The sequence below is a fragment of the Pseudomonas sp. BAV 4579 genome, assembly GCF_009765395.1.
Taxonomy (GTDB): Bacteria; Pseudomonadota; Gammaproteobacteria; order Pseudomonadales; family Pseudomonadaceae; genus Chryseomonas; species Chryseomonas aestiva.
On record NZ_WHOV01000035.1, the window covers coordinates 56,312 to 112,568 of the forward strand.

47 protein-coding genes and 1 tRNA gene (2 of these 48 cut by a window edge) are annotated in these 56,257 nt (G+C 67.2%); 18 read left to right on the forward strand and 30 right to left on the reverse strand.

From position 1 onward, the window contains the following. Both acs and GSQ95_RS09570 read left to right on the forward strand, forming a co-directional pair. Positions 1-804: the 3' end of an acetate--CoA ligase gene (gene acs, locus GSQ95_RS09565; RefSeq protein ID WP_158892139.1), read on the forward strand. It extends 1,155 nt beyond the left edge of the window; the window shows 804 of its 1,959 coding nt (coding positions 1,156-1,959); its start codon lies off the left edge, out of view; its stop codon occupies positions 802-804. A 284-nt stretch (positions 805-1,088) separates the two neighbouring features. After that, positions 1,089-2,051: a GlxA family transcriptional regulator gene (locus tag GSQ95_RS09570; protein WP_158892141.1), complete on the forward strand. Its 963-nt coding sequence runs from the start codon at positions 1,089-1,091 to the stop codon at positions 2,049-2,051. 18 nt (positions 2,052-2,069) lie between these two features. On the opposite strand, the gene GSQ95_RS09575 is transcribed toward GSQ95_RS09570, so the two are convergent. The 3 genes from GSQ95_RS09575 to GSQ95_RS09585 form a co-directional block, all read right to left on the reverse strand. Then, complete coding sequence (locus tag GSQ95_RS09575; protein WP_158892143.1) at positions 2,070-4,634, reverse strand: EAL domain-containing protein; 2,565 nt, start codon at positions 4,632-4,634, stop codon at positions 2,070-2,072. Between the two features lie 176 nt (positions 4,635-4,810). Further along, entirely contained in the window at positions 4,811-5,491 is a 681-nt protein-coding gene (locus GSQ95_RS09580) for a hypothetical protein (RefSeq protein WP_158892145.1), read from the reverse strand. Between the two features lie 59 nt (positions 5,492-5,550). Beyond that, a complete protein-coding gene (locus GSQ95_RS09585; RefSeq protein ID WP_158892147.1) occupies positions 5,551-6,150 on the reverse strand; it encodes a short chain dehydrogenase in 600 nt (199 codons plus the stop codon). A 97-nt stretch (positions 6,151-6,247) separates the two neighbouring features. Here GSQ95_RS09585 and GSQ95_RS09590 point away from each other — a divergent pair, with 97 nt between their 5' ends. Beyond that, complete coding sequence (locus tag GSQ95_RS09590) at positions 6,248-7,159, forward strand: LysR family transcriptional regulator (protein WP_158892149.1); 912 nt, start codon at positions 6,248-6,250, stop codon at positions 7,157-7,159. Positions 7,160-7,630: 471 nt separating this feature from the next. Here the strand turns inward: GSQ95_RS09590 and GSQ95_RS09595 are convergent, their stop codons facing one another. From GSQ95_RS09595 to GSQ95_RS09615, 5 genes are all read right to left on the reverse strand, one after another. Then, a complete protein-coding gene (locus tag GSQ95_RS09595; RefSeq protein ID WP_158892151.1) occupies positions 7,631-8,332 on the reverse strand; it encodes an ABC transporter ATP-binding protein in 702 nt (233 codons plus the stop codon). 11 nt (positions 8,333-8,343) lie between these two features. Next, the gene (gene livG, locus GSQ95_RS09600; RefSeq protein WP_133859890.1) at positions 8,344-9,111 is read right to left on the reverse strand and encodes a high-affinity branched-chain amino acid ABC transporter ATP-binding protein LivG; all 768 of its coding nucleotides are present in this window, start codon (positions 9,109-9,111) and stop codon (positions 8,344-8,346) included. Next, positions 9,108-10,364: a high-affinity branched-chain amino acid ABC transporter permease LivM gene (locus GSQ95_RS09605; protein ID WP_158892153.1), complete on the reverse strand. Its 1,257-nt coding sequence runs from the start codon at positions 10,362-10,364 to the stop codon at positions 9,108-9,110. Before GSQ95_RS09605 ends, livG begins: the two co-directional genes overlap by 4 nt. After that, the gene (livH, locus tag GSQ95_RS09610) at positions 10,361-11,284 is read right to left on the reverse strand and encodes a high-affinity branched-chain amino acid ABC transporter permease LivH (protein WP_007159571.1); all 924 of its coding nucleotides are present in this window, start codon (positions 11,282-11,284) and stop codon (positions 10,361-10,363) included. Before livH ends, GSQ95_RS09605 begins: the two co-directional genes overlap by 4 nt. Positions 11,285-11,398: 114 nt before the next feature. Beyond that, positions 11,399-12,520 (reverse strand): branched-chain amino acid ABC transporter substrate-binding protein, encoded by a 1,122-nt coding sequence (locus tag GSQ95_RS09615; RefSeq protein ID WP_158892155.1) that lies wholly within the window; start codon positions 12,518-12,520, stop codon positions 11,399-11,401. Positions 12,521-12,734: 214 nt separating this feature from the next. Here GSQ95_RS09615 and GSQ95_RS09620 point away from each other — a divergent pair, with 214 nt between their 5' ends. Continuing rightward, positions 12,735-13,043, forward strand: a complete 309-nt coding sequence (locus tag GSQ95_RS09620) for a DUF2288 domain-containing protein (RefSeq protein WP_133859887.1) — start codon at positions 12,735-12,737, stop codon at positions 13,041-13,043. A gap of 44 nt (positions 13,044-13,087) precedes the next feature. On the opposite strand, the gene GSQ95_RS09625 is transcribed toward GSQ95_RS09620, so the two are convergent. Then, positions 13,088-14,074: an aldo/keto reductase gene (locus GSQ95_RS09625; protein WP_158892157.1), complete on the reverse strand. Its 987-nt coding sequence runs from the start codon at positions 14,072-14,074 to the stop codon at positions 13,088-13,090. 110 nt (positions 14,075-14,184) lie between these two features. Between GSQ95_RS09625 and GSQ95_RS09630 the strand changes: the two genes are divergently transcribed. From GSQ95_RS09630 to GSQ95_RS09640, 3 genes are all read left to right on the forward strand, one after another. Next, a complete protein-coding gene (locus GSQ95_RS09630; RefSeq protein WP_158892160.1) occupies positions 14,185-15,072 on the forward strand; it encodes a LysR family transcriptional regulator in 888 nt (295 codons plus the stop codon). Positions 15,073-15,161: 89 nt separating this feature from the next. After that, entirely contained in the window at positions 15,162-17,075 is a 1,914-nt protein-coding gene (gene selB, locus GSQ95_RS09635; RefSeq protein ID WP_158892162.1) for a selenocysteine-specific translation elongation factor, read from the forward strand. Positions 17,076-17,084: 9 nt separating this feature from the next. Then, positions 17,085-17,180: transfer RNA gene (locus GSQ95_RS09640), tRNA-Sec, on the forward strand. 10 nt (positions 17,181-17,190) lie between these two features. On the opposite strand, the gene GSQ95_RS26465 is transcribed toward GSQ95_RS09640, so the two are convergent. Both GSQ95_RS26465 and GSQ95_RS09645 read right to left on the reverse strand, forming a co-directional pair. Then, positions 17,191-17,343 (reverse strand): hypothetical protein, encoded by a 153-nt coding sequence (locus tag GSQ95_RS26465; protein WP_256664529.1) that lies wholly within the window; start codon positions 17,341-17,343, stop codon positions 17,191-17,193. A gap of 30 nt (positions 17,344-17,373) precedes the next feature. Continuing rightward, positions 17,374-18,201, reverse strand: a complete 828-nt coding sequence (locus GSQ95_RS09645; RefSeq protein ID WP_256664530.1) for a hypothetical protein — start codon at positions 18,199-18,201, stop codon at positions 17,374-17,376. A gap of 144 nt (positions 18,202-18,345) precedes the next feature. Between GSQ95_RS09645 and GSQ95_RS09650 the strand changes: the two genes are divergently transcribed. After that, positions 18,346-18,954, forward strand: a complete 609-nt coding sequence (locus GSQ95_RS09650) for a TetR/AcrR family transcriptional regulator (RefSeq protein ID WP_256664532.1) — start codon at positions 18,346-18,348, stop codon at positions 18,952-18,954. 9 nt (positions 18,955-18,963) lie between these two features. On the opposite strand, the gene GSQ95_RS09655 is transcribed toward GSQ95_RS09650, so the two are convergent. Then, on the reverse strand, positions 18,964-22,995 hold the full coding sequence (locus GSQ95_RS09655; RefSeq protein ID WP_158892164.1) for a bifunctional nitrate reductase/sulfite reductase flavoprotein subunit alpha: 4,032 nt from the start codon (positions 22,993-22,995) through the stop codon (positions 18,964-18,966). A 582-nt stretch (positions 22,996-23,577) separates the two neighbouring features. Here GSQ95_RS09655 and nirB point away from each other — a divergent pair. The 3 genes from nirB (at position 23,578) to GSQ95_RS09670 (ending at position 26,970) form a co-directional block, all read left to right on the forward strand. Beyond that, entirely contained in the window at positions 23,578-26,127 is a 2,550-nt protein-coding gene (nirB, locus tag GSQ95_RS09660; protein ID WP_158892166.1) for a nitrite reductase large subunit NirB, read from the forward strand. 2 nt (positions 26,128-26,129) lie between these two features. Beyond that, complete coding sequence (gene nirD, locus GSQ95_RS09665) at positions 26,130-26,486, forward strand: nitrite reductase small subunit NirD (protein WP_158892168.1); 357 nt, start codon at positions 26,130-26,132, stop codon at positions 26,484-26,486. Between the two features lie 274 nt (positions 26,487-26,760). Beyond that, complete coding sequence (locus GSQ95_RS09670) at positions 26,761-26,970, forward strand: hypothetical protein (RefSeq protein ID WP_133859878.1); 210 nt, start codon at positions 26,761-26,763, stop codon at positions 26,968-26,970. Between the two features lie 4 nt (positions 26,971-26,974). Here GSQ95_RS09670 and GSQ95_RS09675 read toward each other — a convergent pair whose 3' ends face one another. The 5 genes from GSQ95_RS09675 to GSQ95_RS09695 all read right to left on the reverse strand — a co-directional run bounded on the left by GSQ95_RS09675 (position 26,975) and on the right by GSQ95_RS09695 (position 32,032). Beyond that, the gene (locus GSQ95_RS09675; protein ID WP_256664534.1) at positions 26,975-29,332 is read right to left on the reverse strand and encodes an EAL domain-containing protein; all 2,358 of its coding nucleotides are present in this window, start codon (positions 29,330-29,332) and stop codon (positions 26,975-26,977) included. A 336-nt stretch (positions 29,333-29,668) separates the two neighbouring features. After that, on the reverse strand, positions 29,669-30,253 hold the full coding sequence (locus GSQ95_RS09680; RefSeq protein ID WP_158892170.1) for a DUF4136 domain-containing protein: 585 nt from the start codon (positions 30,251-30,253) through the stop codon (positions 29,669-29,671). Positions 30,254-30,315: 62 nt separating this feature from the next. Then, positions 30,316-30,927: a DUF4136 domain-containing protein gene (locus GSQ95_RS09685; RefSeq protein ID WP_158892172.1), complete on the reverse strand. Its 612-nt coding sequence runs from the start codon at positions 30,925-30,927 to the stop codon at positions 30,316-30,318. 47 nt (positions 30,928-30,974) lie between these two features. Further along, a complete protein-coding gene (locus tag GSQ95_RS09690) occupies positions 30,975-31,730 on the reverse strand; it encodes a methyltransferase domain-containing protein (RefSeq protein WP_158892174.1) in 756 nt (251 codons plus the stop codon). After that, on the reverse strand, positions 31,727-32,032 hold the full coding sequence (locus tag GSQ95_RS09695; RefSeq protein ID WP_158892176.1) for a nucleotide pyrophosphohydrolase: 306 nt from the start codon (positions 32,030-32,032) through the stop codon (positions 31,727-31,729). The genes GSQ95_RS09690 and GSQ95_RS09695 overlap by 4 nt, the downstream gene beginning before the upstream one ends. Before the next feature lie 131 nt (positions 32,033-32,163). Between GSQ95_RS09695 and GSQ95_RS09700 the strand changes: the two genes are divergently transcribed. After that, positions 32,164-33,282: a hypothetical protein gene (locus tag GSQ95_RS09700; protein WP_158892178.1), complete on the forward strand. Its 1,119-nt coding sequence runs from the start codon at positions 32,164-32,166 to the stop codon at positions 33,280-33,282. A gap of 342 nt (positions 33,283-33,624) precedes the next feature. On the opposite strand, the gene GSQ95_RS09705 is transcribed toward GSQ95_RS09700, so the two are convergent. The 10 genes from GSQ95_RS09705 to GSQ95_RS09750 form a co-directional block, all read right to left on the reverse strand. After that, the gene (locus GSQ95_RS09705) at positions 33,625-34,044 is read right to left on the reverse strand and encodes a GNAT family acetyltransferase (protein ID WP_158892180.1); all 420 of its coding nucleotides are present in this window, start codon (positions 34,042-34,044) and stop codon (positions 33,625-33,627) included. A gap of 106 nt (positions 34,045-34,150) precedes the next feature. Next, positions 34,151-35,176 (reverse strand): peptide ABC transporter ATP-binding protein, encoded by a 1,026-nt coding sequence (locus GSQ95_RS09710; protein WP_158892182.1) that lies wholly within the window; start codon positions 35,174-35,176, stop codon positions 34,151-34,153. After that, a complete protein-coding gene (locus GSQ95_RS09715) occupies positions 35,163-36,194 on the reverse strand; it encodes an ABC transporter ATP-binding protein (protein WP_158892183.1) in 1,032 nt (343 codons plus the stop codon). Before GSQ95_RS09715 ends, GSQ95_RS09710 begins: the two co-directional genes overlap by 14 nt. Continuing rightward, positions 36,191-37,102 (reverse strand): ABC transporter permease subunit, encoded by a 912-nt coding sequence (locus GSQ95_RS09720; protein ID WP_158892185.1) that lies wholly within the window; start codon positions 37,100-37,102, stop codon positions 36,191-36,193. The genes GSQ95_RS09715 and GSQ95_RS09720 overlap by 4 nt, the downstream gene beginning before the upstream one ends. 22 nt (positions 37,103-37,124) lie before the next feature. Next, on the reverse strand, positions 37,125-38,135 hold the full coding sequence (locus GSQ95_RS09725) for an ABC transporter permease subunit (protein WP_133859866.1): 1,011 nt from the start codon (positions 38,133-38,135) through the stop codon (positions 37,125-37,127). A 246-nt stretch (positions 38,136-38,381) separates the two neighbouring features. Then, positions 38,382-39,914, reverse strand: coding sequence for an OprD family outer membrane porin (locus tag GSQ95_RS09730; RefSeq protein WP_256664536.1), 1,533 nt, complete (start codon positions 39,912-39,914; stop codon positions 38,382-38,384). A gap of 146 nt (positions 39,915-40,060) precedes the next feature. Then, positions 40,061-41,653, reverse strand: a complete 1,593-nt coding sequence (locus GSQ95_RS09735; RefSeq protein WP_158892187.1) for an ABC transporter substrate-binding protein — start codon at positions 41,651-41,653, stop codon at positions 40,061-40,063. Between the two features lie 42 nt (positions 41,654-41,695). Continuing rightward, entirely contained in the window at positions 41,696-43,294 is a 1,599-nt protein-coding gene (locus tag GSQ95_RS09740; protein WP_158892189.1) for an ABC transporter substrate-binding protein, read from the reverse strand. A gap of 70 nt (positions 43,295-43,364) precedes the next feature. Next, complete coding sequence (locus tag GSQ95_RS09745) at positions 43,365-44,963, reverse strand: ABC transporter substrate-binding protein (protein WP_158892191.1); 1,599 nt, start codon at positions 44,961-44,963, stop codon at positions 43,365-43,367. A 246-nt stretch (positions 44,964-45,209) separates the two neighbouring features. Continuing rightward, a complete protein-coding gene (locus GSQ95_RS09750; RefSeq protein ID WP_158892193.1) occupies positions 45,210-45,917 on the reverse strand; it encodes an SIMPL domain-containing protein in 708 nt (235 codons plus the stop codon). A gap of 177 nt (positions 45,918-46,094) precedes the next feature. On the opposite strand from GSQ95_RS09750, the gene GSQ95_RS09755 reads away from it, so the two are divergent. The 6 genes from GSQ95_RS09755 (at position 46,095) to GSQ95_RS09780 (ending at position 53,095) form a co-directional block, all read left to right on the forward strand. Beyond that, positions 46,095-47,354 (forward strand): ATP-binding protein, encoded by a 1,260-nt coding sequence (locus GSQ95_RS09755; RefSeq protein ID WP_158892195.1) that lies wholly within the window; start codon positions 46,095-46,097, stop codon positions 47,352-47,354. Between the two features lie 16 nt (positions 47,355-47,370). Beyond that, positions 47,371-47,931 (forward strand): response regulator transcription factor, encoded by a 561-nt coding sequence (locus GSQ95_RS09760; RefSeq protein WP_007159542.1) that lies wholly within the window; start codon positions 47,371-47,373, stop codon positions 47,929-47,931. Between the two features lie 283 nt (positions 47,932-48,214). Next, entirely contained in the window at positions 48,215-49,948 is a 1,734-nt protein-coding gene (locus GSQ95_RS09765) for an ABC transporter ATP-binding protein/permease (RefSeq protein ID WP_158892197.1), read from the forward strand. A gap of 83 nt (positions 49,949-50,031) precedes the next feature. After that, on the forward strand, positions 50,032-50,784 hold the full coding sequence (locus GSQ95_RS09770; RefSeq protein ID WP_178118406.1) for a FadR/GntR family transcriptional regulator: 753 nt from the start codon (positions 50,032-50,034) through the stop codon (positions 50,782-50,784). A gap of 133 nt (positions 50,785-50,917) precedes the next feature. Then, positions 50,918-51,829 (forward strand): 5-dehydro-4-deoxyglucarate dehydratase, encoded by a 912-nt coding sequence (gene kdgD, locus GSQ95_RS09775; RefSeq protein ID WP_133859859.1) that lies wholly within the window; start codon positions 50,918-50,920, stop codon positions 51,827-51,829. A 246-nt stretch (positions 51,830-52,075) separates the two neighbouring features. Next, the gene (locus GSQ95_RS09780; protein WP_158892199.1) at positions 52,076-53,095 is read left to right on the forward strand and encodes an alginate lyase family protein; all 1,020 of its coding nucleotides are present in this window, start codon (positions 52,076-52,078) and stop codon (positions 53,093-53,095) included. An 8-nt stretch (positions 53,096-53,103) separates the two neighbouring features. Here GSQ95_RS09780 and GSQ95_RS09785 read toward each other — a convergent pair whose 3' ends face one another. The 3 genes from GSQ95_RS09785 to gatA all read right to left on the reverse strand — a co-directional run. Then, positions 53,104-53,502, reverse strand: a complete 399-nt coding sequence (locus GSQ95_RS09785) for a septal ring lytic transglycosylase RlpA family protein (RefSeq protein ID WP_158892201.1) — start codon at positions 53,500-53,502, stop codon at positions 53,104-53,106. 89 nt (positions 53,503-53,591) lie between these two features. After that, complete coding sequence (gene gatB / locus GSQ95_RS09790; RefSeq protein ID WP_158892203.1) at positions 53,592-55,040, reverse strand: Asp-tRNA(Asn)/Glu-tRNA(Gln) amidotransferase subunit GatB; 1,449 nt, start codon at positions 55,038-55,040, stop codon at positions 53,592-53,594. A 14-nt stretch (positions 55,041-55,054) separates the two neighbouring features. Further along, on the reverse strand, positions 55,055-56,257 hold the 3' portion of the coding sequence (gatA, locus tag GSQ95_RS09795; protein WP_158892205.1) for an Asp-tRNA(Asn)/Glu-tRNA(Gln) amidotransferase subunit GatA. The gene runs 249 nt beyond the window's last position; 1,203 of the gene's 1,452 nt are visible here — the last part of the coding sequence; its start codon lies off the right edge, out of view — the gene reads right to left on this strand; it ends in the stop codon at positions 55,055-55,057.

Below are 56,257 nucleotides of genomic sequence, written 5' to 3' on the forward strand. Positions count from 1 at the left end.
GGCGAGCCGATCAACCCCGAGGCCTGGCACTGGTACTACAAGACCGTGGGTCAGGAGCGCTGCCCCATCGTCGACACCTGGTGGCAGACCGAGACCGGCGGCATCCTCATCAGCCCGCTGCCGGGCGCCATCGGCCAGAAGCCCGGTTCGGCGACCCGTCCCTTCTTCGGCATCCAGCCGGCACTGGTGGACAACGAGGGCAACCTGCTCGACGGCGCCGTGGAAGGCAACCTGGTGATCCTCGATTCCTGGCCGGGCCAGTCGCGCTCCATCTATGGCGATCACGATCGCTTCGTCGACACCTACTTCAAGACCTTCAAGGGCATGTACTTCACCGGTGACGGTGCCCGCCGCGACGAGGATGGCTACTACTGGATCACCGGTCGCGTCGACGACGTGCTCAACGTCTCCGGCCACCGCATGGGCACCGCCGAGATCGAGAGCGCCCTGGTGGCCCATCCCAAGGTGGCCGAGGCCGCGGTGGTGGGCATGCCCCACGACCTCAAGGGCCAGGGCATCTATGTCTACGTCACCCTCAACCAGGGTGAGGAGGGCAACGAAGCCCTGCGCCAGGAGCTCAAGCAGTGGGTGCGCAAGGAAATCGGCCCCATCGCCACCCCCGATGTCATCCAGTGGGCGCCGGGTCTGCCCAAGACCCGCTCCGGCAAGATCATGCGGCGCATCCTGCGCAGGATCGCCGTGGGTGAATACGACTCCCTCGGTGACATCTCCACCCTGGCCGACCCGGGCGTGGTGCAGCATCTGGTCGGGACCCACCAGCAGATGAGCCAGGCCGTCGCCTGATCCAGCGGCCTTGGCAACCGCCCGCTATCGTCCAGGTAGCGGGCGGTTTCTTTTTTGGCGGTCCGGTAAGAACGTGTCGCCAGGCTAGAAGCCGCCGCCGTTGCGCTGGCGCTAGAATCGCGCCAGCCGGCGGGCCGCAGGGCACTCCGGTCCGCTACCCGGGGCAAAGGCCGGGACAGGGGCAACGCTCCGGCGTACCATGCGTGCCACCCCACAAGGGTTTCATGGCGTGCGGGCCCCGGATTGGTCGCCCCCGCCGCTCTCGACAGGAAGCCAGACGTTAGATGACCATCCGCATCGCCTTTCTGCTGTGGCCCGACGTTCGTCCGCTGACCGTGGGCCTGGTCGAGGAAGCGCTGGAACTCGCCGCTCGCCATTCGAGCGATACGCCCTACGAGGTGCGCTTTCTGCAGGCCGGCAGCGAGTTGCAGCCGCGACTGCCGGGTGGCCACTGGGAAGGGCAGCTGGAACGCCTGGATCGGCTCTTCGTGCTGGCCGACGAACCCTCGCCGACACCGCCGCCGCCGCTGGTCGCGGCCCTGCGCCAGACCGCCCGGGCCGGGGTGGTGATGGGCGGTTTTTCCGCCGGGGTGCACATCCTCGCCCAGCTCGGGCTGCTCGACGGTCATCGCGCCGCCGTGCACTGGCGCTGGCTGGAGGAATTTAGCGAGCAATTTCCCAAGGTCATCGCCACCCACCACCTCTACGAGTGGGACCGCGATCGCCTGACCGCCTGTGGCGGCCTGGCCATCCTCGATCTGCTGCTGGCCATGATCGGCCGCGATCGCGACGCCGAGCAGGCCGGCACCATCGCCGAGGAGCTGATCGTCGAGCGCCTGCGCGAAGGCAGCGAACGGCAGCGCATTCCGCTGAAGAATCGGCTGGGGTCGAGTCATCCCAAGTTGACCCAGGCGGTGATGCTGATGGAAGCCAACATCGAAGAGCCCCTCACCACCGACGAGATCGCCCAGCACGTCTGCGTTTCCCGCCGGCAACTGGAGCGGATCTTCAAGCAATACCTGGCGCGGGTGCCCAGCCAGTACTACCTGGAGCTGCGGCTGAACCGGGCGCGCAAGATGCTCACCCAGACCAGCAAGTCCATCATCCAGATCGGCCTGTCCTGCGGCTTCTCGTCGGGGCCGCACTTCTCCAGCGCCTATCGCAACTTCTTCGGCGTCACCCCCCGCGACGACCGCAACCAGCGGCGGGGTGCGGCGGGCGAGGGCAGCATGGTGGCCGAGCGCTAGGCGCAAGGCCCTGCCGCTTCAGCTCAGCGACTCGGTCGCCAGCTCGTCCAGCCAGGCGCCCAGCTGGTCGGCCGGCAGGGGCGCACCGCAATGGAAGCCCTGGATCTCGTCCGCCGGCAGGTGCTGCAGCTGGCGCAGGTGCTCGGCGTCTTCCACCCCCTTGAGGGTTACCGTCAGCCCCAGCGAGCGGCCGAGATCGATCATGGCCCGCACCAGGGCGCTGTCTTCCGGCGCCTGATGGTGGCGGGCGATGAGGCTGCGATCCAGGCGGATGCCGTCCAGCGGATAGCGGCGCAGATAGGCCAGGGAGCAGAGGCCGGAACCGAAGTCGTCCAGGCACAGGCGCACGCCCAGGCCCTTGAGCGCGCCCAGGGTGTTGGCCACGTCGGCAGCGGGGTCCAGAAGGGTGCGTTCGGTGAGTTCCAGCTCCAGCCGCGAGGCCGCCAGGCCGCTCTGGTAGAGCGCCTCGGCCACGGTCTGCACCGGGTCTTCGTTGGCGTGGAATTGCTGCGGCGACAGATTGACCGACACCGAGAGTCGTTCCGGCCAGCCCTGGGCATCGTGGCAGGCGGTCTCCAGCACCCAGCGCCCCAGGCGCTGGCCGAGGCCGGCGTCCTCGGCCAGGGTCAGGAAGTCCAGCGGCTCCAGTAGCCCCTGGGTCGGATGCTCCCAGCGCACCAGCGCCTCGAAGCCGCGCAGGCTGCCATCGGCCAGGCAACGGCGCGGCTGGTAGTAGAGGCTGAGGCGGTCATCGCGTAGGGCCTGGCGCAGGTCCTGCTCCAGCTGCCGGCGCAACAGCACCTGTTCGTTCATGGCCGGCTCATGGAAGCGCCAGGTGCCGCGGCCAGCGGCCTTGGCCTGGTAGAGGGCGATATCGGCCAGGCGCAGCAATTCCGCCGGGATGCCGGTATCCCGCGGTGCCAGGGCCACGCCCAGGCTGCTGCCGATGAAGACCCGCTGCTCGCCGAGGCGGAAGGGTTGGCGCAACTGCTCCACCAGCCGTCGGCAGAGGTCGGCGATGGTGCCCGGGTCGCGGTCGCCGCTGAGCACCACGCAGAATTCATCGCCGCCCAGGCGGGCCACCAGGTCGGTGGCGGTCACGTTCTGCCGCAGGCGCTGCGCCGCTTCCTGCAGGACCTGATCGCCGGCGGCATGGCCGAGGGCGTCGTTGACCGTCTTGAATCTATCCAGGTCCAGGCTGATCAGCGCCAGGGGCCGCGGCTCCGGGCCTTCCAGGTGGGTGGCGAGAAACTGGTGCAGGCGATGGCGGTTGGGCAGGCCGGTCAGGGGGTCGTGCCAGGACAGGTGCTGGACCTGGGCCAGGGCCTCGATCTCGTCGGTGAGATCGGTGACGGTACCGCGATAGCCACCCTCGGGAATGGCCCGGGCAGCGACCCGGCAGGTGCGTTCGCGGCCGTTGCCGTCCAGGTAGTGACAGACCAGCGGCGGTCGCGGCTTGCGGTCGTGTGCCTGGCCGGTGAGCCAGTGCGCCAGGGTGTCGGCATGGGGCGTCAGGAGTTCGTTGAGTGGCCGCCCCAGCCAGCGCTCGGTGGCTTCCCCGGTGACTTCGGCGAAGCGATCCGAGACATAGACCAGGCGCAGGGTGGCGTCGACCTCCCAGAGCCAGTCCGAGGTGGCCTCGGCGATGTCGCGGAAGCGCCGCTCGCCGATCGCCAGTTCGCTGCGACTGGCCAGCAGGTCATCGTATTGGGCATCCAGCTGGCGGATCGACAGCAGCGCCTGGCGAAACAGCCAGATCAGCCCCAGCAGCAGGATCAGCACCCCACCGCCGAACAGCGGCAGGGTCTGCTGCATCAGCCACAATCCCGGTCGCGGCGGGCGCCAGGTCAGCTGATAGCCGGAGCCCGGCAGTTGCCAGCTGGCGCGGCTGCCGGCCGGGTCGGTGGTGATGCTCAGCGGCGGCAGGTTGTTGGCTTCGCTCAGGGCGGCCAGCCGGGCGGGACTCAGCACATTGACGAAGACCAGTACCGAGGCCGGCGCCTCCTGGGGACGGACGCCGGCATGATCGCCCGGGGTGATGGCGGCGGCGGCCACCAGCGCCGGCATCCCGGCCACGGTCAGCACACCGGACACGCTGCCGGCGCGGGCGTCGGCGCTGCGTGCCGCGGCCAGCAGGCCGGCGATGTCGCCCTGCAGCCAGGGCGTAGCGGGATCGGCCAGCTGGCCATCGAGCAGGCGATAGCGGGGGCGGTCCTGGCCGTCGAATACCAGCACCCCCTCGTAGCCATAGACGCGGTACAGCGATTCGCCGAGGTTGCCCTGGTCGTAGGCCCAGTCGGAGTCCAGTTCCTGATGGAGGCGGCGATAGGCCTCGTCCCATTTGCTGTAGTCGATCAGGTTGCGGGCGACCTCTTCGTCAAGGCGGGTAAAGGTGCGACCGATCGCGCGCTCGGTGTGCTGGGCGACGGTGGCATCCTGGCGCACGGCATTGTCGACCAGCAGATAGCAACCCAGACCGATCAGGCCGAGGAGCAGTACGCAGAGCGCTGGGAACAGCCGCAGGAGGACGGTATGGCCCCGCCGACGCGGTAAGGCGCTGCGGGACGCGGGAGATGTTGGCATGCCTGGACCCTGGCTGGATGAGCGTTCCTGTGGCTTCGCCCGGCGCGACCCGGAGGTGGCCAAGCGAAGCGGATGAAGCCTTGCCGTCGCTAGACTAGCCCCTGGAGGCGCACGACGCTAAACGTAAAGCGGAAGATGCCAAGGGGATCGCGCTAAGCATCGCGCGAACGCCCGAGCTAGGTGGGGTTGCCGGCCCCGCCGTAGAAGGCGCAGCCCTGCCAGGTCTGGCCATTGATGCGCAATTCGGCCTGCAGCGACTGCACGGTGCCGGTCCGGCCGTCCACGCAGCGCCGGGGGTTGATCCACAGCTCGACCTTTTCGCCATTGGCCTCGGTGGAGAGGGCGCGCATGCCGCCGGGCAATTCTTCCTGCACGAAGGGCAGGGCACGGCGCTGTTGGCCGGCGGTACTGAGCAGCATGCCCTGGTTGCTGACCTGGACGCTCCAGTCCGGCCCATGGCCACCGGCATTCATGGCGGTACGCTTGAAGTTGGGATCGCTGCAGCCCGGACCGCTGTACTGCACGCGGTAGACGTCGGTGACGGCGAACACCCCCTGGGCGCCATCGCGACCGCCGGACTTGAGCTTGCCGCGGAGGTCGGCGAACAGCGAAGCGGCGCCGCTGTCGGCGGCCAGTTCGTGGGCATCGCGCAGGATGGCGGTGTTGTTGGCGTCGGTGACGTCGAAGAAGCGCTGTTCCTGGCAGGGGCGGAACAGCAGCTGGTCACCGTTCCAGCGCAGATCGCCCTGCAGGCGCTCGCCGCCCGGTGCACGCGGGGTCTCGTCGCTCTGGAACAGGCTGCAGCCGCCGAGGAGGCCGAGCAGGGCAAGGGGAAAGATGGCACGCGGCGCTGGCATCGCAGGACTCCGACTGAGGTGGGCACACGTTACTCAGACAGCGCCGCGAGCTCAAGGACTTACCAGACGCGATACGTCTTGCCGGTTTCCCGCCCTTCCACGCTGCGTTCGTAGGCCAGGGCCGCCGCGGCCCCCGATACCGCCTTGAAGCCGCGGAAGAAATCGCCGTAGTGCCCCAGGGATTCCTCCAGCACCGTCGGACTCACGGCATTGATCCGCTGACCCCGCGGCAGCTCGATGGCCGCGCCGCGGACGAAGCCCTCCAGGGCGGCATTGACCATGGCCGCCGAGCTGCCCTGGGCGATGGGCTGTTCGCTGAGGATGCCGGTGGTCAGGGTAAAGGAGGCACCCTCGGCGGCCTGCGCCTGGCCCAGCAGCACCAGATTGACCTGGCCCATCAGCTTGTCCTGCAGGCCCTTCTGATAGGCCTCGGGGGTCATCTCGGTGAAGGGGGCGAAGGTCACCGAACCCACCGCGCTGACCAGGGCGTCGAAGCGCCCGACCTGGGCGAACAGGGCGCGGATGGACTCCGCTTGGGTGATGTCGACCTGCAGATCGCCGGATCGGCGGCCAACGCGGATTAGCTCGTGGCGGCTGCCCAGGCGTTCGGCGATGGCGCTGCCCAGGGTACCGCTGGCACCGACGAGGATGATTTTCATGAGGCGACTCCGTGAAGGGAAGGAGTCTGCAGCCTAGAATGGCGCATTGCCCTGATAAATCACCTGAATGGCAATCCAGTGTTTCCTGGAGGAAACGATGCAGGACGACTTCGCCGATCTCGCCGCCTTCGCCATCCTCTGTGAAAGCGGCAGCATCACCCGCGCCGCCGAGCGTCTGGGCTGCAGCAAGGGCCAGCTGTCCAAGCGCATCCGCGCGCTGGAGATGCGCCTGGAGACCCGCCTGCTGCATCGCACCACCCGCCGTCTCGCGCCCACCGCCGCCGGGCGCACCCTGCTGCCCGAGGCGCAGGCCCTGGTGCGCCAGCGTGAGCGGGCCCTGCAGAGCGTGGCCCGCCTGCAGGAGGAGGCAGCCGGGCCGGTGCGCCTGACCGTCCCGGTGTCCCTGGGCTACACCTTTTTCGAGGTGCTGCTGGCCTGTCGCGCCGCCCATCCGGCCATCCAGCTGGACCTGGTGCTGGACAACGGCTATCGCGACCTGGTGGCCGAGGGCTTCGACCTGGCGATCCGTGCCCGGCTGGAACCGGACGAACGCCTGGTCGCCCGTCCGCTGTTCGCCATGCAGGAGGTGACCTGCGCGGCACCCGCCTATCTGGCCGGGCACGAGGTCCCCCAGGCGCCCGAGGAGCTGCTCGGTCACCGCTGCCTGGTCAACAGCCACTATGCCGAGGGAGAGGTCTGGCTCTATCACCGCGAGCATCGACTCGATCGTGTCCAGGTAATCCCCAGCCTGGCCTGCAACCACTACAGCCTGCTCAAGCAGGCTGCCCTGGCCGGGCAGGGCATCGCCCGGCTGCCCTCGTTCATGGTGCACGAAGAGCTGGCCAGTGGCGCCCTGGTCTGGCTGCTCGGGGAATGGCGCACCCCCAGCCAGCCGCTGTTTCTGGTGCATCCCTACCAGGGGGGGCTGCCCAAGCGAACGCAGGTAGTGGCGGAAGCCCTCAGCGACTGGTTCGAGCGCAGTCGGCAGCGCCTGGAGGCGTTGGGGTAGCGGGGCCGATGAGCTGAACGCTGGTGCGGATAGCCCCCTCTCCCCGCGGGAGAGGGCTGGGGTGAGGGCAACCTTCGCGATGAAGCCCCAGTGGCAAAGGCTGCGCCGTTTTCCACGCTACGGTGCTGTTGGGCTTCGACGATGGAGCCAACCTACGTGGCGCACAGATAGCCCCCTCTCCCTACGGGAGAGGGCTGGGGTGAGGGCGCGCTTCACCGTGAAGCCCCAGTGGAAAAGGCTGCGCCGTTTTCCACGCTACGTTGCTGGTTCGAGCGCAGTCGGCAGCGCCTGGAGGCCTTGGGCTGAGGTCGCTATCGCGGCCATGGCGGTGCGCCGACAAGGTCGCTTCGTCCCTATGCATTATCGCGGCCATGGGCCGCTCCTACGGGGGGGATCTATACCTGTAGGAGCGGCCCATGGCCGCGATAGAACAGAGTAGCGGCACAACAGGAGTGACCGCGATGCGCAGGCTCAACCGCCCAGATAGGCCTTGCGCACGTCCGGGTTGGCCAGCAGTTCGGCGCCGCTGTCCTGCATGACGATGCGGCCGTTCTCCAGCACGTAGCCGCGGTCGGCCAGCTTGAGCGCCTGGTTGGCGTTCTGCTCGACCAGGAACACCGTCACCCCGTCCTGGCGCAGTTGCTCGATGATCTCGAAGATCTGCTGGATGATGATGGGCGCCAGGCCCAGCGATGGCTCGTCGAGCAGCAGCAGGCGCGGCTCGCTCATCATCGCCCGGCCGATGGCGAGCATCTGCTGCTCGCCGCCGGACATGGTGCCGGCGCGCTGGGCATAGCGCTCCTTGAGCCGTGGGAAGAGACCGAGGACCTTCTCCAGCTGGCGGTCGTAGGCAGGCTTGTCAGTGAAGAAGCCGCCCATGGCCAGATTCTCTTCCACGGTCAGGCGGGCGAACACCCGGCGGCCTTCCGGCACCACGGCGATGCCCTTGCGCATGATCTGCGCGGTTTCCTGGCCGACCAGCTCCTCGCCTTCGTAGCGGATGCTGCCGCCATGGGCGCGCGGGGTACCGCAGAGGGTCATCAGCAGGGTGGACTTGCCGGCCCCGTTGGCGCCGATCAGGGTGACGATCTCGCCTCGGTTCACCTGCACGCTGACGCCATGCAGCGCCTGGATCTTGCCGTAGAAGGTGGAGACGTTGTCGAACTGCAGCATGGTGGTCTCCATCAGGATTCGCCCAGGTAGGCCTTGATCACGTCGGGATTGTTGCGGATCTGCTCCGGCGTCCCGTCGGCCAGGGGGGTGCCCTGGTTGATCACCACAATGTGGTCGGAAATGCTCATCACCAGGTGCATGTCGTGCTCGATCAGCAGCACGGTCACACCGTGCTCGGCGCGCAGCAGGGCGATGAGCGCCTTGAGGTCCTCGGTTTCGCGCGGGTTGAGACCGGCGGCCGGCTCGTCAAGCATTAGGATCTGCGGGCGGGTCATCATGCAACGGGCGATTTCCAGGCGGCGCTGCTGACCGTAGGCGAGGTTGCCGGCGTTGCGGTTGGCGAATTCGGTGAGGTTGACCTGCTCCAGCCAGAAGCGCGCGTAGTCCATGGCCTCGGCTTCGCTCTTGCGAAAGGCCGGGGTCTTGAACAGCCCGGCCAGGAAGCCGGTGTTGAGGTGGCGGTGCTGGGCCACCAGCAGGTTCTCCACCGCGGTCATTTCCTTGAACAGGCGGACGTTCTGGAAGGTGCGCACCACGCCCTTGCGGGCGATCTTGTGCCCGGGCAACCCCTGGATGGCTTCGCCATTGAGCAGGATCTCGCCGCCGCTGGGCCGGTAGAAGCCGGTCAGGCAGTTGAACACCGTGGTCTTGCCGGCGCCGTTGGGACCGATCAGCGAGACCACCTGGCCCTGTTCCACGCGGATGTTGACGCCGTTGACGGCCAGCAGGCCGCCGAACCTCATGGACAGGCCGGAGACATCGAGAAGGGCTTGGCTCATTTGCGCAACTCCAGGTGCGGGCGTTGCATCGGGAGCAGGCCTTGCGGACGCCAGATCATCATCACGACCATCAGCAGGCCGAACATCAACATGCGGTATTCGCTGAATTCGCGCATCAGCTCCGGCAGCAGGATCATCACGATGGCCGCGAGGATCACGCCGAGCTGGGAGCCCATGCCGCCCAGCACCACGATGGCCAGGATGATGGCCGATTCGATGAAGGTGAAGGACTCCGGCGACACCAGGCCCTGGCGAGCGGCGAAGAAGCTGCCGGCGAAACCGGCGAAGCAGGCGCCCAGGGTAAAGGCCGAGAGCTTGATCAGCGTGGGATTCAGCCCCAGGGCGCGGCAGGCGATCTCGTCTTCGCGCAGGGCTTCCCAGGCGCGGCCGATGGGCATGCGCAGGAGGCGGTTGATCACGAACAGGGTCAGCAGCACCAGCAACAGGGCGATCAGGTAGAGGAAGATCACCTTGTATTCGGAGTTGTAGGGGATGCCGAAATACTCGTGGAAGGGCGTCATGCCCTCCGGGGCCCGGCGTTCGAAGGTCAGGCCGAACAGGGTCGGTTTTTCGATGCCGCTGATGCCGTTGGGGCCGCCGGTCCACTGGGTGAGGTTGCGCAAGAGGATGCGGATGATCTCGCCGAAGCCCAGGGTGACGATGGCCAGGTAGTCGCCGCGCAGGCGCAGCACCGGAAAGCCGAGCAGGAAGCCGAACAGCGCCGCCATCAGCCCCGCCAGCGGCAGGCAGACCCAGAAGCCCAGGCCGTAGTAGTGGGAGAGCATGGCGTAGGTGTAGGCGCCGACGGCATAGAAGCCGACGTAGCCCAGGTCGAGCAGACCGGCCAGCCCCACCACGATGTTCAGGCCGAGGCCGAGCATCACGTAGATGAGGATCAGGGTGGCGATGTCCACCGCGCCGCGCGAGCCGTAGAAGGGCCATACCAGGGCGATCAGCACCAGGCCCAGGATCACCCAGCGCTGGGTCTTGGGTTCGGTGAGCTTGGTGCCCAGGCCGGTGGCCGGCAGCTGCAGGCCGCCATTGCGGCGCCAGCCGGCGGTGAGCGGGTCACGCACCAGTTGCCAGACGAACATCAGCACCGCGGCCAGGGCCACGATCCAGAGGGTGCGCGGCGAGGCGCCGTGCACTTCGAGGTTGACGCCCACCGTCTCCAGCTTGAGGCCGAGGATGGGATAGGCGACGGCCAGCACCAGCAGGGCGCTGAAGAAGGCGGTTCGCAGACGGGCACTCATACCTTTTCCACCTCTGGGCGACCGAGGATGCCGGTGGGGCGGAACAGCAGCACCAGCACCAGCAGGCTGAAGGCCACCACGTCCTTGTACTGGTCACCGAAGACGTCGGCGCCAAAGGCCTCGGCCACGCCCAGCACCAGGCCGCCGAGCATGGCGCCGGGGATGCTGCCGATGCCGCCGAGCACGGCGGCGGTGAAGGCCTTGATACCGGCCAGGAAACCCAGACTCGGATTGATCACGCCGTACTGGATGCCCAGCAGCACCGCGGCCACGGCGGCGAGGGTGGCACCGATGACGAAGGTCAGGGCGATGATGCCGTTGGTGTTGATGCCCAGCAGGTTGGCCATCTTGATGTCCTCGGCGCAGGCGCGGCAGGCGCGGCCCAGGCGGGAGCGGGAGATGAACCAGGTCAGGCCGAACATGGTGAGCAGGGTGACGATGAAGATCAGCACCTGCACATAGGAGATCACCACGCCGTTCATGGCGTCGGTGCCGATGATGAAGTTGCCCGGCAGCAGGTTGGGGATCGACTTGTCCTTGGAATCCTGGGCCAGCAGCACCCAGTTCTGCAGGAAGATCGACATGCCGATTGCCGAGATCAGCGGGATCAGTCGGTTACCGCCACGCAGGGGGCGATAGGCGATGCGTTCGATGCTGTAGCCGTAGGCACTGGCGATGATGATGCTGGCGCCAAAGGCGGCGAGCATGACGATGGGCAGGCTGTGGATACCCAGCATGGCCAGGCCGGCGATGGCGATGAAGGCCACGTAGGAGCCGATCATGTACACCTCGCCATGGGCGAAGTTGATCATGCCGATGATGCCGTAGACCATGGTGTAGCCGATGGCGATCAGCGCATAGGTGCTGCCGACCGTAAGGCCGTTCACCAGCTGTTGCAGGTAGTGGTAGAACTCGGGCATGGGTGTCTCCAGGGGACCTTGGTGCACTTCTGGTGCGGGTCCCAGGCCTCGGATGGAGGCGGATAAACGAAGCCCACCGCCGTGGGCGGTGGGCTTCGGTGTTACAGGCAGGGCTTACTTGGCTTCGGTCTTGGTGCCGTCGGCGTGCCATTCGTAGACCACGAACTCGAAGTTCTTCAGGTCGCCTTTCTCGTCGAACGCCAGCTCACCGGTGGGGGTGTTGAAGGTGTTGCTGCGCAGCGCCTTGGCCACGTCCTCGGGCTTCTCGTCGCCGGCCTTCTCGATGCCTTCGGCGATGACCTGCACGGCGGCGTAGGAGGGGAACACGAAGGGACCGCTCGGATCCTGCTTCTTGTCCTTGAACGCCTGCACCAGGGCCTGGTTCTTGGGATCCTGGTCGAAGGAGCGCGGCAGGGTGACCAGCAGGCCTTCGGAGGCCTTGCCGGCGATGGCGGAGATGGAGCTGTTGCCCACGCCTTCCGGACCCATGAACTTGGCGGTCAGGCCCTTCTCGGCCGCCTGACGCAGGATCAGGCCCAGCTCGGGGTGGTAGCCGCCGTAGTAGACGAAGTCGACGTTGGCCTGCTTGAGCTTGGCGATCAGCGAAGAGAAGTCCTTGTCGCCGGAGTTGATGCCCTCGAACACGGCGACCTTGACGCCGGCCTTGTCCAGGGTCTGCTTGACCGCGGTGGCGATGCCTTCGCCGTACTGCTGCTTGTCGTGGATGACCGCGACGATCTTCGGCTTGACGTGCTCGACGATGAACTTGCCGGCGGTCGGGCCCTGCATGTTGTCCAGGCCGATGGTGCGGAAGATCAGCTTGTAGCCACGGTTGGTGATGTCGGGGCTGGTGGCCGCCGGGGTCATCATCAGGATGCCTTCGTCCTCATAGATGTCGGAGGCGGGCTGGGTGGAGCTGGAGCAGAGGTGGCCGACAACGAACTTGACGCCATCGTTGACGATCTTGTTGGCAACCGCCACGGCCTGCTTGGGATCGCAGGCGTCGTCGTAGATCACGCCTTCGAGCTGCTTGCCCTTGACGCCGCCGGCCTTGTTGATCTGCTCGATGGCCATCTGGGCACCAATGAACTCCATGTCACCGTACTGGGCGACCGGACCGGTCTTGGGGCCGGCCAGACCGATCTTCAGGGTGTCGGCTGCCAGGGTGTGGCTGGCCATGCCGGCCAGGGCCAGGGCCGCGACCAGGCGGGAGAAACGCAGAGTTGCCTTTTTCATGAGTGCTCCACTCGGAATGCTTTTATTAATGAGGCAGTTGGAAGCGAAAATGTGCCGATTTTGTTCTTTATGACGCGCCGCGCAGTTTAATCACCGTCTGTTCGTCTTGGAAAGCTGGCGACGACAACTTGTCGGATCTGTGGCCCGTGCGTCCGGGCGCTCGGCAAGCGGGGAGGGCAACGGTAGAATCCGCCCTTTTCGCGAGGCCCGCACCATGACCGATCACGCAACGCGCTACGCCACCCTGCTCGGGCAGACCGCCGCCATCGGCTGGGAAGAATTGCAACCGCATTTTGCGCGGGGCGTGCTGCTGGAAGTGGCACCCGAGCTGGACCTGATCGAAGCGGCTATCGCCGTGACCCAGGACGATGCCGCCCGGGTGGGTCTGTGGCTGCAGCAGGGCCAGTTGGCCAAGGTCGACGAAGACCGCGCGCGGCGCCGGCTGGAGGCGCCCGAGGTGGCGCTGTGGGCGGTGGTGGTGGCGCCCTGGGTGCTGATGCAGGAGCGTCCGGCCGAACGCTGAAACACAAGGGCCCGCGCAAGGCGGGCCGTTGTTGACGGGGTGGCTCAGCGTTCGCTGTCGAGATCGCGCAGCTGGTGTTCTCCATAGCGATCGCCAGCCACGGCGTCCGGTGGCAGCAGGCGTTGCAGTTCGGCGCGATCCGCAGCGCTGAGGGCCACCTCCAGCGCGCCGAGGGATTCGTCGAGCTGCTCGCGGCGGCGGGCACCGACCAGCGGCAGGATGTCGTCGCCCTGGGCGGCGACCCAGGCCACCGCCAGCCGGGCCGGGGTGGTGCCCCGGTGCTCGGCGAACTGCTTCAGGCCTGCCACCAGCGCCAGGTTTTTCTCCACGTTGCCCGGCTGGAAGCGCGGACTATGAGCGCGGAAGTCGCCATTGCCCGAGGGTTGGCGCCAGTGACCGCTGAGCAGGCCACGGGAGAGCACGCCATAGGCGGTGATGCCGACGCCCAGGTCGCGGCAGGTTGGCAGGATCTCCGCCTCGATGCCGCGCGAGACCAGCGAATACTCGATCTGCAGGTCGCAGACCGGATGCACCGCGGCGGCCCGCCGCAGGGTCTGGGCGCCCACCTCGGAAAGGCCGATATGGCGGATGTAGCCGGCCTGCACCAGCTCGGCGAGGGCGCCCATGGTGTCCTCGATGGGCACCTGGCGATCCAGCCGTGCCGGGCGATAGATGTCGATGTGATCCACACCCAGGCGCTTGAGGCTGTAGGCGACGAAATTCTTGATCGCCGCGGGCCGGGTGTCGTAGCCCAGCCACTCGCCGCCCGGACCGCGCAGGGCGCCGAACTTGACGCTGATCAGCGCCTGGTCGCGCCGACCGCGCAGGGCTTCGCCCAGGAGCAGTTCGTTGTGGCCCATGCCATAGAAGTCACCGGTGTCGAACAGGGTGACGCCGCGTTCGAGGGCCGCCTGGACGGTGGCGATGGCCTCGCCACGGTCGGCGCTGCCATAGAGATCGGACATGCCCATGCAGCCCAGACCAAGGCTCGATACCAGGGGGCCCTGCTGGCCCAAGCGACGCTGTTGCATGAGGGATTCCTCGTCAGGTGGATGAGGCTTCACTCTAGCCAGGATGACGCTGTGCGATAATCCGATCTCGACACAACGACCTGTTCGCTCAGCCGTACAATGGAGGCGCCTTGAATCTGGATGACCTGGCGGCCTTCGCCGCCGTGGCCGAGGCCCGCAGCTTTCGTGGCGCCGCCTATGTGCGCGGCGTGGCGGCCTCTTCCCTGAGTGATGCCGTGCGGCGGCTGGAGCGGGAACTGGATGTCCGGCTGCTGCACCGCACCACCCGCAGCGTGACGCCCACCGCGGCCGGCCAGCGTCTGCTGGAGCGCCTCACCCCCGCGCTGCGCGAGGTGCGCGGCGCGCTGGACGCCATCAATGCCGAGGGCGAGAGTCCGGTGGGGAGCCTGAGACTCAATGTGCCCACCATCGTCGCCCGCGTGCTGCTGCCGCCGCTGATCGGCCCCTTCCTGGCCCGGCATCCGGGCATTCGCCTGGAGGTGGTGGCCGAGGACCGGCTGATCGACGTGCTCGCCGCGGGTTTCGATGCCGGCGTGCGCTACGACGAGCACCTGGAAGCGGACATGATCAGCGTGCGGCTGGGCCCGGTCACCCAGAGATTCGCCGTGGCCGGAACCCCTGCCTACCTGGAACGGCACGGCGTTCCGGCACACCCCGCCGACCTGGTCCGGCATTCCTGCATCGGCCATCGCTTCGCCAGCGGCCTGGTGGCGCAGTGGAGCTTCGAGCGCGGCAGCGAGGTCAGCAACGTCACGCCGGGCAGTCGCCTGCTGGCCTCGGCGCTCGACCTGGAGCTGCAGGCCGCCCTCGACGGCGTCGGCCTGATCTATTCCTTCGCCGACTATCTGGCCGAGCCCCTGGCCGACGGTCGCCTGGTGGAGGTGCTGGCGGACTGGTCCACGTCCTTTCCCGGTCCGCGGCTCTACTATGCGGATCGCCGCCAGCTACCGGCCCCGCTGCGGGCCTTCGTGGCCTTCTTGCGCGAGCGTCACGGCTAGGCGATCGCGCGGGGCGCCGCTACCCTGAGCGCCAGTCCGCCGCCTGGAGCCGCCATGACGTCCCCGTTCATCCGCCTGGTACCGTGCCCATGATCATCGGCACCGCCGGTCACATCGACCATGGCAAGACCGCCCTGATCCAGGCCCTCACCGGGGTCGCCGGTGATCGCCGCCGCGAAGAGCAGGCGCGCGGCATCACCATCGACCTAGGCTATGTCTATGCCGATCTGGGCGACGGCGGTCTCACCGGTTTCATCGACGTCCCCGGTCACGAGCGCTTCGTGCACAACATGCTGGCGGGCGCCAGCGGCCTGGATCTGGCCCTGCTGGTGGTGGCGGCCGACGACGGCGTCATGCCGCAGACCCGCGAGCACCTGGCGATCCTCGAATTGCTCGGCATTCCCCGGCTGCTGGTGGCCCTGACCAAGGCCGATCGGGTGGATGCCGGGCGACTGGCCCAGGTGCGTCAGGACGTCAGTGCGCTGCTGGCCGCCAGCCCCTTCGCCGGGGCGCCGCTGTATCCGGTGGCCAGCCCCAGCGGCGTGGGCATCCCCGAATTGCGCGCCGCCTTGCTCGGGGCCCTGGATCAGGTGCGCCAGCGCAACGCCCGCGGCGGCTTTCGCCTGGCGGTGGACCGGGTGTTCAGCGTCGCCGGGGCCGGGGTGGTGGTCACCGGCACCGCCTTTGCCGGCCAGGTGGTCGTCGGCGACGAACTGCTGCTTACCCCACGCGGGCAGCGCCTGCGGGTGCGGGGGCTGCACGCCCAGAACCGCGCGGCGGAAACCGCCCAGGCCGGCCAGCGGGTGTCCCTCAATCTCGCCGGCGAGCGGCTGAGCACCGACAGCCTCGCCCGCGGTGACTGGCTGGTGGCCGAGGCGCTGCATGCGCCCACCACCCGGATCGACGTGGAACTGCGCCTGCTGCCTGGCGAGGCGCGCAACCTGGCGCACTGGACGCCGGTGCACGTGCACCTGGGCGCCCAGGATCTCACCGGTCGCGTCGCCCTGCTGGAAGGCGACAGCCTGGCCCCCGGCGCCATGGCCCTGGCGCAGCTGGTGCTCAATGCGCCGCTGCATGGGGTGCATGGCGATCGCCTGGTGCTACGTGACCAGTCTGCCCAGCGCACCCTGGGCGGCGCCCGGCTGCTCGATCCCTTCGCCCCGGCGCGCCATCGCCGTACGCCCCAGCGCCTGGCCCAACTCCTGGCATTGCGTCGGGGCGGCCTGGAGGAGGCGCTACCCGAACTCCTGGCCCAGGCCGACGGCGGTCTCGATCCACGGCTGCTGGCGCGGCAGTTCAACCGTCCCGAAGGCGACTGGCAATTGCCCGCCGACACCCTGAGGGTGGAGACGCGGGTTGGGCCGCGGCTGTTCGCGGCGACTCTGTGGCAGGCGGCGCTCGAGCGCCTGGGTGCGGCGCTGGCCATCTTTCACCAGGAGCAACCCGACGAACTGGGTCCCGATCGCGATCGCCTCCGCCGCATCGCCGCGCCGGAACTGGAGCAGGCGGTCTATCTGGCCCTGCTGGAGACGGCCCTGGCCGAGGGGCGCTTGCAGAGCAGCGGTCCCTGGTTGCACCTGCCCGATCACCGGGTTCGCCTCACCGAGGCGGAGGAGGGGCTCAAGACCCGCCTCTGGCCGCTGCTGGAGGCCCAGCGTTTCGATCCGCCCTGGACCCGCGATCTGGCCAGGAGCCTGGATCAGCCCGAGGCCGAGGTGCGGCTGCTGCTGCGCAAGCTGGCCCGGCTGGGGGAACTGACCCAGGTGGTCAGGGATCTCTTCTATCCCCAGGCGAGTCTGGAGGCCGCGGCCGGCGAGGCATTGCGCCTGGAGCGCGAAGCGGGGATCATTCGCGCTGCGGCCTTTCGCGATGCCCTCGGCATCGGTCGCAAGCGCAGCATCCAGATCCTCGAATGCCTAGATCGCATCGGTTTCACCCGTCGCTTCGGCGACGAGCGCCGGGTCCGCCCGGACAGCGCCTGGGCCCGCGCGGCCGAGGGCTAGCGCAACAGAGGAAGGCAATCACGCCCGGTGGCGTGGCCGGGCTTCAAACCCGGTTGGGGACGGCAGCCGTTCCCGGGTGGGTTCGACTCCCACTGCCTTCCGCCATTTTCCGTCGTCAGTGCCCATCCGTCTGGTGATGGATCACCGCGCCCTCCCGTTGCAACTCCTGCAGAAACCACTCGGCCGTCCAGAGCTGTTCGGGCATATAGAGACCCGCCGGCAGGGGTTCACCGCCCGCCAGGCCCAGCACCCGCTCCAGCGACAGCACCAGCCCGAGGGCGGTCAGCGAGGCTTGGCCCTAGTTGAATTCCAGCACGGCGCGTGCGCGGGTGGTCTGGCCGTCCCTTTCACCGCTCACCCAGACCGCGATCTCGGCCGCCGTTTCCGCGCCCCGCCGCCGGCTGGAGGACTCGCCCATGGCGATGTCGAAGCGCAGCTCCGGGGCGGCGGTGGTGGTCCAGAGACTGAGCAGATCGATGGAGCCAAAGGCCGTGGCAGCCAGCGTGCGACCGTCCAGCGCGGTGACGCTGCCCTGCAGGTCGGCACCGCTAAGCCAGGCGCGGCGTCCATGATGGAATGCCAGGGCCGCGGGCGCCGCGCTGTGCACCCGCTCCATGTCCTCCCAGGCCAGGGGACCGGCCGGGTCCTGTTCATCCAGCAAGACCTCCACACCGATGGCCGCGACCCGGGTGAAGCGGCGGGCGAGATCGAGTGCCAGCGCCAGGGCGGCGCCCGAAGCCCAGTGGCTGGACAGTACCAGGGCATGGGCGCCGGGGCGGTGCATGAACTGGGCGACCTCCGGCCCCAGTTCGGTGACACCGGTGTTGGCATTGAGATAGGGGATGCCCAGGTGCTGGGCGAGGCGCAAACCATGCAGGGCCTGATCCGGTGCCAGCATGATCAGTGCCGCGGGGACGAGGGCGGGATCCAGTCCCAGCCCCGGCTGGTCGAGATCCAGGCGCACCGCCCGGGCCTGGCCGGCAGCCTGGGCGACGTCCTCGGCCGTAGCGAGGTTGCGGCCGCCGACCAGCAGCGGCCAGTCAGGCTGGCGCCGGTGGAACCAGTGGACGGCCTGGCGGCCTACCGTGCCCGAACCGCCGGCAAAGAGTATGGGGTGCAGTGGCATGATGCTGTCCTCTTCGTTGCAGTGCTGAGGTTCCGGAGTCCGCACAGCCGATTGCAAGGGGCTGTACTCCGCATTAACCTTCCAGGAGTAGGTTCCAGTTCAGGATTAACCTACCTTTAGTAGGTTTGCAAGAAGAAGTGACCAATGGCAGCGCGATCCATCCCTGAAAAACCGGTCTCCGAAGGGACCGGACGGCGTCTTTCGAAGGCAGCCCGGCGTCAGCAATTGCTGGACACGGCGCGGGTCATCGTTCGGGAGGAAGGCGCGGATCGCCTGACCCTGGGCTATCTGGCCGTGCAGGCAGGCGTTTCCAAGCCGGTCGTCTACGAGCATTTCGGTACCCGCTCGGGACTGCTCATCGAACTCTATCGCTGGCTCGATCTGGCGCAGATGGATGCCTTTCGCCAGGCCATGATCGCCCGGCGTCAGAGCGCCGAAGAGGCCAGCGCGGCGCTGGCCGAGGGCTACATCCGCTGCGTGACCGACATGCAGGGCGAGGTCGGCGTAGTGGCGGCGGCGCTGGCGGGGAGCGAGGAAAAGACCGCGGTGTACCAGGAGTTGCTGGAACATGGCACCCAGATGGTGGCGGCGGTGCTCACGCCGCACAGCAAAAGACCCGCCGCGGAGTTGCAGGTGTCCTGCATCGGTCTGGTCGGCGCCGGCGAGGCCCTGGCCGCGGCCGTGGTGCGCGGGGCACTGGGCGAGCGCGAGGCCATCGCGGCCTTCACCCGCCTGGTGCGCGCGGTGCTGTAGCCGGCGGCGCTAGTAGACGTCCTTCAGATAGCGCTTCTGCTCGCTCATCCCGCGCACATAGTCAGCGGCGGCCTCGTCGCTGAGGTGGCCATGGGTCGCCACCACCTGGCGCAGGGCCTGGTCGACGTCCTTGGCCATGCGGCTGGCGTCGCCGCAGACATAGACGCGGGCGCCGTCCTGCAGCCAGCGCCAGACGTCGGCACCGCGTTCGCGCAGCCGATCCTGCACATAGATCTTCTCGGCCTGATCGCGGGAAAAGGCCAGGCTCAGTTCGTTCAGCAGGCCATCGCGCTGGAAGGCTTCCAGTTCGTCGCGGTAGTAGAAGTCATGGGCGGCGTGCTGCTCGCCAAAGAACAGCCAGTTGCGGCCCCCGTCACCCCGGGCGCGACGCTCATGGAGAAAGCCGCGGAAGGGCGCGATGCCGGTGCCGGGGCCGATCATGATCAGCGGGACGTCTTCCTGGTCCGGCAGGCGGAAATGGCGCGAAGGCTGGATATGCACCTCGGTGGCGGCCTCGCCCAGGCGGTCGGCGAGAAAGCTGGAGGCCACGCCCTTGCGCTTACCGTAGCGCACCGCCGAGACGGTGAGGTGCACCTGGCCGGCATGGGCCAGGGGGCTGGAGGCGATGGAGTAGAGGCGCGGCTGCAGGCGCTTGAGGCTGCCGAGCAGTTCGCGGGCGTCGTGGCGGGCGGGAAAGCGGGCCAGCACATCGGCCAGTTGCCGGCCCCAGAGCCAGCGCTTGAGTTCGTCGCGGTCGCCCAGCAGGGCGCGGCACTCGGCACTGCCGCTGCGCTCGGCGATCAGCGCCAGGGTCTCGGGGTTGGGGCGGGCGATCTCGTAGTGTTCGCTCAGCGCCTGGCGCAGCGACAGCTCGCCGACCTTGGCCACGGCGACCGGCTGTTCGCCGTCCAGCCCGGCGAGGGCGAGGACCTCCTCGACCAGCTCCGGGCAGTTGCGCGCCTTCACGCTCAGGGCGTCGCCGGCCTGGTAGGCCAGGGGCTGATCGGATTCGAACCCGAATAGCCGCACCTCCTTGTTGGACCCGGCACTGTTGAGTCTCTGGTTGATGACCAGCCGCGCGGGCACCGCCGTCGGGCGGCTGGTCGTGGCTGAACTGACGATGGGCACGTGCTCGGCCTGGGGCGCCAGTTGCGCCTGCAGGGCGGTCAGCCAGGCGTCGGCGCCGTCGAGGCCATCGGCGTCGCAGTCCAGGCGCGGGCAGAGGCGCCGGGCGCCAAGCTCGGCCAGACGGGCGTCGAGGCGCTGGCCATGGCCGCAGAATTGCTCGTAGGTGGAATCGCCCAGGGCCAGCACGGCGTAGTCCAGGTCGGCCAGGGAGGCGTCGAGGCGATTGAGGCCCTGCCAGAAGGCCTGGCCATTGTCCGGCGCTTCGCCATCGCCAAAGGTGCTGCTCACCAGCAGGACGCGGCGGGCACCGCTCAGGCGTTCCACGGCATAGGCGGCCATGTCGTGCAGTTCTACGCTGAGACCGGCCTGGCACAGGCGGGCGACGCAGCGCTCGGCCAGGGCTTCGGCGTTACCGGTCTGGGAGGCCCAGAGCACCACCAGATCGGCCGGCGCGGTGGGGGCCATGGCCAGGCCGGCGGGTTGGCTTTCCGGCAGGCGGCTGAACAACCCGGCGAGCAGGCCGTCGAGCCAGAGGCGGGTGTCGGCGGCCAGCGGCGCCTGGGCCGGCAGGCAGGGCACGCCCTGGGTCGCGCCGTCGCGCAGACCGTCCATGAAGCCGGCCAGATAGGTGCGTTCGGCCGCGCTGAGCTGGGGCCGTACCGCAGTCGCGACCCCGGTGAGCTCGGCCAGCCGCGCCAGGGCAGGCAGCCGGGCGCTCTCCGTGACAGGCTCGTCGGCCGGCAGCTGGCGATGGGGAATGGTGGCGACCCGGGTCAGGCGCACCGCGCAGACCTTGAGTTCCGGTTGCAACGAGAGCGGATCGACGGCGTCGCTGGTGACGGCGTTGATGGCCAGGTCGCTGCCCTGGACGTCGGCCCAGTGAAAGGGCGCGAAGCAGTTGCCGGGCTGGACCCGGTCGCTGATGGTCACCGGCAGCACCGCGCGGCCGCGGCGTGAGGTGATCTCCAGGCGGTCGCCCTGCGCCAGGACCAGGGCCTTGGCATCCTGGGGATGCACCTCCACGAAGGGCGCCGGATTGAGGCGGTTCAAGGCGGCGATCTTGCCGGTCTTGGTCAGGGTATGCCACTGGTGCTGCAGACGCCCGGTGTTGAGCACGAAGGGGTAGTCGGCATCGGGCAGCTCGGCCGGGTCCAGGTGCGGGCGGGCGAAGAATTGCGCCTTGCCGCTGGGGGTGGCGAAGTTGAGCGCGGTCGGTTCGCCGCTTTCGTCCAGGCGCAGGGTCTGGCTGCGGCCGTCGTTGCGATAGCGGATCGGCTGGCGCGTATCGCTCTCTGCGCCAGGGCAGGGCCATTGCAGCGGTGTCTCGCGCAGCCGGGCATAGCTGGCGCCGCGGATGTCGTAGCCGGTCTGGGGATTGTGGAATTGCCGGATCTCGTCGAACACCTCGGCGGCCGAGGCGTAGCTGAAGTGTTCGCCATAGCCCAGGGCGCAGGCCACGTCGGCGATGATCCGCCAGTCGGCGCGGGCCGCGCCGGGCGGGGTGACGGCCTGGGGCGCCAGGGTCAGGTTGCGCTCGGAATTGATCATCACCCCGTCGGCCTCCGCCCAGAGCGCGGCGGGCAGGAGGATATCGGCGTAGCTGTTGGTCTCGGTGTCGAGAAAGGCGTCCTGGGTGATCACCAGTTCGGCGGCCTGCAACCCGCGGATGACCGTTTCGCGATTGGCCACGCTGGCCACCGGGTTGGTGCAGATGATCCAGCAGGCCTTGACGGTGCCGGCGGCCAGGTCCTCGAACAGGGCGACGGTACCCTGGCCCAGGCGGGTGTGCAGGGTGCCCTCCGGAATCCGCCAGGCGCGCTCGACGAAGGTGCGGTCGGCGGCGGACAGCAGGCTGCGCTGGCCGGGCAGGCCGGGCCCCATGTAGCCCATCTCGCGCCCGCCCATGGCATTGGGCTGGCCGGTCAGGGAAAAGGGACCGCTGCCGGGGCGGCAGATCTTGCCGGTGGCCAGGTGCAGGTTGCACAGGGCGTTGGTGCTCCAGGTGCCGTGGGTGCTCTGGTTCAGGCCCATGGTCCAGAGGCTGGTCCATTCGCCGGCCTCGCCGATCCAGCGCGCGGCGGTGCGGATGTCCGCCTCGGTCAGGCCGGTCCCGGCGGCCACCCGTGCCGGGGTGTAGTCGGCAAGAAACTCGGGCATGGCCGCCCAACCTTCGGTATGGGCGGCGATAAAGGCTTCGTCTACCTGGCCCTCGGCGTGCAGCAGATGCAGCAGGCCGTTGAGCAGCAGCAGGTCGGTGCCCGGACGCAGTTGCAGGAAGAGATCGGCCTTCTCGGCGGTGGCGGTGCGCCGCGGATCTATCACGATCAGCCTAGCGCCGCGCTTGACCCGATCCAGCAGCCGCAGAAAGAGAATGGGATGACAGTCGGCCATGTTGGCGCCGCTGACCAGGAAGAGGTCGGCGCGATCGAGGTCGTCATAGGAGCCGGGCGGACCGTCGGCGCCGAGGGACAGCTTGTAACCAGTGCCGGCACTGGCCATGCACAGGCGGGAATTGGATTCGAGCTGGTTGGTGCCGATGAACCCCCGCGCCAGCTTGCTCGCCAGGTACTGGGCTTCCAGCGACAGCTGCCCGGACACATAGAAGGCGATGGCGGCGGGTCCGTCGCGCTCGAGGATGGCGCGCAGGCGTTCGGCGGTGGCGGCGATGGCCTGCTCCAGCCCGGTCTGCACCGGTTCGTGGGAGCGGTCGTGGCGGACATAGGCCTGCTCCATGCGCCCGCTGTCCACCAGCGCCTGGTGGCTGGTGCTGCCCTTGGTGCAGAGCCGGCCGCGATTGGCGGGGTGGTCGCGATCGCCGCTGACCTTGGTGATCCGGCCGTCGTCCACCTGCATGACGATCCCGCAGCCGACGCCGCAGTAGGGGCAGACGCTCTTGATGTGGGTAGTGGCCATGGCAAGGATCCTTCGAAAACCAGAAAGCGAAAAGGCGCCGGTCGCGCTCCCCGGAGGGAGGCGAACACGGCGCCTTTGTCGTGAAAGGAAGCGATCGGCGTTGACCGCTCCAGACCAGGGATTTAGCAAGGCCCGCGCCAGCTTGGCCCGGCGCGCGCGAGGAGTGCATTCCTGCTGGTCTGGCAGGGTGCTGGTGGCGCTGGCCGAGGTCACGGCGATGGCGGTCGCGATGCGCCGTGACGGGGCAGGCGGGCCCGGTCTTGCACCGTTGTGGTTCTGCTCGGCGGACGTTCGGACCGGCGCCGGCAAACCACTCGGCCGGCCGCAGCCCGCGCCAGCGGCGGATCTTCGAGCAATCAGGCGGAACTGGCACAGCCGATGCAGAATCCCTGACAGACCCGCACATTCGGGTCGCCCGGTCGATCAACGGCGATCGACAGCCACCGCAGGCGACGGGCACGGAGCAGAGCCAAGGGCTCCTCCCTACCAGAACAGGCAAAGGCGCCTGAGACCGCAAGGTTTCAGGCGCCTTTTTATTTGCCGCGAATCAACCTGATTGGCCTCGGCCGGGGGATAGCCTCCATGAACAGCATCGTGACCCGCAAAGAACGCCTGATCGTCGTCGGCAACGGCATGGTCGGCCATCACCTCGTCGAGCAGCTGCTGGCGGCCGGCGCCCTGGACCACTACGAGATCCATGTCTTCGGCGAAGAGCGCCAGCGCGCCTATGACCGGGTCCATCTCTCCGAGTACTTCGCCGGTCGCGATGCCGAATCCCTGGCCATGAGCGAAGCCGGCCTCTATGCCGTGCCCGGCCTGGTGCTGCACCTGGGCTGCGCGGTGACCGCCATCGACCGCGAGCAGCGCGAGGTGCTGACGCCCGAGGGTGCCTTTGGCTACGACCGCCTGGTACTGGCTACCGGCTCCTATCCCTTCGTGCCGCCCATCGAGGGCGCCGAAGGCGATTCGCGCCTGGTCTATCGCACCCTGGACGACCTGGACACCATCCGCCTGGCCGCCGCCAGGGCGCGCCGCGGCGTGGTGGTGGGCGGCGGCCTGCTCGGCCTGGAAGCGGCCAATGCGCTGAAATCCCTGGGCCTGGAGGCCCATGTGGTGGAATTCGCCCCGCGGCTGATGCCAGTGCAGCTGGATGACCTCGGTGGCGCCGCGCTCAGGCAGCGCATCGAGGACCTGGGCGTGGGCGTGCATCTGTCCAAGGCCACCCAGAACATCACCGCCGGCAGCGAGTACCGCTACCGCATGAACTTCGCCGGCGAGGATTTCCTCGAGACCGACCTGATCCTGTTTTCCGCCGGCATCCGGCCCCAGGACGCCCTGGCCCGCAGCTGCGGCCTGGAACTCGGCGCCCGCGGCGGGGTGGCGGTGGACAACGGCTGCCTGACCAGCGATCCCTTCATCCATGCCATCGGCGAATGCGCCGCCTGGAACGGCAGCATCTTCGGCCTGGTCGCCCCGGGCTACCAGATGGCGCGCCTAGTGGCCGCCACCCTCTGCCATGGCCAGGCCACGCCCTTCACCGGCGCCGACATGTCCACCAAGCTCAAGCTGCTGGGCGTGGACGTGGGCTCCATCGGCGATGCCCACGGCGCCACCCCCGGCGCGCGCAGCTATCGCTACATCGACGAAGCCAGCGCCAGCTACCGGCGCCTGGTGGTGTCCGCCGACGGCAAGCACGTCCTCGGCGCCGTGCTGGTGGGTGACAACAGCTACTACGACACCCTGCTGCAATACGCCCAGAACGGCATCCCGCTGCCCCAGGATCCGGCCAGCCTGATCATGCCGGTGGGCGAGGGCGCCCCGACCCTAGGCGCCGATGCCCTGCCGGCCACCGCGACCCTCTGCTCCTGCCACAACGTCACCAAGGGCGCGGTCTGCGCCGCCATCGACGCCGGCTGCACCGATCTGGCCGGCATCAAAAGCTGCACCAATGCCGCCACCGGTTGCGGCGGCTGCGCGGCGCTGGTCAAGCAGGTGTTCGAGCACGAGCTGATCGCCCGCGGCGTCGAGGTCGACAAGAGTCTCTGCGAGCACTTCGCTCATACCCGCCAGGAGCTCTATCACCTGGTGCGGGTTGAAGGCATCCAGAGTTTCGACGAGCTCCTGGCGCGCCATGGCCGCGGCCAGCATGGTTGCGACATCTGCAAGCCGGCGGTGGCCAACGTCCTGGCCTCCTGCTGGAACGCCCCCATCACCGATCCGCACCTGGTGCCGCTGCAGGACACCAACGACACCTTCATGGCCAACATGCAGAAGAACGGTACCTATTCGGTGGTGCCGCGCATCCCGGGCGGCGAGATCAGCCCGGAAGGCCTGATCGCCATCGGCCAGGTGGCGAAGAAATACGATCTCTACACTAAGATCACCGGCGGCCAGCGCATCGACCTCTTTGGCGCCCAGTTGCACGAGCTGCCGGACATCTGGGGCGAGCTGATCGCCGCCGGCTTCGAGACCGGTCATGCCTACGGCAAGTCCACCCGCACGGTGAAGAGTTGCGTGGGCAGTACCTGGTGCCGCTACGGGGTGCAGGACAGCGTCAAGATGGCGCTGGACATCGAGCACCGCTACAAGGGCCTGCGCGCGCCCCACAAGCTCAAGTTCGCCGTCAGCGGCTGCACCCGCGAGTGCGCCGAGGCGCAGAGCAAGGACATCGGCGTGATCGCCACCGAGAACGGCTGGAATCTCTATGTCTGCGGTAATGGCGGCATGCGCCCGCGCCACGCCGAGCTGTTCGCCACCGACCTGGATGACGCAACCCTGATCCGCTACATCGACCGGCTGCTGATGTTCTACATCCGTACCGCCGACCGCCTGCAGCGCACCTCGGTGTGGCGCGAGTCGCTGGAGGGCGGGCTGGACTACCTCAAGCAGGTGATCATCGAGGACAGCCTGGGCCTGGGCGCCGAACTGGAAGCCCAGATGCAGCTGGTGGTGGATCGCTACGAATGCGAATGGGCCAACGCCCTGAACGATCCCGACAAGCTCAAGCGCTTCCGTACCTTCGTCAACCAGCGCGGCAGCGACCCGGACATCCACTTCGTCAAGGAACGCGGCCAGCGTCGACCGGCGCGCCATGGCGAACTGCAGCTGATCAACCTGACCGAGGAGGCCTGACCATGACCCAGACCACTACCGCGCGTGCCCTGGAAACCCGCTGGCAACCCCTGTGCAGCCTGGCCGACCTGGTGCCCCAGTCCGGCGTGGTGGCCCTGCACGAGGGTGAGCAGGTTGCGCTGTTCTATCTGCCGGAGACCGAGCAGAAGGTCTTTGCCGTGGGCAATCGCGATCCCAAGTCCGGCGCCAACGTCATCGGCCGCGGCATCGTCGGCCAGCTGGGCGCGGATCTGGTGATCGCCTCGCCGCTGTACAAGCAGCACTTCCGGCTGGCGGACGGCGGCTGCCTGGAGTATCCCGAGCAGGCCCTGCCCACCTGGACGGTGCGGCTGAATGGCGAGCGGGTGGAGATCGCCTGAGGCCATTGAGTCCGGCTTTCCCTCACCCCAACCCTCTCCCAAGGGGAGAGGGGGCGGTCCGGAGCGGGACGGGGCTTCACGCGTAGCCTGGACAACGGCGCAGCCTTGTCCGGGTTCCCCGCCGAATACCGCTATCCCCACTGTTGCACCTGCCGCAGTGCAGCTTTGCGCAATCGGGATCCGTTCGGGGCGGCGCAATGACCGCCCGGGGGCGATACTCAAGGAGCGGGGACGCTGTCTGCCGATCCTGGCAATCGTCCCGCCGGAGGTCACCATGCGCCTGACAAGAACAATTCGCTCCGCGCTGTTCATCGCCCTGCTCTCGGCCCTGGCCGCTATCGCCCTGCTGGAGGGCTGGCGCGCGCAACCGGTGGGCGAACTCACTCTGCGCGCCGATCCGGTCTGTACCCACGGATATGCACCCTATGGCTGCTATCCGGTTCCGGCCCGAGGAGGCGATCTGGGGTGGCTGGAGCGCCTCTAGGTCGTCAACCTGCCTGTAGATCGGTTGCCAGCAGCGCTGCCAGCTCGCGGTCAGTCAAAGAGGGACCGAACAGGGGCCCCTGGACTTCGTCGCAGTGCTGCGCCTGCAGCCAGGCCAATTGGCCGGGCGTCTCCACGCCCGTCGCCGTCACCCTGAGGCCCAGGGTTCGTCCCAGGCCGATCAGAGCCTGGGCAATGGCGGCATCGACCTGCTGATCTTCCAGGCGCGCCACCAGTCGGCTATCCAGGCTGATGGCATCCAGCACGGGGTGGCGCAGCGCCTCCAGGGCGCTTGAACCTCGGCCGAAGTCGGCCAGACTCAGGCGCACGCCCAGAGCCTTGAGCGGCATCAACATCGGGGCGCTGCCTGCCTGCAACAGCGCCTCGGGCAGCTGCAGCTCCAGGCGTTCCGCTACCAGGCCGCTCGTCTGCAAGGCGCGGGCGACCGCCGCCACCAGGGCCTCGCCATCAGCGAACGGACGCGCGGACAGACCGACGACCAGTCGCAGCGGCGCGGGCCAGGTCGCGGCAGCCTGACAGGCGTTGTCCAGCAACCAGAATTCCAGGGGAACGCTGAGTCCGGTTTCTTCGGCCAGGGGCAGGAAGAGCTCCGGCGACAGCAGGCCGCGCCGCGGGTGGGCCCAGTGCAACCGCACCTCGATGGCGCTCAGCCGGCCCGCGGCGGCGTTCCGGCGGGGCAGGTAACCCGAGCGCAACTGGCCGAGCGCCAGCGCCTGGCGCAATTCCTGCTCCAGATCCCGCCGCTGGCTGAGCTGGGCGTCCATCGCCGGGGCATGAAAGCACCAGCCGTTGCGACCCGCGGCCTTGGCCTGGTAGAGCGCGATATCCGCCAGACGCAGCAAGTCCTCAACCTGGGTGGCTTGGTCCGGCGCCTGGGCGATGCCGATGCTGGTGCCGACGCTGACCGACTGCTCCTCCAGCAGGATGGGTCGGCCGATGGCGTTCACCAGCCGCGCACAGATCTGGTCGACGGTCGCCACGTCCAGGTGACCGAGCAGCACCACGATGAATTCGTCGCCGCCCAGGCGTGCCACCAGGCCGCCGGGTCTCAGACTGGCCTGCAGGCGCCGGGCGATTTCCTGCAGCACCCGATCGCCGGCGGCGTGGCCGAGGCTGTCGTTGACCGGCTTGAAACGATCCAGGTCCAGGCTGAGCAACGTCAGCGGGGTCCTGGCTTGCGTCAGCTTGCGCGCCAGGTAGTGCTGCAACTGCAGGCGATTGGCCAGGCCGGTCAGGCTGTCGTGCTGCGACAGGTGTTCGATTTCCGCCTGGGCATTGACCGCGGTGGTGATGTCGCTGGCGGTACCGCGAAAGCCGGCGCTCTCGGGCAGCGGCCGGGCGGTGATCTCGCAGACCCGGGCGTGACCCTGGCGGTCGCGATAGTGGCAGCGCAGCACCTGACGCTCGTCGCGCTGGTGAACGTTGTCCTGGAGCCAGGCGGCCAGGCGGGTGGTCTTGCTGCTGAACAGCTCCGCCAGCGGCCGGCCGAGCCAACTGCCGGGCGCATGGCCGGTGATGCGGGCGAAGCGTTCGGACAGATAGGTGATACGGCCTGCGGCGTCGCTTTCCCAGAGCCAGTCGGAGGCGGCCTCGGCGAGTTCGCGAAAGCGCTTTTCGCTACGGCTCAACTCGGCCTGGCTGGCGACCAGGGCATCGAATTGCTGGTCGAGCTGGCGGGCCGAATTCAGCGCATGGCGGATCAGCAGGGCCAGCACCAGCCCGAGCAGCAGCACCCCGGCCAGGAAGACCGGCAGGGTGCGATGCAGGAGCTGGGCGCCGGGTTGCGGCGGTTGCCAATTGAGCAGCAGCGGTGAATCCAGCAAGCGCAGCGTTTCGTGATCGACCAGGGGCGCCCGCGACGCCTCGAGTCGCGGCAGACCGTAGGTATCGCTGAGATGGGCCAGGGTGTCCGTATCGAGCACGTTGACGAACAGCATCACCGAGGGCGCGCCGGGACCCGGGGCCACGCTGTAGCTCGCGCCGGGCGTGATGGTGGCCGCGGCGACCAGTGCCGGGACGCCGCCCACGCTCAGCACCCGTACCAGGCTCTCGGTCTCGCCAGGGCGCTGGCGGGTGGCCGCCAGCAGGCCGGCCAGATCGCCTTCGAGCCATTGTGCCGCCGCGCGCTGCGTAGGCCGGCCATCGATCACCGCGTAGACGGTACGATCCTGCGGATCCAGCACGAAGACCCCGTTGTAGCCATAGAGCTCGTAGGGGATGTCGCCGACGTTGCGTTCGTCGTTGGCCCAGAAGAGATCGACCGCCAGGTGCAGGTGCTTGTAGGCCTCGCCCCACTTGGCGTAGTTGATGATGTTGTGGCCGATCTCGTTTTCCACCTGCACCAGGGTGCGCTCGATATAGGTGCGGGCGCGTTGCTGGACGTCGGCGTCCTGGCTGGTGGCGGTCCTGATCAGCAGGTAGCAGCCGAGGCCGAGCAGGATCGGCAGGCGCAGATGACCGGAAAAAGGCGCAGCAGCAGGTTGTGGCTGCGGCGGGTGGCGATGGGCGTGGACGGCATGGTGAACCTAGACGGTGCTGGACGACGGTCAGGATTCCCGCGAGGTGGCCAAGGACGGCGCGAGGGGTGCTGGCCTGCGGCCATTATCTGCCACTCTCACCCAGCCGTCTGCTCGCGGCCTGACCAGGGGCAGCGCTGAGCTGGCCGGACGGTCGGCCGTTCAAGGCCGCGGTGGATAGCTGACCAGCAGCTCGTTGATCAGGCGGCTGAAGGCGGCGCTGCGTTGGCTGGGCGTGGCGTTCTGGTCGTCCAGCAGGCGCTCTTCGCTGGCGCGCCAGACCAGCTTGCCGTCACGGCCATCGAGCATGTCGAGCTGGACCGTCATCACCGGGTAGGTGACGGTCTGGGTGCGCACATAGCTCGGTCCCCAGGGACCGGGACCCCAGGCGGAACCCCAGGGACCGCCCCAGCCCGGACCCCAGTAGGGATCGGCATAGCTGTAGCTCTGCTGGCGCTGGTCGAGGATCACATAGAGCTTGATCTTCAGATCCGGGCGCGTGCCGGCCATCGCGGGACGCAGTCCGCGCTGGTCGAGGCCGCTGCTGACCGAATCGCGCAGGCGCTGCTCGGTGAGATCGCTGCGCACCCGTGGATCGTTGGGGCGGTACTCGACGGCCGGGTCCGCCCAGCCCCAGCTGCGATAGGCGGCGAAGTCGCGGCTGGCATCATAGTCCAGATTGCGCGGGCCACGTTCGGCGCAGGCTGCCAGCAAGAGGACCGCAAGCAGCAGGAGACAACGTTTCATGGGCAATCCTCCGAGGTGAGCGCGCTAGTCTGCTTGGACTGGCTTAAGGGCCACTTATCCCTTCAACTCGGCGGATAGTTGGCCAGCAGGCGGCGGGTGGTCTCGCGCAGGGTGCGCGCGCGTTCGCCGCTGGTGCCGCCGCTGGCCTGCTCGGCGGCCGAGTGCCAGAGCACGCGGCCGGTGGCGGGATCGAGCAATTCCACCTCCAGCACGTCGACCAGGAAGGTCCGGGTGCGGGTCCGCGCCTGGCCGACCGTGGCGCCATAGCCGGGGCCGTAGCCATAGGGCCCGTAGCCGCCGTAGCCGTAGCTGGTGTCGTAGTAGTCGGTGTATTGCTCGCTGCGCTGCTGCTGGGTCAGGCGGGCGCGTACCTGCAGATCGGCGCGGGCACCGCCGATGGCCGGTCGCAGGCCACGCTGGTCGAGGCCATCGGCCACCGCCTGCTGCACGGTCTGGCCATCCAGGCCGCCGCTGACCACCGCGGCGCCCAGAGCCCAGCTCCAGGTGCGATAGCGACTCCAGTCACGCGGTGCCTGCGGATAGGCCGCCGGATCCTGCTGCGGCAGCACCGGGAGCGACGCCTCGGGCAGGCTGCTGGCGACATAGGGATTGGGCGTCTGGCAACCGGCCAGGGCGAGCAGCGCGAGCGACAGGCAGAGCAGGGGGCGACGCATGACCGGTTCCTCGAAGGAATGCTGGCCAGAGCATACCGCGCCCGGGGTCATCCTGCCTTAGCTTGGCAGAGCCAATGCAGATAGCGCCCCAGGCCCGCGAAAGCCGGGTGCCGCCGGTGGGCCAGTTCCATGGCCACCAGCTCCTCGCCGTCGGCACGGGTCTGGAATTCCGGCGGCATGTAGTCGTGAAAGACCCGGACGCCACTGCGCGCCCGAACCTGCCAGTCCGCCGCCAGCCAGGCCTCGACCTCGCGCGGCTCGAGGGGCCGTTGCGGCGTCAGGCCGCGTTGGCCCGCGCCGGCGTAGTCACCCTGCCGGAGTTTGCGAAAATGCCCCTTGAGCAGGTTGCGATAGATCAGGGCGTCGCGATTGTAGAAGGCCAGCGACAGCCAGCCGTCCGGGGCCAGGCAGCGCTGCAGCGTCGGCAGGATCGCCGGGGGCGTCTCCAGCCATTCCAGCACGGCGTGGCACAGCACCAGGTCGAAGGGCTCGGCGAAGGCGGGTAACTCCTGCCAGGGCAGCGCCAGCCAGGCGGCGTCGAGTCCGGCGGCGGCGAAGGCCTCCTGGGCCCCGGCCAGCATGGGCGCCGAAGGCTCGGCCAGGGTCACGGCATGGCCCTGCTGCGCCAGCCAGAGACTCATGTGGCCGAGCCCGGCGCCGATGTCCAGCACCCGCAGCGGGCGTTGCGGCAGCACTTCGGCCAGATCCGCCTGCAGCACCGCCAGGCGGATGGCGCCCTTGGTGCCGCCATAGATGTTGGCGGCGAAACGGGTGGCGCGGTCGTCGAAGAAGGTATCGCTCACGGCAGGAAGCGCCTCTCGTTGTCGGCCAGCTTGGCCAGCACCGCCTGCTCCACGTCAAGCTCCAGCTCGCTGCCCAGTTGCAGCAGATAGAGCAGCACGTCGGCGATTTCCTGGCCGGCGTGTTCGCGCTCGGCGGCGCTCAAGGTGCGGGCTTCGGCATCGCTCTTCCACTGGAAGATCTCCACCAGCTCGGCCATCTCGACGCTGGCGGCCATCACCAGGTTCTTGGGATTGTGATAGCGGCGCCAGGCGTTGGCATCGCGGATCGCGTGCAGGCGGGTGAGCAGGGCAGGGAAGTCCATGGGTGTCCGGGGGTCGACAAAACGCCATTCTCCCATGGCGAGACGGCTGGCGTCCGCCGGCCTGCGCGACAGCCTGGCGCCGCTGTTCTACCCTGGGGCCCATCACCGACACCCTGGTTGCTGGAGCCCCGATGAAATCTTGCCTGTCCGGACTGGGCTTGGCCCTGCTGTTGACCACCGGCGTCGCCCATGCCGAAAAGCTGCTCTTGGAGGGCACCCTGGGCCAGGCCCGGGTGGTGGTGGAGGTCGATTCCACCGCCAACGACGAAGCCTATGGCCGCTACTTCTACGACCGCTATCGCCGCGACCTGCGCCTGAGCGGTCCGGCGCAATCGGGAGACCGGCTCAAGCTGGAGGAGGGTGCGCCCTGGCAGGACGGTCCCAAAGCCAGCTGGTCGCTGACGCGCGGCAAGGACGGTTCCTGGACCGGCACCTGGAGCGGTGCCGGCAAGACCCTGCCGCTCGCCCTGGCGCCGCTGCAACCGGGGCAGTCCGCGGCAGCGGATCGCTATCGGCAGAAATTGCGCCAGGACGATCCCTACGAGTATCGCCGCCTGCAGGGACTCAGGCTGGAACAGGGCGAGCGCCAGACCTTCATGGGTCGTGGGTTGCGCTGGTGGCGCGAGCCGGTCTCGGGCATGCGGCTGTTCACCGTGGAGGGCGCCAGCGAGGCGGCCAATGCCGTGCTGCGCGAACGCCTCTGGGCGGAGGTCGATGCCCATCTGAGCTGCATCGGCGCTGACGGCGAGCACAGCCTGCAGGTGACCCCGCAGCTGCTCAGCGAGCGGGTGCTCAGCGTCAATCTGTTCAGCCAGTACAGCTGCAGCGGCGCGGCTCACCCGGATTTTGGCAGCGCGCCCCTGACCCTGGATCTGCAGACCGGCGAGGAGCTGGCGCTGGAGGATTTCCTCTGGTTGGGCCACGGCCAGCCGATTCGTCCGCAGCCGGAGGATCGCTATTCCCAGGCGCTGGCGGACTATCGGCAACAGACCCTGGCGCCCTGGGTGATCCGGCTGTTCACCCGCCTGTATCCGCAACTGATGCAGGCGCCCGCCGACGGCGACGGCTGCGACTATCGCAGCGCCGATGTCTGGCAATTCGCGCCCTGGTACCTGACGCCCAGGGGCCTCTATCTCGGCCCGACCTTCTTCCCCGCCGCCCGCAACTGCGATGAACCCGGCGGCACCCTGGTGCCCTACGCCGAAGTCCGCAAGCATCCGGGGCCGTTGGTGGGCTTGCTGCCGCGCTAGGGCACCTGCGGTGTCGGGTAATGTTGGGCTTCGACGATGAAGGCGTCTCAATCCAACCTGCGCGGTGGTCGACAAAGCAGCAGTAGGTTGGCGCTGAGCGCAGCGAAGCCCAACGAAGCTCGCGTTGGGCTTCGACCATAGAGCTGTCTCGGTCCAGCCTATAAAAGCGGTCGTAGCGCGGAGAACTGCATGGCGGTTTCCACCGGGAAGGAAGGTCCCGCGTGGGTAAGGCTGCGCCGTTACCCACCCTACGGTCGCCGTCAGCCCCTAGCGTGGAAAACCGCAAAGTGTCTTCCACTGGCAATGAGGTATTTGCGGCGGAGAGCCGCCCTTCATCCACCTCTACTCGTCGGCGATCAACCGCTTGCCCAGGGTGACGACCTCCGCCTCGACATAGCCCAGGGCCGCATAGAAGCCGAGGATCGTCGCATTGTCCCGCCGTACCATCAGCTGCAACTTGGGGCAGCCGCGTTCGGTCAGCAGTTGTTCGGCGGTAGCCACCAGTCGCCGGGCATGGCCGCGGCGCTGATGCTCCGGGGCCACCGCCAGGTAGTAGAGCCAGCCGCGATGGCCATCGGTGCCGACCATGGCGCTGGCCATGAGGGTGCCGGCCACTTCGCCCACCAGGAACAACTCGGGTTGTTCGGCGAGCTTGCGCTGGATGTCGCGGTAGGGATCGTTCCAGGGGCGAGTCAGCCCGCAGGCCTGCCAGAGGCTGACCACGGCCTCGGTATCGGCGGGCTGGAAGGGGCGGATGTGCATGGGGCTGGATCTCCATCGCGGCCATGGCGGTGCGCCGTAGCGACCGCTCCTACAGGTTACGGTACACCCTGTAGGAGCGGTCCATGGCCGCGATCAGCTTTTCCAGCTAGATAAAGTTCTCCGCATAGTGGCAGGCCACCTGGCGGGCTTCCACGTTGCGCAACGCCGGGACCTCGGTCTTGCACTTCTCCGTCGCATAGGGGCAACGGCGGTGGAAGACGCAACCGGGTGGCGGATCCAGCGGGTTGGGCAATTCGCCCTGGATGCGGATGCGCGGCTTGCTCGGGTCCGGGTGCAGACTCGGGGTGGCTGACAGCAGCATCTGGGTATAGGGATGCAGGGGCCGCTGGAACAGCAGGTCGCGACTGGTCTTTTCGACGATGCAGCCGAGGTACATCACCATCACTTCATCGGCGATGTGGCGCACCACCGAGAGGTTGTGGGAGATGAACACATAGGCGGTCCGGTACTGCTGCTGCAGATCCATGAACAGGTTGAGCACCTGCGCCTGGATGGACACGTCCAGCGCCGAGGTCGGTTCGTCCGCCACCAGCACCTTGGGCTGCAGCATCATGGCGCGGGCCACGGCGATGCGCTGGCGCTGGCCACCGGAGAACATGTGCGGATAGCGCTGGTAGTGCTCGGGCCGCAGACCCACCTGCTGCATCATCGCCTGCACCTTCTCGCGCCTTTCGGTGCGGGAGAGGCTGGTGTTGATCTGCAGCGGCTCGGCCAGCTGGTCGCCGATCTTGCGCCGTGGATTGAGCGAGGCATAGGGATTCTGGAACACCATCTGCACTTCGCGGCGCAGTTCCTTGCGCCGGGCGGTGTCGGCCGTGGCCACGTCCTGGCCGCCGATGACCAGGCTGCCGGCGGTGGGCTGCTCGATCAGGGTCAGGGCGCGGGCCAGGGTCGACTTGCCACAACCCGACTCACCCACCACGGCCAGGGTGCGCCCGGCCTGCAGGTCGAAGGAGACGCCGTTGAGCGCCTTGACCGTGGCGTTGTCCTTGAACAGGCCGCGGGAGATTTGATAGTGCTGGGTCAGGCCCTTGGCTTCGAGCACGAGGTGCTCGGGCGCCTGCTCCGGGGGAGTGGAGCGGGCGAGGACGGTGGCTTCAGACGGCGCCATGGCGATCCTCCGGCAACTGGCTGGGACGTTGATGTTCGGGCAGCACCGTAGGCGCCTCGCCCGGGGCGACGTTGCGCGGGAAGAAGCAGCGCACCGCACCACGGTCGTAGGGCTCCAGCGCCGGGCGCTCCTGGCAGCGCGGCTGCACATAGGGGCAGCGCGGGCTCAGCAGGCAGCCGGCGGGACGGTCGTAGCGACCGGGCACGATGCCGGGCAGGGTGTGCAGGCGGTCCGTCTGGCTATGCTCGGGAATGGCCGCCAGCAGGGCTTCGGTGTAGGGGTGCGCGGGGGCGTCGAACAGGGTCGGTACCACGCCTTTCTCCACCGCCTGGCCGGCATACATCACCACCACGCGCTGGGCGGTCTCGGCCACCACGGCGAGGTCGTGGGTGATGAGGATCAGCCCCATGCCCTCGTCGCGCTGCAGATTGACCAGCAGTTCCATGATCTGCGCCTGGATGGTCACGTCCAGCGCGGTGGTGGGTTCGTCGGCGATCAGCAGGCGCGGTTCGGCGGCGATGGCCATAGCGATGGCGACGCGCTGGCTCATGCCCCCGGACAGCTGGTGCGGATAGGCGCCGAGGCGACTGGCCGCGGCCGGAATCTCGACCTTTTCCAGCAATTCCAGGGCGCGCTGGCGAGCGGCGCGACCCTTGAGGCCCAGGTGCTGACGGATCACCTCTTCCAGCTGGAAGCCCACGGTGTAGCTGGGGTTGAGCGCCGTCATCGGGTCCTGGAAGACCATCGACAGCTCCTTGCCGATCAGGTGCCGCCGGCGGCGACCCTTGAGGCTGAGCAGGTCCTGGCCGTCGAAGGCCAGGCGGTCGGCGGTGATGCGGCCGGGGTGATCGACCAGGCCCATCACGGCCATCATGGTCACCGACTTGCCGGAGCCGGATTCACCGACGATGGCGACGATTTCGCCCTGATCCACCGTGAGATCGAGGCCTTCCACCACCGGCGGGGCGTCGGTGCCGCCGAAGCGCACCGAGAGGTTCTGGATTTCGAGGAGGCTCATGACTGCACCTTCAGACGCGGATCGAGGGCATCGCGCAGGCCGTCGCCCATCAGGTTGATGGCCAGCACGGTGAAGAGGATGGCGAGACCCGGCAGGGTCACCACCCACCAGGCGCGCTCGATGTAGTCGCGGGCCGAGGCCAGCATGGTGCCCCACTCGGGGGTGGGCGGCTGTACGCCGAGGCCGAGGAAGCCCAGGGCGGCGGCATCGAGGATCGCCGAGGAAAAGCTCAGGGTGGCCTGGACGATCAGCGGCGCCATGCAGTTGGGCAGCACGCTGACGAACATCAGCCGCAGGGTACCGGCGCCGGCCAGCCGCGAGGCGGTGACGTAGTCGCGGTGCAGTTCGCCCATCACCGCGGCGCGGGTCAGGCGGACATAGGAGGGCAGCGAGACGATGGCGATGGCCACCACGGTGTTGATCAGGCCTGGGCCGAGAATGGCGACGATGGCCACGGCCAGCAGCAGCGAGGGCAGCGCCAGCATGATGTCCATCAGGCGCATGATCACCGGACCGGCGCGGTTGGGCGAGAAGCCGGCGACCAGCCCGAGCAGGATGCCGGGGATCAGCGAGAAGACCACCGAGGCCAGGCCGATCAGCAGCGACAGCCGGGCGCCATGGATCAGCCGGCTGAGCAGGTCACGCCCCAGCTCGTCGGTGCCCAGGGGGAACTGGCTGTTGCCCCCGTCCAGCCACAGCGGCGGGGTGAGCATGAAGTCGCGGAACTGCTCGCTGGGCGTATGGGGTGCGACCCAGGGCGCGAAGAGCGCGCAGAACACCACGATGACCATGAAGATCAGCCCGCCGAGGGCGCCCTTGTTGCGGGCGAAGGCGTGCCAGAACTCCTTGAAGGGAGAGGGATAGAGGGCGCTCGGGTCTTGAGCGGCCGGGGTGTTTACCGTTGTCATAGGCTCTGTCCGTATGGGCGCATCAACGCTGGTGGCGGATGCGCGGATTGACCAGGCCGTAGAGGATGTCCACGACGAAATTGACCAGGATGACCAGGGTGGCGATCAGCAGGATGCCGTTCTGCACCACCGGATAGTCCCGGGCGCCGATGGCCTCGATCAGCCACTTGCCGATGCCGGGCCAGGAAAAGATGGTCTCGGTGAGCACCGCGCCGGAGAGCAGGCTGCCGACCTGCAGGCCGAGCACCGTCAGCACCGGGATCAGGGCGTTGCGCAGGGCGTGGACGAAGACCACCCGCCCCGGCGACAGGCCCTTGGCGCGGGCGGTGCGCACATAGTCCTCACGCAACACTTCGAGCATGGCCGAGCGGGTCATGCGGGCGATCACCGCCAGGGGAATGGTGCCCACCACGATGGCCGGCAGGATCAGGTGCTTGAGGGCATCGACGAAGGCGCCGGGCTCGTCGGAGAGCAGGGTGTCGATGAGCATGAAGCCGGTGCGTGGCGGGATGTCGTAGAGCAGGTCCAGGCGACCGGAAACCGGGGTCCAGCCGAGCTGCACGGAGAACAGCATGATCAGCAGCAGGCCCCACCAGAAGATCGGCATCGAATAGCCGGTCAGGGCCACGCCCATCACCCCGTGGTCCACCGTGGTGCCGCGCCTGAGGGCGGCGATGATGCCGGCCAGCACACCGAAGACCGTGGCGAACAGCATGGCCGCCACCGAGAGTTCCAGGGTGGCCGGGAACAGGGTCAGGAATTCGTCCCAGACCCCGACACGACTGCGCAGGGATTCGCCGAGGTTGCCCTGGGCAAGGTTGCCGATGTAGTCGAAATACTGCTGGTACAGGGGCTTGTCGAGGCCCAGGCGGTGCATGGCTTCGGCGTGCATCTGCGGATCGACGCGGCGTTCGCCCATCATGACCTCCACCGGATCGCCGGGGATGAGGCGGATCAGGGCGAAGGTCAGCAGGGTGACGCCAAAGAACGTCGGTATCAGCAGCCCGAAGCGACGGGCGATGAAGGCGAGCATCGGAGGGGGTATCTCCTCTTGAGGCTGATCAAGACGGCGCGAGTACATGCCCGGCCGCGTTTTTAAGTGAGAGCCCGCGCAAAAGCTAATGAGCTTTTGATCTGACTCTCAGACCTTGTGGGTCCGGATTCATCCCTGAAGAGACCATCCTGGTCCGCAACGAACGACACCTGCGGACAGCAGGCTCGTTCGGTCCTACGAATAGGTTCGAAGAGCGCTCTGGGCCAAGGCTCCAAACCCGGCAGACTACCACGTTGCCACGGGCGTCGATATCCTCGACACGGCCCGGGCTTCGCCGGTGTTCGCGACGCGATCCCGGCCAGATGCCGGACACTGCGTGGAAGCCGCCGGGGCCTGCCATGACAGCAGGTTGAACGGCAGGGTGGAGACCAGGCGCAATTCCTTGACGTTGCCGTCGACCTGGTTCTGGCTGGCGCGGTGATCGGTCAGCAGCAGGCGGAAGCGACTGTCCTTGAGCGCGCCCTGCTGCACCTTGTAGGTGGTGACCAGGCCGATCTCATGGTGCTTCTCGCCATCCTGCTGCAGGACCTCGGCATAGTTGGCGTACTTGCCGGCGCCGGCATCGTAGTGGGTGCCGTCGATGTCCCAGCCCTTGGCGTACCAGACGCCGGTGCTCAGGCCGGGCACGCCGAAGTAGCTCCAGTCGGTCTCGTAGCGGATCTGCAGCGACTTCTCGTTGGGGCCGTTGTAGTCCGAGACCAGGGAGTTGGCCAGGTAGATGGCCGCGGTCTCGTGGGCGTAGTCGAAGTACTCGTTGCCGTCGATCTGCTGGTAGGCCAGGGTCAGGCTGTGGGCCTGGTGGCTGCCGGTGAACGCCAGGCTCCAGGCGGTGTTGTCGATGTCGCCGGCCTTGGCGCTGCCGGCGTCGACGGTGCGATAGGCGTTGGCCACCGCCTTCCAGGCGAAGGTATCGAGCGAACCGCCGGCCTGGGTGATGCTCAGGAAGTACTGATTCCAGACGTCCTCGAAGTTGGCGCCATAGACGCTGACTTCCCAGCCCTGGGGCAGCTTGTAGTTGCCGCCGAGAAAGCTCAGGCGGTCGGCGGTGACCTCGCGGGTACCGTACTCGGTGGTCCACTTCTCGTCGCCGGCACCGGTCCGCGGACTGACGCGGGTGAAGCTGCCACCCTGCAGCGAGAGGTTGTCCCATTCATCGCTGGTCAGGGCGAAACCGTCGAAACCGGAGGGGAAGGGCCGGTTGTCGTTGTAGCTGATCACCGGGGTGTCGAGCATGAACCGGCCGAGCTTGAGCTCGGTGTTGGAGACGCGGAAGCGCGCATCGGCGATGCCCAGCTTGGACCACTCGGCATGGCCCTCGCCCTCGGCGTTGGCCAGGGTGCGGTTGCCGCCGCCACCGATCTGACCCTTGCCCCGCTCCAGGTTGGTGGCCTGATAGCCGGCCACGTCGATGCCGAAGCCCACCGGGCCCTGGGTGTAGCCGGAGCTGTACTTGAGCGCCGTGGCCTGGACCCAGGTATTGCGCGAGTGGGTGCGCACCCGGGTGCCGTTCTTGCTGTAGCTGAAGATCGGATCGGAGCTGGTCTCGCGGGCAAAGAAGTTGCGCGTGGTCAGGGTCAGGCTGTCATCGGCGAAAAAGCCCTGGGCGCCTGCCTGGCCCTTCACCGGCTTCTGCACGTTGGGCAGGGTCTGGACCTCGTTGGCGTAGCTGGGATCTTCCGGCGCCGGGGACTGGGCGTGGGCGGTCAGGGCCAGGGTGAGCAGGGAGAGGGCGAGGCATCCCCGGTGGACGTTGGTCATCAGATGTGCTCCAAAGCGGTCGTTTTTTCTGTTATCTGGGCGTTTTCCGCCACGGCCGATCCCGTCGCGCCGAAACACGGCGCGAGGCGGGAAAGGTCGAGGGGACGGGCCGCCCGGGCCCGGTCGCTTACGGCATCAGTTGCCGATCAGTCGAGGGTCACCGTGGAGAAGTCGTAGACCCCCAGCGGACTCTGCACATAGCCCTTCACCTTGGGTTGCAGGACATCGGTGAACAGCGGGTACGCCAGCGGAATCCAGGGCATCTGCTGGTGGAAGATCTGCTGGGCCTGCTCGTAGAGCGCGGTACGCTGGGCCGGGTCGTTGATGCGCTTGGCCTTTTCGATGGCCTCGTTGAACGCCTTGTCGCACCAGAACGAGCGGTTCTCGCCGCCCTGTACCGCGGCGCAGCTCAGGTTGGTGGTGAGGAAGTTGTCCGGATCCCCGTTGTCACCGGTCCAGCTCATCATCATCAGGTCGTGCTCGCCGGCCTTGGTGCGCTTGACGAACTCGCCCCACTCGAACTGGGTGATCTCGGCCTTGATGCCGATCTTGGCCAGGTCGCCCTGGATCAGCTGGGCCACCAGGGCCGGACTGCCGCCCGGGCCGGTACCGGTGCTGATGTAGTACTTGAGGGTGAAGCCATCGGCGTAGCCGGCTTCCTTGAGCAGCGCCTTGGCCTTCTCCACGTCATGGGGCCAGGGTTTGATGTCCTTGGCGTAGCCCAGCAGCGAAGAGGGATAGGGATTGATCGCCGCCTTGGCGCCGCCTTCGCCGAACACCGTCTTCAGGTAGTTCTGCTGATCGAAGGCCATGGCGATGGCCTGGCGTACGCGCACGTCGCTCAGCGCCTTGTTCCTGGTGTTCAACGCCAGGTAGGAGGTGGTCTGGCTTTCCACCTGGGCCAGCTTGAGGCTCTTGTCCTGCTTGAGCATCGGCACGTCCTGCGGTTTCACCGTCAGGCCGATCTGGCACTCGTTGTTGCGTACCCGCTGGATGCGCACATTGGGGTCCAGGGTCACCGCCAGCACCAGGCCATCCATCTGCGGCTTCTTGCCGAAGTAGTCCGGATTGACCTTGTAGCGGGTGTTGGAATCCTTGGCATAACGCTGGAAGACGAAGGGACCGGTGCCGATGGGCTTCTGGTTGATGTCGTCGGTCTTCTTGCTGGCCAGCAGGCTGTCGGCGTATTCCTTGGACAGGATCGAACCGAAGGCCATGGCCAGGTCGGCGAGGAAGGGCGCCTCGGGCTGGTTGAGGGTGAAGCGCACGTGGCTGTCGTCCACCTTGTCGATGGACTTGATCAGGGTGCCCATCTCCATGGCCGCCGCATAGGGATAGCCGCTGGGGGAGAGGTTGTACCAGGGATTATTCTTGTCGAGCATGCGCTCGAAGCTGAACACCACGTCGTCGGCGTTGAAATCACGCGTCGGCTTGAAGTAGTCGGTGGTGTGGAATTTCACCCCCTGGCGCAGGGCGAAGGTGTACTGCAGACCATCGGGGGAGACCTCCCAGCTTTCGGCCAGGCCCGGCTCCAGCTCGGCGGTGCCCTGCTTGAATTCCACCAGGCGGTTGTACAGCGGGGTGGCCGAGGCGTTGAAGGTATAGCCGGAGGTGTAGCGACCCGGATCGAAGCCTTCCGGATTGGCCTCGGTGCAGACCACCAGGGGGCGTGCCAGGGCGGCATTGGCCGTCAGGCAGAGGAGGGCGGCGAGGGACAGCGAGAATAGCGGTTTGGACACGGAAGGCTCCTCGTGAAGGCCCGCAGGGCGGACCGGACAGGGTCAGCGGTCGAGGCTTACACCATAGAAACCGGTGACGCCGAAGGGGTTGATCTTGAAGCCCTGCACTTCTTTGCGCATGGGCTGGGACACCACCGAGTGGGCCATGGGGCTCACCGGCATCTGCTGGCGAATGAGCTGTTGCGCCTGCTCGTAGAGCCGGGTGCGTTCGGCGCGATCGTTGCTGGTCTTGGCCTTCTGGATGAGGGCGTCGTAGTCCTTGTCGCACCAGCGCGCATAGTTGCTGCCGCCGATGGCGCTGCAGCCATAGAGCACGCCCAGCCAGTTGTCCGGATCGCCGTTGTCGCCGGTCCAGCCATAGGTCAGCACATCGTGTTCGCCCGCCTTGGCGCGCTTGATGTATTCGCCCCATTCGTAGCTGACGATCTTGGCCTTGATGCCGACCTTGGCCCAGTCCTGCTGGATCATCTGCGCCGACTGGCGGGCGTTGGGATTGGAGGCGCGCTGCACCGTCATGGCCCAGAGCGCGATCTCGGTGCCGTCCTTGATCCCCGCCTGCTTGAGCAGGGCCTTGGCCTTTTCCGGATCGTAGGGCGCGCCCTTGATATTTTTGTCGTAGGACCACTGATTCGGCGGGATCACGTTCTGCGCGACCTGGCCGGCGCCCTGGAACACGGTGTCGACGATGGCCTGCTTGTTGATGGCCATGTCCAGGGCACGCCGCACCTCGGGCTTGTCCAGCGGTGGGTGCTGGACGTTGTAGGCGAGAAAGCCGACGTTGAAGCCCGGCTGCTGCAGGACCTTGAGGTTGGCATCCTGCTTCATCTCCACCAGATCCGCCGGACGCGCATAACCACTCACCTGGCACTCGTTGGCCTTGAGCTTCTGCAGGCGGGTGGCGGCGTCGGGGGTGATGGCGAAGATCAGGTTGTCGAGCTTGACGTCCTCGGGCTTCCAGTAGTCCGGATTGCCCTTGAAGCGGATCACCGCATCCTTCTGGTAGCGGCTGAAGACAAAGGGGCCGGTGCCGATGGGCTGCTGGTTGAGCAGTTCGGGCTTACCCTCCTTGAGCAACTGCGCGGCGTACTCCGCCGACTGGATGGAGGCGAAGCTCATGGCCAGGTCGGCGGCGAAGGCGGCATCGACCTGGTTCAGGGTGAAGACCACGGTGTGGTCGTCGACCTTGGCCACCTTGGCGATGTTCTGGTCCAGCCCCATGTCGGTGAAGTAGGGAAATTCCGTGGGGTAGGCCTTACGGAACGGCTGCTCCTTGTCGAGCATGCGCTGGAAGGTGAAGACCACGTCGTCGGCAGTGAAGTCGCGGGTGGGCTTGAAGTAGTCGGTGGTATGGAATTTCACGCCCTGGCGCAGGTGGAAGGTATAGGTCCTGCCATCCGCGCTCACGTCCCATTGGGTCGCCAGGCCCGGCTCCAGGGTGGTACCGCCACGCTGGAACTGCACCAGGCGGTTGAAGACGGTTTCCGCGGAGGCATCGAATTCGGTGCCCGAGGTGTATTGCGCCGGATCGAAACCGGCCGGGCTGGCTTCCGAGCAATAGACGAGATTGCTCGCCGCCTGGGCGAGCGGAGCACAGGCGAGCAGGCTCGCCGCCAGCAACGAGTAGGCGTAGGGAAGGCGCATGGGTTTCACTCCATCAGTCAAATGAACGGCCAGGGCCGGGAGTCTGGCTCCCGGCCCTGGCCAACAGGCTTCACTTGCTGACGCTGACGCCGTAGAACTCGTTCAACCCGAAGGGGCTGATCTTGTAGTCCTGGACTTCCTTGCGCATCGGCATGTAGACCGTGGAATGCGCGATGGGCGTCATGGGCACCTGCTGCTTGAGCACCTGCTGGGCCTGTTCGTAGAGCTTGGTGCGCTCGCCCTGGTCGGTCACGCGCTTGGCCTTGACCACCAGATCGTCGAACGGCTTGTAGCACCAGCGGGAATAGTTGTTGCCGCCGATGGCGTTGCAGCCGAAGAGGGTCGCCAGCCAGTTGTCCGGGTCACCGTTGTCGCCGCTCCAGCCGATCAGCATGATGTCGTGCTCGCCGGCCTTGGCGCGCTTGTTGTACTCGCCCCATTCGTAGCTGACGATCTTGGTCTTGACGCCGATCTTGGCCCAGTCCTGTTGCAGGATTTCCGCCATCAGACGGGCGTTGGGGTTATAGGGGCGCTGCACCGGCATGGCCCAGAGGGTGAATTCGGTGCCTTCCTTGAAGCCGGCTTCCTTGAGCAGGGCCTTGGCCTTTTCCGGATCGTAGGGCGCGTCCTTGATGGATTTGTCGTAGGACCACTGGGTCGGCGGCATGGCATTGACCGCCACCTGGCCGGCACCCTGGTAGACGGCGTTGATGATGGCCTGCTTGTTGACGGCCATGTCCAGTGCCTGACGTACCTTCAGGTTGCCCAGGTCGCCGTGCTGGGTGTTGTAGGAGATGTAGCCCAGGTTGAAGCCCGGCTGCGAGGGCAGCTTGAGATTCGGGTCCTTCTTCAGGCCGTCCAGGTCCGCCGGGCGCGGATAGACGGTGATCTGGCACTCGCCGGCCTTGAGCTTCTGCATCCGTACCGAGGGATCGGTGTTGATGGAGAAGATCAGGTTGTCCACCTTGGGCCCATCGACCTTGTCCCAGTAGTCCGGGTTGGCCTTGTAGCGGATCACCGCATCCTTCTGGTAGCGGCTGAAGACGAAGGGACCGGTGCCGATCGGCTTCTGGTTGATCTCGGCAGCCTTGCCGGCCTTGAGCAGCTTGTCGGCGTATTCGGCCGATTGGATCGACGGGAAGGGCATCGCCAGGTTCTGCAGGAAGGCGGCGTCCACTTCGTTGAGGGTCATGCGCACCGTGTAGTCGTCGACCTTTTCCACCTTGGCGATGTTCTGGTCGAGGCCCATGTCGGTGAAGTAGGGGAATTCGGTGGGGTAGGCCTTACGGAACGGATTGTCCTTGTCCAGCATGCGCTGGAAGGTGAAGAGGACGTCATCGGCATCGAAGTCGCGGGTCGGCTTGAAGTAGTCCGTGGTGTGGAATTTCACGCCCTTGCGCAGATGGAAGGTGTACACCTTGCCGTCTTCGCTGATGTCCCAGCTCTCCGCCAGACCCGGCTTGACCTGGGTACCGCCGCGCTCGAACTGGGTCAGCTTGTTGAAGATGGTTTCCGCCGACGCATCGAAGTCGGTGCCCGTGGTGTATTGCGCCGGATCGAAACCGGCCGGGCTGCCTTCGGAGCAGAACACCAGGTTGGTTGCCTGGGCCAGGGGTGCGCCGGCCAGCAGACCGGAAGCGAAGAGGGCAGCGAGTACGTTCTTGTGCATGGAGACCTCATGTCGGGGACGGCGCAACACGATGTGGCGTTGCGAAACAGAATGCCGATGTCTTGTGGACAGATGAGCCCACATGCACAGCTTATGCCCATGTCCATAGCTCAGGCGAGCTATTGACCCTGAGCGACCCAAACAGGAAACAGATGTCGCAAAGATGTAAGACGAGGTATCTCAACGGGAAGGCGGTGCGCACCAAAAGTGCGCACCGAAACAGCGTTGTTACTTTTCTGCCCTAGATCAGGGCATCTGTACTTCGATGGTACCGCCCGCGGTCACTTCGACGGTGGTGGTACCGGGGGCGACGTCCGGAGTCACGGCATCGCTGGCGGCCTTCATCGCCGACATGCGCAGCATCGGCAGCGGCTGGGGTACGCCACTGGTGCCCAGGTCCAGGTTGACGATGCGGTAGCCCGAGCCACCCAGGGCTTCGGTGGCCAGCTGGGCGCGCGCCTTGAAGGCGGCCACGGCGTCCTTGAACAGGGCATCCTCCTGCTGCTTGCGGGTGCCATCGGCAATGGTGAACTGCAGGTTGCCCATCTTCAGGTTGCCCAGCAACTCACCGGTCAGCTTGGACAGGGCCGCGAAGTCGGCGCTTTCCAGGCGCAGTTCGCCGCGCTCGCGCCAGGCGTTGATGGCGCGGCCCTGGTCTTCGTAGACCGGGTAGGTGTTGCGATTGCCCAGGGAGACGTCCACGCCGGCGACCTTGCGCGCCTGTTCCAGGGCGGCGTTGAGGGTCTTGGTGGTGTCGCTGGCCAGGGCCGCCGGATCCTGGCCCTGGCTTTCGGTGTAGAGCATGACCTGCATGCGGTCGCGCGGCACCTCACGACTGACCTCGGCCCTCAGGCTGATCTGGTTGTAGCGCGCTTCGTCGGCCTGGGCGCCGGTGGCGAGCAGGGTACTGAACAGGGCGGCGCCCAGCACGAGCGGACGTAGGGAAGGGGTCATGGTGTTCTCCTGGTTGGCAGTACGAAAGCGGTGTGACCGCGGACCCGGCGGATGGTGCGTCGCTTTGCCGCGTCGGCGGCTGCGGACGGATACCCATCGCTATAATGCCAAGTCTGCTCTGACCGGCAGGTCCCTCGGGACTGCCGTCTTGATCGTTTCTTGCGCCTGGAACCTCGCATGTTCTCCTTGCCCGTTCAATGGTTGTCCGCCAATCGCCAGAATCTCGGGCGCCTGGTCCTTATCCGCGTGCTGGTACTGGCCGCCCAGGCCGGCTCGGTGGGTATCGCCCGGCTGTCGGGCATCGTCCAGCTGCCCTGGACGGCCCTGGCCATCACCCTGGGCGTCTCGGCGGTGCTCTGCCTGTTCGCCGCCCTGCGGCTGACCCGCCCCTGGCCGGTCACCGAGCAGGAGTACGCCGCGCATCTGGGCTGCGACCTGGCCATCCACAGCGCCCTGCTGTATTTCGCCGGCGGTCCGACCAACCCCTTCGCCTCCTATTACCTGGTGCCCCTGACCATCGCCGCGGCCACGCTGCCCTGGCTCTATACCCTGGTGCTGGCGGCCCTGACCCTGGCGGTCTTCTCGCTGATGCTGCTGTCCTACGAGCCGCTGCATCTGCTGGTGGCCAATGACGGCGCGGTGCTCAGCTACGGCATGTGGCTGAGCTTCGCCCTGTCCGCCGCCGTCATCACCCTGTTCGTCGCGCGCATGGCCACCGCCCTGCGCGAACAGGAGAATCTGCAGGCCCAGCGCCGCGAACAGGCCATGCGCGATCAGCAACTGCTGGCCGTGGCCACCCAGGCCGCCGGTGCCGCCCACGAATTGAGCACGCCGCTGTCCACCATGAGCGTGCTGCTCAAGGAGCTGCAGCAGGAATACGGTAATCAGCCGACCCTGAGCGAAGATCTGGCGCTGTTGCAGGCTCAGGTCGGGCAGTGCAAGCAGACCCTGCAGCAACTGGTGCGCGCCGCCGAAGCGGACCGCCGCCAGACGGTGCAGGAGCAGACCGCCGTGGAGTGGCTGGAGGCGACCATGGATCGCTGGCACCTGATGCGACCGGAAGCCACCTACAGCTTCGATGTGGTCAGTCTGGGCACGCCGCCGCGCCTGACGCCGCCGGTCGAACTTACCCAGGCACTGCTGAATCTACTCAACAACGCCGCCGACGCCTGCCCGGAAAACCTGGCCATCCGTCTGCACTGGGACGCCCGCGAACTGTGCCTGTCGATTCGCGACCACGGCGCCGGAGTGCCCCTGGCCATCGCCGAGCAGCTCGGCAAGCCCTTCTTTACCACCAAGGGCAAGGGCTTCGGCCTGGGCCTGTTCCTCAGCCAGGCCAGCGTCACCCGCGCCGGCGGCACGGTGAAGCTCTACAATCACGAAGAAGGCGGCACCCTGACCGAATTGCGCCTGCCGCGGCACTACGCCCTGGCGTGAATGCCTGGAGAATACTATGACTGACGACCTCAACAGCGGTTTCGACGACCAGCCCCACATCCTGCTGGTCGACGACGATCCCACCTTTACCCGGGTGATGGCCCGCGCCATGGACCGCCGCGGTCTGCGCGTGTCCATCGCCGACAGCGCCGAGGAAGGCCTGCAACTGGCCAAGGAAGACCTGCCGGACTACGCCGTGCTCGACCTGAAGATGGAAGGCGACTCGGGGCTGGTGCTGCTGCCCCAGCTGCTGGAGCTGCATCCAGAGATGCGCGTGGTGATCCTCACCGGCTATTCCAGCATCGCCACCGCGGTTGAAGCCATCAAGCGCGGCGCCACCAACTACCTGTGCAAGCCGGCCGATGCCGACGACGTCCTGGCCGGCCTGCTCGCCCAGCACGCCGATCTGGATACCCTGGTGCCGGACAATCCCATGTCGGTGGACCGCCTGCAGTGGGAACACATCCAGCGGGTGCTGTCCGAGCACGAAGGCAACATCTCGGCGACCGCGCGCGCCCTGGGCATGCACCGCCGGACCCTGCAGCGCAAGCTGCAGAAGCGCCCGGTCCGCCGCTGAGAAGCTATTCAACGTCGGCTGCGCGTCGGCCAACTAGCGTTGAAAAACCTTCGGCAGGCTCATGTACCACTCGTAGACCCGAGCGCGGGTCCGATCCGCTTCCTCAGGTCTTTTTGCCTTGTTTGACTCTAGCTCGCGCGACCTTGAACGGGCTCTTTCTTCTCGCCATCGCCCACGACCTTCGTGGGCGACAAACTGTTACATTGTTTCAGTCAGAATTCGTTCAGGCTTTCCGGCATAGGCTGTGCAGGCGTCTCCTTGAGCAGTCCTTGAGAGTCCGAGCATGTCCGAATCCGCCGTACCCGTGCCCTCCGTCTATGGGGCTTCCCGTGGGCATTTCCTGGCCCGCGTCTGGGCCCTGATCACCCCCTACTGGCGCAGCGAAGAGAAAGGCAAGGCCTGGCTCCTGCTGTCCGTGGTCATCGCCCTGTCCCTGGCCGGGGTCGGCCTGTCGGTGGCCCTGAACACCTGGTACCGCTACTTCTACGATGCCCTGCAGAATCGTGATCTGGCCGCCTTCATCCGGCTGATGCTGTATTTCTGCGGACTGGCCGCCACCGCCATCCTGCTGGCCGTGTACCGCCTCTATCTGACCCAGGCGCTGACCATCAACTGGCGGCGCTGGCTGACCGAAAAGCACTTTGGCCTCTGGCTGTCGGATCGCAACTACTACCAGCTGGAACGCGAAGGCGGCGCCGACAACCCCGACCAGCGCCTCACCGAAGACATCCGCGACTTCGCCGACACCACCCTGAGCCTGGGGCTGGGCTTCATCCGTACCGTGGTCAGCCTGGTGTCCTTCAGCGTCATCCTGTTCGGCATCTCCGGCGACATCACCCTGTTCGGCATCACCATCCCGGCCTACATGTTCTGGGCGGCGCTGATCTACGCCACCGTCGGTACCTGGCTGACCCATCTGATCGGCCGGCGGCTGATCGGTCTGTACAACCAGCAGCAACGCTATGAGGCCGACCTGCGCTTCGGCCTGATCCGCGTTCGCGAGAAGGCCGAGAGCGTGGCGCTGTTCCGCGGCGAAGCCAACGAACATCGGCGCCTGCTGGATCGCTTCGGCTATGTCTGGGGCAACTACCATCTGGTGATGAACTACACCAAGCGGCTGACCTTCTTCACCGCCGGCTACAGCCAGATCGCCATCATCGCCGGCTTCGTGCTGGCGGCGCCGCGCTATTTCTCCGGCAAGATCCAGCTGGGCGACCTGATGCAGATCAACTCGGCCTTCGGCAACGTCCAGGAAAGTCTCAGCTGGTTCGTCGACGCCTATGTCAGCCTGGCCGGCTGGCGCGCGGTGTCCGACCGTCTGCTGACCTTCCGCGAGACCATGGCCGAATTCAGCCAGGAGACCGATATCCTGGTCCCCCATGCCAGTAGCAGCGACGTGATCCTGGAAGGGCTCTCCCTGGGTGCCGCCGGCCGCTTGCTGCTGCATCCCACCGATCTGCGTATCGCCCGTGGCGAACACCTGCTGATCGAAGGTGCCTCCGGCAGTGGCAAGAGCACCCTGTTGCGCGCCCTCGCCGGACTCTGGCGACAAGGGCAGGGCGGTATCGCCGTACCGCCGGGGCGCCAGCTGTTCCTGCCGCAGCAGCCCTATCTGCCCATTGGCACCCTGCGCGAAGCCCTGGCCTATCCGCAACCCGTGGCGGCCTATACCGACGAGCGCCTGACCGAAGTCCTGCGGCACTGTCGCCTGGACCAGCTGGTGGAGCACCTCGACGAAAGCCGTCATTGGGAACGTACCCTGTCGCCGGGCGAGCAGCAGCGCGTCGCCCTGGCCCGGGCGCTGCTCTATGCCCCCGACTGGCTGTTTCTCGACGAAGCCAGCTCGGCGCTGAGCGAAGCGGACGAGCGCGCGCTCTATGAGCGCCTGCTGGCGGAGAACCCCGGCCTGACCCTGGTCAGCGTCGGCCATCGTCCGAGTCTGCGCGCCTACCACCGTCGCCACCTGCTGCTGGAGGGGCAAGAGTTGCGTCCTAGAGCGGTTGGCGAGGCATCCTGATATGGACTAAGCGGTCTAAATCGGGCGTTTGGGAAGAGGGGGGTGCTATGATTCCAGAGTCCCTTCAATCGGTACGAGAATCCATGTCAGCATCCACCGTATCCCGCCCCCGAAAAAGACCCCGTAGCCTGGCAGAAGAGGTCGTCGGAGTGCTTATTCAGCAGATCGGCGACGGCCAATTCCAGCCTGGCGACAAGCTTCCCACCGAGTCGGCCATCATGCAGGCCCAGGGCGTGAGCCGCACCGTGGTGCGCGAGGCCATTTCCCGACTGCAGGCCGGTGGCTATGTGGAGACTCGCCACGGCATCGGCACCTTCGTGCTGGAGCGGCGCCCCGAGTCGCCGCTGCCGATCGACCCGGCCACCATCACCACCCTCAAGGACGTGCTGGCGATGCTCGAGTTGCGCATCAGCCTGGAAGTCGAGGCCGCCGGCCTGGCCGCCCAGCGCCGCTCGGCCGAACAACTGCAGGCCATGTGGGCATTGCTGGAAGCCATGCGTACCGGCGTCGAAGGGCCCGATCGTGCGGTGAGCGCCGACCTGGAGCTGCACTTGCTGATCGCCAGCTCGACCGGCAATCGCTATTTCAGCGACATCATGAGCTACCTGGGCACGGTGCTGATTCCCCGGACCCGCCTCAATTCCGCCTATCTCGCCCACGATGACCAGCAGCTCTACCAGCGCCGTCTGGATGCCGAGCACGAAGCCATCGTCCAGGCCATCGAAGACGGCAACCTGGAAGCGGCTCGCGCCGCCATGCGACTGCACCTGAGCAACAGCCGCGAACGCCTGAGACGCGCCCACGAAGAAATGGAGCGTCAGGCGGAAGAGGTCTGAAACAGGGCTGGAGCGTCTTGAGGAGCATTTTTCTGGTTGGGGCTTGCCCCTTCCACAAAAGAGGTTGTACGATGACTTACAACAGGTAGCGGGCCTGCCGCACCTCAGTCCAACCTATGCCGAGGCACTCAAGATGACTCCACAAGAACTCAAACACGTCCTCTCTTCCGGTCTGCTGTCCTTCCCGCTGACCGATTTCGATGCCAACGGCGACTTCCGTCCCGACACCTATGCCAAGCGTCTGGAGTGGCTGGCCCCCTACGGCGCGACCGCGCTGTTCGCCGCCGGCGGCACCGGTGAGTTCTTCTCGCTGGAAGCCAGCGAATACAGCGGCGTCATCAAGACCGCGGTGGACACCTGCCAGGGCAGCGTGCCGATCCTCGCCGGGGTCGGTGGCTCCACCCGCCAGGCCATCGCCTATGCCCAGGAAGCCGAGCGTCTGGGCGCCAAGGGCCTGCTGCTGCTGCCGCACTACCTGACCGAAGCCAGCCAGGACGGCGTGGCCGCCCATGTCGAAGCCGTCTGCAAGTCGGTCAAGATCGGCGTGGTGGTCTACAACCGCAACGTCTGCCGCCTGCAGCCCCATCACCTGGAGCAACTGGCCGAGCGCTGCCCGAATCTGATCGGCTACAAGGACGGTTTGGGTGACATCGAACTGATGGTCGCCATCCGCCGTCGCCTGGGCGATCGCTTCAGCTACCTGGGCGGCCTGCCCACCGCCGAAGTCTATGCCGCCGCCTACAAGGCGCTGGGCGTACCGGTCTATTCCTCGGCCGTGTTCAACTTCGTGCCCAAGACCGCCGTGCAATTCTACGAAGCCATCGCCCGTGACGATCACGAGGCGGTCGGCAAGCTGATCGACGACTTCTTCCTGCCGTATCTGGAAATCCGCAACCGTTGCGCCGGCTATGCCGTCAGCATCGTCAAGGCTGGCGCCAAGATCGCCGGCTACGATGCCGGTCCGGTGCGGACCCCGCTGACCGATCTCAAGCGGGACGAATACGAGCAGCTGGCCGCGCTGATGGACAAGCTCGGTCCGCAGTAACATCTGCTACCCGGGAGGTGCTCCGGCACCTCTCCTCCCGTTGCACAACCCGCGGCCAGTCGCTTGGTCGCGGGCTTTTTTTTGCCCACTCGCCAGGGTTGGGCAGCAGGCTGCGGGCAGCGACCGGCTTAAGCCATCGCTAAGGACTAGGTGCGAGGCTGAGCAGCTCAGCGCCTCTGCTCGCGAAGCCGGGCAGGGTGGTGCTCCAGCCCTTTCTGAGCAACCCTTCGCTTGGAGGTCCCCGCCATGAGCGCCGCCCTGCTGTATCTCGCCCTGGCTGCAGTCCCCGGACACACGACCTGCCTGGCGGCAAGACCGCCCTCGGCCGCGGCGCTGGCGCAGGCGGTCAGTCGTCCTCCCGCGGCCGGACCCCAGGCGCTGCCGGTCATCCATACCGCAGGCACCCTGCCGCATACCGGCAGCCACGACCAGTCCGCCGCGGCGGTACGGGATTTCGGCTACATGCTCGATCTGGCGCTGGCCTGGCGGGACAATCGCGATGCCGCGGCCCTGGCGCGCCTGGCCAGCTATCTCGATGCCTGGCTGCCAGGGTATCGGCCCAGGTTCCAGCCCATCGACGAGACCAATCTGAGCAATCTCATCGTCGCCTATCAGCTGACCGCGGCGGATCTGCCCGCCGCGACGGCTCGGCGTTCCCGCGCCTTCATCAAGACCCTGGCCGAGGGTTATCTGCAGCAGATGGCGGCGCATCGGGGGGATGCCCACGGGGTCTGGAGCAACAACTGGCAGAGTCACAGGATCAAGCTGGCGACCCTGGCCGCTGGCGCGCTGGATGATCCGGCGCTGTTCGCCCGGGCGCGGGCGGCCTTCGTGGCGCAGCTGTCGGTCAATCTCAAGCCCGATGGCGAGGTGCTGGACTTCGGCGAGCGCGATGCCCTGCACTATGTCGTCTACGACCTCGAACCTCTGGTGCTGGCGGCGGCGGTGGCCCAGGGTCGCGGCGAGGACTGGTTGCACGTGCCAGGCGCTGAAGGCCAGACCCTGGCCAGGGCGCTCGACTGGCTGCTGCCCTATGCGCAAGGCCAGCGCAGCCATGAGGAATTCCGCAAGACGACGGTACGCTTCGATGTGCAGCGTGCCCAGGCCGGTCTGCCCGGCTATGCGGGTCCCTGGGATCCCCGGGGCGCCAGAAACCTGTACTGGTCGGCCAGTCTGCTCGACCCGCGCTATGCGTCCATCGCCCGCCAGCTCGCTGCGACACCGCCGCGGCTGCTGTGGGCCTATGCCCCGGCCTGTCAGGGCTAGCGCCCTTATCAGTCGAGGCTGCGGATGCTGACCCGGGAGGTGCCGTCGGCCACCATGTCGAGCCGATCGGCCGCGCTGCGCGACAGGTCGATCAGGCGTCGACGAACCGTCGGGCCACGATCGTTGATGCGCACCACCACGCTGCGGCCATTGGCCAGGTTGGTGACCTGGACCCGGGTGCCGAAGGGCAGGGTGCGATGGGCCGCGGTCAGGGCGCCGGGATCGTATTTCTCGCCGCTGGCGGTGCGGCGCCCGGCGTGCCACTTGGAGTAGAAGGACGCCATGCCGGTGTCCTGATAGTCATGGGCAGCACTGGAGGACAGCGTGGGCGGGAAGCTTTCCTGACTGGCGCAACCGGCGAACAGCAGGATCAGCGACAGCAGTCCGGCACGGTGGATCCGATGCATCTCGATGCCTCCTGGCAAAACGACCGGCAGCAGCTTAAGGGCTCGCACCGAGGCTGTCAGCCCCGGTCCGTAACCCCGTGCGACTGCCGTCAGCCTTCCAGCTTCTGCTTGAGCAGCTGGTTGACCTGGCCGGGGTTGGCCTTGCCCTTGGAGGCCTTCATGGCCTGGCCGACGAAGAAGCCGAACATCTTGCCGCGCTTGGCTTCGTCGCTGGCGCGGTACTGCTCGACCTGGGCGGCGTTGGCGGCCAGGACCTCGTCCAGCATCGCCTCGATGGCGCCGCTGTCGGTGACCTGCTTGAGACCCTTGGCTTCGATGATGGCATCGGCACTCGCGCCTTCGCCGGCGGCCAGCGCCTCGAACACCATCTTGGCGATCTTGCCGGAGATGGTGTCGTCCTTGATGCGCAGGATCAGGCCGCCCAGTTGGGCCGCGCTCACCGGCGCCTGGGCGATGTCCAAGTCCTGCTTGTTGAGCAGGCTCGACAATTCGCCCATCACCCAGTTGGCCGCCAGCTTGGCGTCGCTGCTGACCTGCTGGACTTCCTCGAAGTAGTCGGCCAGTTCGCGGCTGGCGGACAGCACGCTGGCGTCATAGACCGACAGCCCGTACTCGCTCTGGAAGCGATCGCGCTTCTCGGTCGGCAGCTCGGGCAGCTGACTGCGCACCTCGGCCAGGAAGGCCGGCTCGATCACCACCGGCAAGAGGTCGGGGCAGGGGAAGTAGCGGTAGTCGTTGGCTTCTTCCTTGCTCCGCATGGAGCGGGTCTCGTCCTTGTTGGGATCGTACAGGCGGGTTTCCTGCACCACGGTGCCGCCGTCCTCGATCAATTCGATCTGGCGCTGGACCTCGTGGTTGATGGCCTTCTCGATGAAGCGGAAGGAGTTGACGTTCTTGATCTCGGCGCGGGTGCCGAAGGCCTCCTGGCCCTTGGGGCGTACCGAGACGTTGCAGTCGCAACGCAGCGAACCCTCGGCCATGTTGCCGTCGCAGATGCCCAGGTAGCGCACCAGGGCATGGATGGCCTTGACGTAGGCCACGGCTTCCTTGGCGCTGCGGATGTCCGGTTCGGAGACGATCTCCAGCAGCGGCGTGCCAGCGCGGTTCAGGTCGATGCCGCTCATGCCGTGGAAGTCTTCGTGCAGGCTCTTGCCGGCGTCTTCTTCCAGGTGCGCGCGGGTGATGCCGATGCGCTTGACGGTGCCGTCTTCCAGGGTGATGTCCAGGTGCCCCTTGCCGACGATAGGATGGTCCATCTGGCTGGTCTGGTAGCCCTTGGGCAGGTCCGGGTAGAAGTAGTTCTTGCGCGCGAAGACGTTGCGCTCGGCGATCTCGGCATCGATGGCCAGGCCGAACTTGCAGGCCATGCGCACGGCCTCGGCGTTGAGCACCGGCAGGGTGCCGGGCATGCCGAGGTCGACCAGGCTGGCGTGGGCGTTGGGCTCGGCGCCGAAGCTGGTGGCGCTGCCGGAGAAAATCTTCGATTGGGTGCTGAGCTGAGCGTGGATCTCAAGCCCGATCACGGTTTCCCATTGCATGTCTCTATCCTTCCTCAGAAGCCGCTCGGCGCCTGGCGATGCCAGTCGCTGACCTGCTGGTACTGGTGGGCGACGTTGAGCAGACGGCCTTCCTGGAAATAGTTGCCGAGCAGTTGCACGCCCACCGGCAGGCCGTCGACGAAGCCGGCCGGCATCGACAGGCCGGGAATGCCGGCGAGGTTGGCGGCGATGGTGTAGAGGTCTTCGAGATAGGCGGAGACCGGGTCGTTGCTCTTCTCGCCGAGTTTCCAGGCCAGGTTCGGCGTGGTCGGGCCGAGGATGACGTCGACCTCGGCGAAGGCCGCGACGAAGTCGTTCTTGATCAGCCGGCGGATGCGCTGGGCCTTGAGGTAGTAGGCATCGTAGTAGCCGGCCGACAGGGCATAGGTACCGACCATGATGCGGCGCTTCACCTCGGCGCCGAAGCCTTCGCCACGGGATCTCTTGTAGAGATCTTCCAGGTTGACCGGATTCTCGCAGCGATAGCCGAAGCGCACGCCGTCGAAGCGTGACAGGTTGGAACTGGCTTCGGCCGGGGCGATGACGTAGTAGGCCGGAATCGCGTGCTGCAGGGTGGGCAGCGAGATGTCCTTGACGGTGGCGCCGAGCTTCTTCAGCGCCTCGACCACGGCCAGCACCTTCTCGCCGATGCGGGCATCCAGGCCGGCACCGAAGTATTCCCGCGGCAGGCCGATGCGCAGGCCGCTCAGCGGCTGCTGCAGGGCCGCCTGGTAGTCGTCCACTGGCTGGTCGACGCTGGTGGAGTCCTTGGGGTCGAAACCGGCCATGGCCTGCAGCAGCAGGGCGCAATCCTCGGCCGTGCGCGCCAGCGGGCCGCCCTGATCGAGGCTGGAGGCGTAGGCGATCATGCCCCAGCGCGAGACGCGGCCGTAGGTGGGCTTGATGCCGGTGAGGTTGGTCAGGGCCGCCGGCTGGCGAATCGAGCCGCCGGTGTCGGTGCCGGTGGCGGCCGGCAGCAGGCGCGCGGCCACGGCCGCGGCGGAGCCACCGGAAGAGCCGCCCGGTACCCGGGTGACGTCCCAGGGATTCTTCACCGGGCCGTAGTGGCTGGACTCGTTGGCCGAACCCATGGCGAATTCGTCCATGTTCAGCTTGCCGAGGGAGACGGCGCCCGCCGCGGCCAGACGCTCCACCACGGTGGCGTCATAGGGCGCCTTGAAGCCGGTGAGGATCTTCGAGCCGCAGCTGGTCAGCAC

Bases quoted from the DNA above. Each gene is read 5' to 3' on its own strand.
- GSQ95_RS09570 (WP_158892141.1), top strand. From the start codon at position 1,089: ATGACCATCCGCATCGCCTTTCTGCTGTGGCCCGACGTTCGTCCGCTG.
- GSQ95_RS09575 (WP_158892143.1), bottom strand. From the start codon at position 4,634: ATGCCAACATCTCCCGCGTCCCGCAGCGCCTTACCGCGTCGGCGGGGC.
- GSQ95_RS09580 (WP_158892145.1), bottom strand. From the start codon at position 5,491: ATGCCAGCGCCGCGTGCCATCTTTCCCCTTGCCCTGCTCGGCCTCCTC.
- GSQ95_RS09585 (WP_158892147.1), bottom strand. From the start codon at position 6,150: ATGAAAATCATCCTCGTCGGTGCCAGCGGTACCCTGGGCAGCGCCATC.
- GSQ95_RS09590 (WP_158892149.1), top strand. From the start codon at position 6,248: ATGCAGGACGACTTCGCCGATCTCGCCGCCTTCGCCATCCTCTGTGAA.
- GSQ95_RS09595 (WP_158892151.1), bottom strand. From the start codon at position 8,332: ATGCTGCAGTTCGACAACGTCTCCACCTTCTACGGCAAGATCCAGGCG.
- livG (WP_133859890.1), bottom strand. From the start codon at position 9,111: ATGAGCCAAGCCCTTCTCGATGTCTCCGGCCTGTCCATGAGGTTCGGC.
- GSQ95_RS09605 (WP_158892153.1), bottom strand. From the start codon at position 10,364: ATGAGTGCCCGTCTGCGAACCGCCTTCTTCAGCGCCCTGCTGGTGCTG.
- livH (WP_007159571.1), bottom strand. From the start codon at position 11,284: ATGCCCGAGTTCTACCACTACCTGCAACAGCTGGTGAACGGCCTTACG.
- GSQ95_RS09615 (WP_158892155.1), bottom strand. From the start codon at position 12,520: ATGAAAAAGGCAACTCTGCGTTTCTCCCGCCTGGTCGCGGCCCTGGCC.
- GSQ95_RS09620 (WP_133859887.1), top strand. From the start codon at position 12,735: ATGACCGATCACGCAACGCGCTACGCCACCCTGCTCGGGCAGACCGCC.
- GSQ95_RS09625 (WP_158892157.1), bottom strand. From the start codon at position 14,074: ATGCAACAGCGTCGCTTGGGCCAGCAGGGCCCCCTGGTATCGAGCCTT.
- selB (WP_158892162.1), top strand. From the start codon at position 15,162: ATGATCATCGGCACCGCCGGTCACATCGACCATGGCAAGACCGCCCTG.
- GSQ95_RS09645 (WP_256664530.1), bottom strand. From the start codon at position 18,201: ATGCCACTGCACCCCATACTCTTTGCCGGCGGTTCGGGCACGGTAGGC.
- GSQ95_RS09650 (WP_256664532.1), top strand. From the start codon at position 18,346: ATGGCAGCGCGATCCATCCCTGAAAAACCGGTCTCCGAAGGGACCGGA.
- GSQ95_RS09655 (WP_158892164.1), bottom strand. From the start codon at position 22,995: ATGGCCACTACCCACATCAAGAGCGTCTGCCCCTACTGCGGCGTCGGC.
- nirB (WP_158892166.1), top strand. From the start codon at position 23,578: ATGAACAGCATCGTGACCCGCAAAGAACGCCTGATCGTCGTCGGCAAC.
- nirD (WP_158892168.1), top strand. From the start codon at position 26,130: ATGACCCAGACCACTACCGCGCGTGCCCTGGAAACCCGCTGGCAACCC.
- GSQ95_RS09670 (WP_133859878.1), top strand. From the start codon at position 26,761: ATGCGCCTGACAAGAACAATTCGCTCCGCGCTGTTCATCGCCCTGCTC.
- GSQ95_RS09680 (WP_158892170.1), bottom strand. From the start codon at position 30,253: ATGAAACGTTGTCTCCTGCTGCTTGCGGTCCTCTTGCTGGCAGCCTGC.
- GSQ95_RS09685 (WP_158892172.1), bottom strand. From the start codon at position 30,927: ATGCGTCGCCCCCTGCTCTGCCTGTCGCTCGCGCTGCTCGCCCTGGCC.
- GSQ95_RS09695 (WP_158892176.1), bottom strand. From the start codon at position 32,032: ATGGACTTCCCTGCCCTGCTCACCCGCCTGCACGCGATCCGCGATGCC.
- GSQ95_RS09700 (WP_158892178.1), top strand. From the start codon at position 32,164: ATGAAATCTTGCCTGTCCGGACTGGGCTTGGCCCTGCTGTTGACCACC.
- GSQ95_RS09705 (WP_158892180.1), bottom strand. From the start codon at position 34,044: ATGCACATCCGCCCCTTCCAGCCCGCCGATACCGAGGCCGTGGTCAGC.
- GSQ95_RS09710 (WP_158892182.1), bottom strand. From the start codon at position 35,176: ATGGCGCCGTCTGAAGCCACCGTCCTCGCCCGCTCCACTCCCCCGGAG.
- GSQ95_RS09715 (WP_158892183.1), bottom strand. From the start codon at position 36,194: ATGAGCCTCCTCGAAATCCAGAACCTCTCGGTGCGCTTCGGCGGCACC.
- GSQ95_RS09720 (WP_158892185.1), bottom strand. From the start codon at position 37,102: ATGACAACGGTAAACACCCCGGCCGCTCAAGACCCGAGCGCCCTCTAT.
- GSQ95_RS09725 (WP_133859866.1), bottom strand. From the start codon at position 38,135: ATGCTCGCCTTCATCGCCCGTCGCTTCGGGCTGCTGATACCGACGTTC.
- GSQ95_RS09730 (WP_256664536.1), bottom strand. From the start codon at position 39,914: ATGACCAACGTCCACCGGGGATGCCTCGCCCTCTCCCTGCTCACCCTG.
- GSQ95_RS09740 (WP_158892189.1), bottom strand. From the start codon at position 43,294: ATGCGCCTTCCCTACGCCTACTCGTTGCTGGCGGCGAGCCTGCTCGCC.
- GSQ95_RS09745 (WP_158892191.1), bottom strand. From the start codon at position 44,963: ATGCACAAGAACGTACTCGCTGCCCTCTTCGCTTCCGGTCTGCTGGCC.
- GSQ95_RS09750 (WP_158892193.1), bottom strand. From the start codon at position 45,917: ATGACCCCTTCCCTACGTCCGCTCGTGCTGGGCGCCGCCCTGTTCAGT.
- GSQ95_RS09755 (WP_158892195.1), top strand. From the start codon at position 46,095: ATGTTCTCCTTGCCCGTTCAATGGTTGTCCGCCAATCGCCAGAATCTC.
- GSQ95_RS09760 (WP_007159542.1), top strand. From the start codon at position 47,371: ATGACTGACGACCTCAACAGCGGTTTCGACGACCAGCCCCACATCCTG.
- GSQ95_RS09765 (WP_158892197.1), top strand. From the start codon at position 48,215: ATGTCCGAATCCGCCGTACCCGTGCCCTCCGTCTATGGGGCTTCCCGT.
- GSQ95_RS09770 (WP_178118406.1), top strand. From the start codon at position 50,032: ATGTCAGCATCCACCGTATCCCGCCCCCGAAAAAGACCCCGTAGCCTG.
- kdgD (WP_133859859.1), top strand. From the start codon at position 50,918: ATGACTCCACAAGAACTCAAACACGTCCTCTCTTCCGGTCTGCTGTCC.
- GSQ95_RS09780 (WP_158892199.1), top strand. From the start codon at position 52,076: ATGAGCGCCGCCCTGCTGTATCTCGCCCTGGCTGCAGTCCCCGGACAC.
- GSQ95_RS09785 (WP_158892201.1), bottom strand. From the start codon at position 53,502: ATGCATCGGATCCACCGTGCCGGACTGCTGTCGCTGATCCTGCTGTTC.
- gatB (WP_158892203.1), bottom strand. From the start codon at position 55,040: ATGCAATGGGAAACCGTGATCGGGCTTGAGATCCACGCTCAGCTCAGC.